General features: G+C 40.9%; 33 protein-coding genes and 7 pseudogenes. 23 read left to right on the forward strand and 17 right to left on the reverse strand.

The features are described from left to right. Positions 1-19 precede the first annotated feature (19 nt). The 12 genes from BKE30_RS04830 (at position 20) to BKE30_RS04890 (ending at position 15,170) form a co-directional block, all read left to right on the forward strand. Positions 20-889, forward strand: a complete 870-nt coding sequence (locus BKE30_RS04830; RefSeq protein ID WP_076877530.1) for a copper resistance D family protein — start codon at positions 20-22, stop codon at positions 887-889. A 469-nt stretch (positions 890-1,358) separates the two neighbouring features. After that, the gene (locus tag BKE30_RS04835) at positions 1,359-1,553 is read left to right on the forward strand and encodes a heavy-metal-associated domain-containing protein (protein ID WP_004281879.1); all 195 of its coding nucleotides are present in this window, start codon (positions 1,359-1,361) and stop codon (positions 1,551-1,553) included. A 178-nt stretch (positions 1,554-1,731) separates the two neighbouring features. Beyond that, positions 1,732-4,209, forward strand: a complete 2,478-nt coding sequence (locus BKE30_RS04840) for a heavy metal translocating P-type ATPase (protein ID WP_076877505.1) — start codon at positions 1,732-1,734, stop codon at positions 4,207-4,209. A gap of 272 nt (positions 4,210-4,481) precedes the next feature. Continuing rightward, the gene (locus BKE30_RS04845) at positions 4,482-4,928 is read left to right on the forward strand and encodes a hypothetical protein (RefSeq protein WP_004664005.1); all 447 of its coding nucleotides are present in this window, start codon (positions 4,482-4,484) and stop codon (positions 4,926-4,928) included. A gap of 47 nt (positions 4,929-4,975) precedes the next feature. Beyond that, positions 4,976-6,175: a TolC family protein gene (locus tag BKE30_RS04850; RefSeq protein WP_004664008.1), complete on the forward strand. Its 1,200-nt coding sequence runs from the start codon at positions 4,976-4,978 to the stop codon at positions 6,173-6,175. 11 nt (positions 6,176-6,186) lie between these two features. Next, positions 6,187-7,662 (forward strand): efflux RND transporter periplasmic adaptor subunit, encoded by a 1,476-nt coding sequence (locus BKE30_RS04855; RefSeq protein WP_076877506.1) that lies wholly within the window; start codon positions 6,187-6,189, stop codon positions 7,660-7,662. Positions 7,663-7,674: 12 nt separating this feature from the next. Continuing rightward, positions 7,675-10,803, forward strand: a complete 3,129-nt coding sequence (locus BKE30_RS04860) for an efflux RND transporter permease subunit (protein ID WP_076877507.1) — start codon at positions 7,675-7,677, stop codon at positions 10,801-10,803. 11 nt (positions 10,804-10,814) lie between these two features. Beyond that, positions 10,815-11,153, forward strand: a complete 339-nt coding sequence (locus BKE30_RS04865) for a hypothetical protein (RefSeq protein ID WP_005403915.1) — start codon at positions 10,815-10,817, stop codon at positions 11,151-11,153. Between the two features lie 40 nt (positions 11,154-11,193). Further along, entirely contained in the window at positions 11,194-11,907 is a 714-nt protein-coding gene (locus BKE30_RS04870; RefSeq protein ID WP_005403916.1) for a HupE/UreJ family protein, read from the forward strand. A gap of 11 nt (positions 11,908-11,918) precedes the next feature. Beyond that, positions 11,919-12,557, forward strand: coding sequence for a hypothetical protein (locus BKE30_RS04875; protein ID WP_004761007.1), 639 nt, complete (start codon positions 11,919-11,921; stop codon positions 12,555-12,557). An 81-nt stretch (positions 12,558-12,638) separates the two neighbouring features. Next, positions 12,639-13,946 carry an MFS transporter gene (locus tag BKE30_RS04880; RefSeq protein WP_076877508.1) on the forward strand — a complete coding sequence of 436 codons (1,308 nt, stop codon included), beginning with the start codon at positions 12,639-12,641 and terminating at the stop codon, positions 13,944-13,946. 94 nt (positions 13,947-14,040) lie between these two features. Next, positions 14,041-15,170 (forward strand): IS3-like element ISAcsp5 family transposase gene (locus BKE30_RS04890; RefSeq protein WP_143253654.1). Its coding sequence is split into 2 segments (ribosomal slippage): positions 14,041-14,293 and positions 14,293-15,170, totalling 1,131 coding nucleotides; the frame shifts between segments, so codons are not numbered across the junction. Positions 15,171-15,520: 350 nt separating this feature from the next. Here the strand turns inward: BKE30_RS04890 and BKE30_RS04895 are convergent. Both BKE30_RS04895 and BKE30_RS16515 read right to left on the reverse strand, forming a co-directional pair. Further along, positions 15,521-16,135 carry a thiol:disulfide interchange protein DsbA/DsbL gene (locus tag BKE30_RS04895; RefSeq protein WP_004281881.1) on the reverse strand — a complete coding sequence of 205 codons (615 nt, stop codon included), beginning with the start codon at positions 16,133-16,135 and terminating at the stop codon, positions 15,521-15,523. A 177-nt stretch (positions 16,136-16,312) separates the two neighbouring features. After that, positions 16,313-16,452: pseudogene (locus BKE30_RS16515) on the reverse strand (cation diffusion facilitator family transporter); the annotation flags it as partial. Positions 16,453-16,844: 392 nt separating this feature from the next. On the opposite strand from BKE30_RS16515, the pseudogene BKE30_RS15820 reads away from it, so the two are divergent. Next, a pseudogene (locus BKE30_RS15820) lies at positions 16,845-18,014 on the forward strand (IS3 family transposase). A gap of 16 nt (positions 18,015-18,030) precedes the next feature. Beyond that, positions 18,031-18,249: pseudogene (locus BKE30_RS04915) on the forward strand (integrase core domain-containing protein); the annotation flags it as partial. A gap of 472 nt (positions 18,250-18,721) precedes the next feature. Here the strand turns inward: BKE30_RS04915 and BKE30_RS04920 are convergent. The 4 genes from BKE30_RS04920 to BKE30_RS04940 form a co-directional block, all read right to left on the reverse strand. Next, positions 18,722-20,017, reverse strand: coding sequence for an McrC family protein (locus BKE30_RS04920; protein WP_076877510.1), 1,296 nt, complete (start codon positions 20,015-20,017; stop codon positions 18,722-18,724). Positions 20,018-20,029: 12 nt separating this feature from the next. Next, positions 20,030-22,942: an McrB family protein gene (locus tag BKE30_RS04925; protein WP_076877511.1), complete on the reverse strand. Its 2,913-nt coding sequence runs from the start codon at positions 22,940-22,942 to the stop codon at positions 20,030-20,032. Between the two features lie 258 nt (positions 22,943-23,200). After that, a complete protein-coding gene (locus tag BKE30_RS04935) occupies positions 23,201-23,518 on the reverse strand; it encodes a hypothetical protein (protein ID WP_076877513.1) in 318 nt (105 codons plus the stop codon). A 65-nt stretch (positions 23,519-23,583) separates the two neighbouring features. After that, positions 23,584-23,790, reverse strand: a complete 207-nt coding sequence (locus BKE30_RS04940) for a hypothetical protein (protein WP_076877514.1) — start codon at positions 23,788-23,790, stop codon at positions 23,584-23,586. 166 nt (positions 23,791-23,956) lie between these two features. Between BKE30_RS04940 and BKE30_RS04945 the strand changes: the two genes are divergently transcribed. Further along, positions 23,957-25,243 carry a type II toxin-antitoxin system HipA family toxin gene (locus BKE30_RS04945; RefSeq protein ID WP_076877515.1) on the forward strand — a complete coding sequence of 429 codons (1,287 nt, stop codon included), beginning with the start codon at positions 23,957-23,959 and terminating at the stop codon, positions 25,241-25,243. A 13-nt stretch (positions 25,244-25,256) separates the two neighbouring features. Next, positions 25,257-25,547: a helix-turn-helix domain-containing protein gene (locus BKE30_RS04950; protein WP_076877516.1), complete on the forward strand. Its 291-nt coding sequence runs from the start codon at positions 25,257-25,259 to the stop codon at positions 25,545-25,547. An 87-nt stretch (positions 25,548-25,634) separates the two neighbouring features. Here BKE30_RS04950 and BKE30_RS04955 read toward each other — a convergent pair whose 3' ends face one another. Beyond that, positions 25,635-26,378, reverse strand: a complete 744-nt coding sequence (locus tag BKE30_RS04955) for a hypothetical protein (RefSeq protein ID WP_076877517.1) — start codon at positions 26,376-26,378, stop codon at positions 25,635-25,637. A 390-nt stretch (positions 26,379-26,768) separates the two neighbouring features. On the opposite strand from BKE30_RS04955, the gene BKE30_RS04960 reads away from it, so the two are divergent. The 4 genes from BKE30_RS04960 to BKE30_RS04975 all read left to right on the forward strand — a co-directional run bounded on the left by BKE30_RS04960 (position 26,769) and on the right by BKE30_RS04975 (position 31,551). Then, positions 26,769-27,173: a YcfL family protein gene (locus BKE30_RS04960; RefSeq protein WP_083698440.1), complete on the forward strand. Its 405-nt coding sequence runs from the start codon at positions 26,769-26,771 to the stop codon at positions 27,171-27,173. A 120-nt stretch (positions 27,174-27,293) separates the two neighbouring features. After that, positions 27,294-28,802: a hypothetical protein gene (locus tag BKE30_RS04965; protein WP_076877519.1), complete on the forward strand. Its 1,509-nt coding sequence runs from the start codon at positions 27,294-27,296 to the stop codon at positions 28,800-28,802. Next, positions 28,799-30,850 carry a hypothetical protein gene (locus tag BKE30_RS04970; protein ID WP_083698441.1) on the forward strand — a complete coding sequence of 684 codons (2,052 nt, stop codon included), beginning with the start codon at positions 28,799-28,801 and terminating at the stop codon, positions 30,848-30,850. Before BKE30_RS04965 ends, BKE30_RS04970 begins: the two co-directional genes overlap by 4 nt. An 11-nt stretch (positions 30,851-30,861) precedes the next feature. Further along, entirely contained in the window at positions 30,862-31,551 is a 690-nt protein-coding gene (locus tag BKE30_RS04975) for a hypothetical protein (protein ID WP_076877521.1), read from the forward strand. A gap of 314 nt (positions 31,552-31,865) precedes the next feature. On the opposite strand, the pseudogene BKE30_RS04980 reads toward BKE30_RS04975, so the two are convergent. Beyond that, a pseudogene (locus BKE30_RS04980) lies at positions 31,866-32,483 on the reverse strand (IS3 family transposase); the annotation flags it as partial. Positions 32,484-32,505: 22 nt separating this feature from the next. Here BKE30_RS04980 and BKE30_RS04985 point away from each other — a divergent pair. After that, a complete protein-coding gene (locus BKE30_RS04985; protein WP_158073157.1) occupies positions 32,506-33,063 on the forward strand; it encodes an IS3 family transposase in 558 nt (185 codons plus the stop codon). A 76-nt stretch (positions 33,064-33,139) separates the two neighbouring features. Here the strand turns inward: BKE30_RS04985 and BKE30_RS04990 are convergent, their stop codons facing one another. From BKE30_RS04990 to BKE30_RS05030, 8 genes and pseudogenes are all read right to left on the reverse strand, one after another. Beyond that, positions 33,140-33,454: a putative quinol monooxygenase gene (locus BKE30_RS04990; protein ID WP_017386625.1), complete on the reverse strand. Its 315-nt coding sequence runs from the start codon at positions 33,452-33,454 to the stop codon at positions 33,140-33,142. A 333-nt stretch (positions 33,455-33,787) separates the two neighbouring features. Beyond that, positions 33,788-34,618 carry an S-formylglutathione hydrolase gene (gene fghA / locus BKE30_RS04995; protein WP_076877523.1) on the reverse strand — a complete coding sequence of 277 codons (831 nt, stop codon included), beginning with the start codon at positions 34,616-34,618 and terminating at the stop codon, positions 33,788-33,790. A gap of 228 nt (positions 34,619-34,846) precedes the next feature. Beyond that, a complete protein-coding gene (locus tag BKE30_RS05000; protein ID WP_076877524.1) occupies positions 34,847-35,959 on the reverse strand; it encodes an S-(hydroxymethyl)glutathione dehydrogenase/class III alcohol dehydrogenase in 1,113 nt (370 codons plus the stop codon). 21 nt (positions 35,960-35,980) lie between these two features. Beyond that, on the reverse strand, positions 35,981-36,256 hold the full coding sequence (locus BKE30_RS05005) for a metal/formaldehyde-sensitive transcriptional repressor (protein ID WP_001133624.1): 276 nt from the start codon (positions 36,254-36,256) through the stop codon (positions 35,981-35,983). 431 nt (positions 36,257-36,687) lie between these two features. Further along, positions 36,688-36,909: pseudogene (locus BKE30_RS05015) on the reverse strand (IS1 family transposase); the annotation flags it as partial. Between the two features lie 55 nt (positions 36,910-36,964). Continuing rightward, a pseudogene (locus tag BKE30_RS05020) lies at positions 36,965-37,833 on the reverse strand (IS5 family transposase); the annotation flags it as partial. A gap of 167 nt (positions 37,834-38,000) precedes the next feature. After that, positions 38,001-40,667, reverse strand: coding sequence for an excinuclease ABC subunit UvrA (locus BKE30_RS05025; protein WP_076877525.1), 2,667 nt, complete (start codon positions 40,665-40,667; stop codon positions 38,001-38,003). A 42-nt stretch (positions 40,668-40,709) separates the two neighbouring features. Continuing rightward, positions 40,710-41,093: pseudogene (locus BKE30_RS05030) on the reverse strand (transposase); the annotation flags it as partial. Positions 41,094-41,473: 380 nt separating this feature from the next. Between BKE30_RS05030 and BKE30_RS05040 the strand changes: the two are divergent. Continuing rightward, positions 41,474-42,564 (forward strand): IS3 family transposase gene (locus BKE30_RS05040; RefSeq protein WP_143253655.1). Its coding sequence is split into 2 segments (ribosomal slippage): positions 41,474-41,735 and positions 41,735-42,564, totalling 1,092 coding nucleotides; the frame shifts between segments, so codons are not numbered across the junction. A gap of 347 nt (positions 42,565-42,911) precedes the next feature. Here BKE30_RS05040 and BKE30_RS05045 read toward each other — a convergent pair. Continuing rightward, the gene (locus BKE30_RS05045) at positions 42,912-43,511 is read right to left on the reverse strand and encodes a BLUF domain-containing protein (protein ID WP_076877528.1); all 600 of its coding nucleotides are present in this window, start codon (positions 43,509-43,511) and stop codon (positions 42,912-42,914) included. Positions 43,512-44,090: 579 nt separating this feature from the next. On the opposite strand from BKE30_RS05045, the gene BKE30_RS05050 reads away from it, so the two are divergent. Then, complete coding sequence (locus tag BKE30_RS05050; RefSeq protein ID WP_076877529.1) at positions 44,091-45,254, forward strand: zinc-dependent alcohol dehydrogenase; 1,164 nt, start codon at positions 44,091-44,093, stop codon at positions 45,252-45,254. Positions 45,255-45,312 lie beyond the last annotated feature (58 nt).

Raw genomic sequence — 45,312 nt, forward strand, 5'->3', positions numbered from 1 at the left:
CCACTCTTTTTTCAAGTCAATTCCTTATCCGCGATTCAGGTTAACTAAGGTTATTTTATATTTAAGTGTAGCTTTTGTCGTTGGTGGAGCCTTTTGCTATTTTTTACTTAGACAATATCTTGAACTAAAAGAATCGATTCTTAAATATATTACAATTGGCGCTGGATTAGGCCTAATTTCCAGTACCTTGGGATTTTTTATTCTGATTGGTAGTTTTGCCAATACTGGTATTACAGGGATGGTGGACCCCACGTATATTAATATATTGGTTAATACTCCGACGGGGTATATATACGTTCTTCGTTCTATTAGTTTTGCTCTTTTACTTCTTCTCATGGTGGTTAAACTTAACAGGAACAAAGGTCATTTTTCTATAATTGAAAGTTCAATATTTTGTGTTTTACTTCTCCCGATTATTTCTAGTTTTTCCCAGCTCGGACATGTCGCTAATTTAACCTTACTTGCTCAAATTTTATTATCAATCCATATTCTAGTTATGTCGTTATGGATGGGGTCTTTATATCCGTTATGGAAAACCAGCCGGGAAATAAGTGGTTTACCTTTAAAAGATCGCATGCATGTATTTGGACGTATTGCTGCTTTCATTGTTGGGATATTAATCGCCTGTGGCGCTAGTGTAGCTCTTCTTTTAATTAAAGATTTTAATACCTTAATCAATACTGCATATGGCTATGGTTTCATGGTTAAAATGTTTTTTGTTATAGGTATTCTACTTTTAGCTGCCTTCAACAAATGGTATTTCACCCCGCGTCTTCAACATCCTAAGTTCGCTAAACACCTTAGTCATGCCATTTTATTTGAGATGTTATTAGGTCTATCAATTCTATTAACAACAGGCTATATAACCACTGTCGTGGGTATTGAATAAGAGAATTTCAAAATAAGGGAATTGAGGAAATTTAACATTACTGCATTTATCTTTTGTAGCTGAGCAATAAAGTTTCTACTGGACTGCCAACTTACGACAATCAGAACAGTAAAATCGCATCATGAGGCATTATACATAAAGGTAGTCACCGGTTTTTAGCTTATCTTCAACCCATAACGGTCTCATCTATTCAGTTCACTACCATTGATTGAAATAACTAATCTTATAAATTTCAGAGTGATCGTAGATGACAAAAATGTCATTTTAAAGTCACATTAATGTTGGTTAAGTACTTTTACTGTAGTCATTAGAACACTCTTCTTTGGAATACTCTGAAGAAAACTGTAAGGTTGTAAACAGACCAAGTTACAGCGAGTAACTGATTCAGAAAAAGGCTGGTTGTATGGTGAAAGTTTAGAGTTACTGTTCTAATGTTTTCAACAAATGTTTTGTTAAAAAGGAGCAACATATGAAATTTCACATCGCTAATATGACTTGTGGTGGTTGTGCACGCGGCATTACTACCGCAATTAAAGAGCTCGACTCGAATGCCTCACTCGATATTGATTTACAAAACCGTATTGTTGAAATCAACACAACGGTGAGTCAGGATCAAGTCATTGCCACTCTCAGTGAGCGTGGATTTACAGCTGATCCTGCTTAATCTCTGTTAGAGTAACAGTGGGAATTCCTTACCACTTTTACTCTCTCTTATTTTCCTCATCGTACAGATAAAACCTGTACTTGCTTGAAATAAAAGTAATCCCTGAATTCCCCCTAATCTTGGTTCGAGCTGATCTTCGCATATAGAACTCAGCATATCTAAATGATAGAGATCGTATATGAGTACCGAAATGACTGATACGCCACACTACAGTGAAACATTAGAAATTGAGGGGATGACATGTGCTTCTTGTGTAGGCCGTGTGGAAAAAGCTTTAAAATCTGTTGAGGGTGTTGAATCGGCTCATGTAAATCTGGCTACCGAAAAAGCAGTCATTTATGCGCATCAACCACTTGACCGCGCTACTTTAATTAAAGCCGTAGAAAAAGCAGGCTACGAAGTGGAAGCGCTGCTACCAATAGAGCTTACGATTGAGGGTATGTCATGTGCTTCTTGTGTAGGTCGAGTAGAAAAGGCCTTAAAATCTGTTGAGGGTGTGGAATCAGCTCATGTAAATCTGGCTACTGAAAAAGCGACTATTCAGGCAAGCTCATCTGTCACTCGTGACTCGTTAATTCAGGCTGTCACCAAAGCAGGGTTTGAAGCAAAGTCAGTTCATCAAACTACGGAAAGCTTTCAAGATAAAAAAAATATTGAATTAGAAAAACTTAAAAAAGATTTAATTTTGTCAGTCTTATTGACTCTACCCGTTTTTATTTTAGAAATGGGATCACACCTGATTCCCGCCTTTCATACGTTTATGATGGATAACATTGGCCAACAAAATAGCTGGTTAATGCAATTTTTCTTGACCACAGTAGCATTAATTTTTCCAGGCCGACGCTTCTTCAAAAAGGGCATCCCAAGTTTATTCCGCTTAGCACCAGACATGAATTCCTTGGTGGCTGTAGGAACATTGGCTGCTTATCTTTATTCAGTGGTTGCTACTTTCTTTCCAAGTGTCCTGCCACAAGGCACGGTCAATGTTTATTATGAAGCTGCAGCGGTTATTATCACTTTAATTCTATTAGGTAGATTTTTTGAAGCCAAGGCAAAAGGCCGAACGTCTTTAGCAATTCAACATCTAGTTGGAATGCAGCCTAAAGTTGCCAGAATACAGCTCAATAATCAGGTGATAGAAGTTCAGATTGCCGAAGTTCAAACAGGAACGATTGTAGAGATTAGACCAGGCGAGCGTATCCCTGTCGATGGTGAAGTTATTCACGGCCAAAGTTTTATTGATGAATCCATGATTACTGGCGAGCCTATGCCCGTTGAAAAAACGATAGGCTCTACTGTGGTAGGAGGAACAATTAACCAAAGTGGCAGCTTAAATATCAAAGCCACCTCTGTTGGTAGTTCATCAGTGCTTTCTCAAATCATCCGAATGGTAGAGCAGGCCCAAGGCTCCAAGCTGCCGATTCAGGCATTGGTTGATAAAATTACCATGTGGTTTGTACCTGTAGTAATGGGTCTCTCTCTTTTAACTTTTATTACTTGGTTTATCTTCGGCCCTGAGCCAGCCCTAACGTTTAGCTTAGTTAATGCAGTTGCGGTACTCATTATTGCATGTCCTTGTGCAATGGGACTTGCAACACCTACATCAATCATGGTGGGAACTGGGCGTGGTGCTGAAATGGGTGTTTTATTCCGTAAAGGGGAAGCTTTGCAGCTGCTCAAAGAAACTAAAGTGGTTGCTGTTGATAAAACAGGGACCCTGACTGAAGGGAAACCAATTTTAACCGATCTGCATGTCTTAGAAGGGTTTGAATACAATGCCGTACTTTCACTTATGGCAGCCGTTGAATCAAAGTCTGAGCATCCTATTGCTCGAGCAATTGTACAAGCCGCTATAGATAAGGAATTAATCCTGTCTCCTGTTGCTGATTTTAAATCAGTGACTGGCTACGGAATAGAAGCGAAGGTTTCTGAGCATTTGGTTCATATTGGTGCAGATCGATATATGGAAAAACTAAGTTTGAATCCTAATGTTTTTTCTCAATTTTCGGATCGTTTGGGAGAAGAAGGAAAAACCCCTCTCTATGTTGCGATTGACCAGAAACTTGCTGCCATTATTGCTGTAGCAGATCCAATTAAAGAATCAACATTTGCTGCAATTGAAGCGTTACATCAGTTAGGTTTAAAGGTTGCCATGATTACAGGTGATAACCGTCATACAGCTCAAGCGATTGCAAAAAAACTAGGTATTGATGAGGTTATTGCAGAAGTCTTACCAGAAGGTAAAATAGAGGCCGTTAAAAAATTAAAAAATCAATATGGTAAACTCGCATATGTTGGAGATGGCATTAATGATGCCCCTGCACTTGCAGAAGCAGATATTGGTTTAGCAATAGGTACAGGTACAGACGTAGCTATTGAAGCTGCTGATGTGGTTTTGATGTCTGGCAACCTGAAAGGAGTGCCAAATGCTATCGCTTTAAGCAAAGCGACTATAACCAATATTCGTGAAAATTTATTTTGGGCATTTGTTTACAATGCAGCTCTGATTCCTATTGCAGCAGGTGTACTTTATCCGCAATTTGGACTGCTACTTTCTCCTGTATTTGCTGCTGGTGCAATGGCTCTCTCGTCAATATTTGTACTAGGAAATGCTTTACGATTAAAACGTTTTAAAGCCCCCCTTGCAATTATTTAACCCTTTTTTATATACATTTAAAGTTTTGTTGGCTTCACTTTATATATTTGGAAATGAGATCCTTATTACAGGCATAACAACAGTAGTGGGTATTGAATAAGATAATTCTAAAATAAGGTTGTTGAGGAATTCAAACATTAGAGTACTTATCTTTGGTAGCTTACTCATACTTTTTTCTAAAAATAATACAAATAGTTTTTATCTTAGGTAACAATTTACTTTTGAAGTTCTATTCAGTATGCTTTCTGCGAATCTCGAGATGATTTTTTCGTATGCCACATAATAAGTTCTCAAAACTTATTCTTGCGTTTGTCCTGTTTTTGTTTGCGATAACAACAACGGGAGCTTACAAATGGGCGCCAGTTATAGCTAAAAATCTTGATCATCATCATGATGTGACTATCTCAGTTGAAACAGACAGTTCCAGCCAATGGTCTCTTATTCATCATGCTGAAGAGCAAGTCTTAATAGAAGATACTAAAAATCACAACTGGACCAGTTATGATGAAGCACCTTTTCATCATTCTACTCCACCGGTTCAAGCTAAAGACCAAATGAGCATTGATCCAGTTTTTCTCTTGAGTTTTTCCCTCCCTCTCATTCTGCTTTTCCTGAGTCTTTTTGAACGACCCGTTCGATCCTATGCACTTAGGAAAAGGATAGAATATCTTTGTAATTCCTATATATTTACAAAAGGTTTAATTGTTCTAAGAAATTGATTTTTCTGTACAAAAAATAATTTCCATTTTTTTGTATAGGTAAAGTCATGTCTAAAAAATATCAGATATTTCTTGCCTGTGGTTTAGTAGCAGCAACGACTCGATTATTTGCAGCATCTGATTACGTTCAGCTACAACAACAGGTAATTTCAAACGATTCAATTTTGAAGAGTTTGCAACAGTCTCAAAACGCATATGCCATAAATCAGAAATATGCCGGTAGACTTAATAATCCTACGTTTAATCTTGAATTAGACAATTTAGGTAATTCAGACCTTAAAGATCTTGATGGGCCAACGACGATGATTGGTTTGTCTCAGGATATTCCTCTCAATAATAAACGCGCTTTGCGTAGGCAGTTGGCAGGGTTTCAAGGGAATAACAACCAATTTGAGGCATTGAAGCGTCAGGCAGAATTAAAAGCCGATTTTCGTGTTTGTATGGCAAATTGGTATGCGGCTTCAAAACGGGTAGAAATTTATTCTACCGAAAGCAAGATGAACGCGAGACAAGCCCATGTTCTGAATGAAAAATTGAAGTTTGGTAGAGTTATTCCATCTGATGTTCAATTGAGTTCAGCTTTATCGTCTGAATCAAAACTACGTTATCAGAACGAAGTGAAGAAAGTTCAATTTCAAAAAAATCTGTGTTCCAAATTCATATCTGTATTACCTGATCAAGCAATTGAAGTTCCTTTAAGCATTAACTTTGCGGATAAAGTGAGCTTATCTGAACAAGACGCCTTGCTTAAAACTCAACTGGCTAAAACCCAGTATGAATTAGCTAAAAAAGAAGCCGTGCCAGATATTACGCTGGGTTTAGGAGTAAGGAACTATCAGGAAACCAACGACAAAGTATTCCTGGTTTCTACATCAATTCCATTAACTGTTTTTAATCGAAATAAGGGGAAAATTGCACTTGCGCAAGCTGAGCAAGTGCATGCAGAAACTCGTTCTATTCTCGTAAACCGTAACTCCAAAATTGAATTAGAAAATAAGTCTATTGAAGTATCCAACCTGATTGATTCGATCAAAAACTATGATCAGTCGATACTTCCTGCTACCAAAGAAAGTTTGAGAATTGCTGAAATGGGCTATCAGGCAGGAAAAATCTCTTTACTTGAATTCAATAGTATTAAGCAAATTTGGTTGGATAAACATCTCGCTCGATTCGATTTGTGGTTGGCTTTGCAAAATCAAATTGCAGAGGTTGAACGAAATTATGTGACCAATTTAGATCAAGAATAAGGCCTGAAAATATGAATAAACTAACCAATACTTTAATTACTACAGGTGTTATCGCTTTATTAGTCATTTTATGTGCAATCGCTTGGTACAAAACGGGTAATAAAGCCGAAACTTCAAGTCATAGTGAAGGGGCTGAAGAAAAAGTTGCTGTAGTAGGAGATGAAAAAGGCCCGCATGGGGGCCGTTTATATCGCGATGGTGATTTTGCTGCTGAAGTCAAAATCTTCGAGGAAGGGGTAGAGCCTCATTTACGGGTGTATGGCTACTTTAAAGATAAGCCATTAAAACCAGAAGAGATTAATGCCAATATTTTTATCAAGCGTCTTGATGCAGAACAAACCATCTCATTTAAGCCTGAAAGTGATTACTTGATTGGGAATGAAATTGTCTATGAGCCACATTCATTCTTGATGGTGATCAATGTTGATTATCAAGGTAAAAAACATACTTGGAAATGGGATACCAAAGAGGGACGAGTCACTATGCTTGATAGCAGTATCAAGAGCAGTGGTTTGGAACTTTTAAAAGTTGAACGCATGATGTTTGAAAATGCACTCGAACTCAAAGGTGAACTGAAATTTCCTGATAATTTTGAAAGTTTTATTACCCCTAAAGCGAGCGGAACATTAATAAAAACGTACCGTTCAATTGGCGATCAAGTGAATCAGGGGGATCTTTTGGCGACTGTACAAAGTCCAGATTTAATTCGTCTTAATGCGGAACGTACTCTTGCATTGGATATCTTACAATTTGCCCGTAAAAAGATGGAGCAGGAACGAGCTTTATTCCAAAAGCGTGTTTCACCTGAAATTGATTACATCAATGCCAAACGTGAATTTGAAAATGCTCAGACTAGGGCTAATGAACTCAATAGTTTAATCAGCTCTTATGGAGGTGCGGGTAATGGAACAATTGAAGTCAGAGCCGCAATGTCAGGTACGATTTTACAAGTGCTTGGAGCAGTTGGTTCTAATGTAACGCCATCATCTCCATTGTTCAAAATTGCCAATACATCTCAACTTCTTGCTGTGGTCAATGTGCCAGCAGATAAATTGGATGCCATTAATCCAAACAATAAAGTAACTGTTAAGCCTCAAACTCAAACAGGCACAGAAGAAGCGTTGGGACGTCTCAAATATATCAGTGATGTGATTGATCCAAAAACACGAACTGCGCAAGTCTTTATTGAAATTCCAAACCAGTTTAAATGGCGTTCAGGGCAGTTAATCACTGCACAAATCTTTGAAAACCAGAGCATGAAACCGATGGTTGTCCGTGAAGATGCTTTGCAAAACTTCCGTGATTGGGATGTGGTGTTTATTCGTGTCGGGAATGACTTTGAAGCACGTCCTCTAGAGTTAGGCGATAAATTTAATGGTTTTGTTGAAGTTAAATCTGGTCTAAAAGCAGGGCAGATTTATGCAGCAGGTAATTCTTATTTATTAAAAGCAGAGCTGGGTAAATCTGGCGCTACTCATGATCATTAAGGAGTAGCGTTTATGTTTGACCAAATTGTAAAGCTCTCGATAAAGAATCGTTGGCTGGTACTGATCATTTTCCTATTCATAGGGGCATTTGGCGTTTACAACTATTTTAAACTGCCAATTGATGCTGTACCCGATATTACCAACGTACAAGTTCAAATTAACAGTGAGGCCCAGGGCTTATCTCCAACCGAGATGGAGTCCCAGGTCACCTACCCAATTGAAACGGCTTTGGCTGGTATTCCTAATCTGGACTATACCCGATCAGTATCCAGATACGGCTTATCTCAAGTGACTGCGATTTTTAAGGAAGGCACGGACATTTACTTTGCCCGTCAGCTAGTGAATGAAAAGTTGCAAGGGGTTACACCAAGTCTCCCCGGGGGTATATCGACTTCTATGGGTCCTGTTTCTACAGGACTTGGCGAAATCTTCATGTACACGGTGGAAAATGCAAAAAACAACCCGACTCCACTTTCACCGACTGAATTGCGAACACTTCAGGATTGGGTGATCAAGCTTCAGCTTCGAAATGTCGAAGGTGTGAATGAAATCAATACGATTGGTGGCTATTTAAAACAATTTGTTGTACAGCCCGACTATGCGTATTTACGAAGTATTGGTCTAGATCAAAAGACTATTTTGGATGCTATTTCTAAAAATAGCATGAATAAAGGTTCAGGCTATATTGAGAAGAATGGTGAGCAGTACTTGATACGTTCTGATTCTCAAATCAGTTCGATTGAGCAAATTCAGAATATTCCGATCACCACAAGCAATGGTTATATCTTGCGTTTAAAAGATGTAGCTAAGATTTCTATTGGACACGAACTCCGTACAGGCGCTGCAACAAAAGATGGCCAGGAAATTGTGCTGGGTACAGCTTTTATGCTGATTGGAGAAAACTCGCGAAATGTTGCTCATGCGGTAGATCAAAAGTTACAAAAAGTCCAAGAGTCATTGCCAGAAGGTGTTGAGGCAAAAGCAGTTTATAACCGTACAACCTTGGTTGATGCGACGATAGACACGGTGAAGAAAAACCTTCTAGAAGGTGCAATCCTCGTTATTGTCGTTCTTTTCTTATTTCTTGGACATTTCCGTGCAGCGCTCATCACTGCGATGGTGATTCCTTTATCAATGCTCATGACCATTACAGGCATGGTGAATCAACGAATCAGTGCAAACTTAATGAGTTTAGGTGCGCTAGATTTCGGGATCATTGTCGATGGTGCTGTCGTCATTGTTGAAGCTTCACTTGCAAAATTAGCGATGAAGCAGAAAGAATTAGGACGAATACTCACCCGTCAAGAACGATTCACGACGGTTTTTGAAGCGACTAAGGAATCACGAAAAGCCATTCTCTATGGTCAGTTGATCATCATCTTGGTGTATCTGCCTGTCATGACGCTTACTGGTGTTGAAGGCAAGATGTTTACACCGATGGCAGCTACAGTTGTTATGGCTCTCGTGGCTGCAATGGTTCTTTCGATTACTTTTGTTCCTGCAATGGTGGCTTTGGTCACGACAGGCGAAATTAAGGAAGAGGAATCGAAGATTGTTCATTTCATTAAGAAAGTTTATAGCCCAATTTTAGATTGGTCTTTGAGTCATCGTTATAAGCTGATCGCGTTCGTAGCAATTTTCTTTGTATTCAGTGCGAGTCTTTCAACTCGTTTAGGTTCCGAATTTATTCCCTCATTAGATGAAGGTGATGTGGCATTACATGCACTTCGAATTCCTGGAACTTCTTTAACTCAAGCTGTTGAAATGCAGTATGCGCTTGAAAAAGAAATCGTCAAAATTCCTGAAGTGAAAACCATGTTTGCCAAAGTGGGGACAGCTGAAATTGCGACTGACCCAGTTCCACCAAACGTCGCTGATAATTTTGTGATATTGAAACCACGTAGCGAATGGCCGAATCCTGACAAGGAAAAATCAGCTGTCGTTGCCGATATTGAACGTGTGGCAAAAGGCGTTTATGGCAACAACTATGAGTTCACTCAGCCGATTCAAATGCGTTTTAACGAACTGATTTCAGGTGTCCGTACAGATGTTGCAGTGAAGATTTATGGTGATGATTTAGATCAGTTGCTTGAATCTGCAAATGCTGCAGCGAAAATTTTAGAAGGTGTGAATGGAACAGCCGACTTAAAAGTTGAACAGATGAGTGGGCTTCCAATGGTCTCTGTTGAACTTAAAAAAGACATGATCGCCAACTACGGTCTTGATGCTGAAGATGTACAAAAGCAAGTATCCAGTCTGATTACGGGGCAAACAGCAGGTAAGGTTTTTGAGGGAGATCGTAAGTTCGATATTGTTGTGCGGATGGATCAAAACTCAGTAACTGACCTGGAAAAACTGTATCAAATTCCTGTCAGTTTGCCTGATGGTTCAAGTGTATTGTTGTCCGAATTGATTGAATTGAAGAATATTCAAGGACCAAACCAAATTTCTCGTGAAAATGGTAAACGTCGTATTGTGATCACGGCAAACGTGCGTGGTACTGATATCGGTAGTTACATTGCTGATGCACAATCAAAATTAAACTCTGATTTCCAAATGCCAGAAGGTTACTGGCTCACTTGGGGCGGTACTTTTGAACAAATGGAGTCAGCCTCTAATCGACTTATGATTGTTGTACCCATCGCTTTGATTTTGATATTTGCAATGATTTATATGGCCTTAGGCAATATCAGAAATAGTGTGCTGGTCTTTACTGGTGTGCCTTTTGCATTAACGGGTGGCGTCATTGCTTTAGCCCTCCGTGATATTCCTTTCTCTATCTCGGCTGCTGTTGGTTTTATTGCTTTATCGGGTGTTGCAGTACTCAATGGTTTGGTACTCGTATCGGCCATTCAGAGATTGCGTGATCAGGGTGAAGGGCTGATTGATGCAGTAAAACATGGTGCATTAGAACGTTTGCGGCCAGTGCTGATTACTGCACTGGTTGCCTCTTTGGGCTTTATCCCTATGGCTTTAAACGTGGGGATTGGTTCAGAAGTACAGCGTCCAATTGCAACCGTTGTTATAGGGGGAATTATTTCCTCAACGCTACTTACCTTGATTATTCTGCCCACCCTGTATGTTTGGTTTAACCAAGCTCTTCAGAAAAAATCTGACGATTTCGCTGAGCAGAAAGGGTAGAGAAGTTCAATATGATGGCAATAGTGCAAGATTCAAAAATGAGATATGTGATGATGTGGCTGGTTTGCATCATCAGTCTTGCACTATGTCTGCATTTTAACGAGCATGCGACTGAAAACCGCTTTCAAGAGCATGCCTATGTAGATGTGATTCATACTCATCATCATGAGGTAAATCAGCAACATTCACATCATCATCAAGATACCTATTACGAACATTTTTCTAATGTTGCATCTCTCAAAGAAATAGCACTCATCTTGCTTCTGTTAGGTGCGCAAATATTTGACCGTACGAAGAAATACGCTCTATTGCTTGCAAGTCGTATTTTTAAACCTCCAAAAAAATCATGAGTTTTTTGAACCATTTTTTAATTTTTGGAGTTTGATTTAGATGCAAATTATTGATTCACATTATGTGAAACTCAAAACCTATTTAAAGCTGTTGATTGCTTTATGTATGGTCTTGATAAGTCCTGCACTTTTTGCTCATGGAGTTGCAGAGGGTGACAAAGGCTATATACAGGAAATCTACGGTGTTCATGTGATCCCCTTTATTTATCTGGGCGCCAAACACATGGTTACAGGTTATGACCATTTATTATTTCTGGTCGGTATTATTTTCTTCTTATACCGTATGAAAGATATTGGTTTGTATGTCAGCCTGTTCGCCATCGGTCACTCAGTTACCATGCTGATAGGGGTGTATTACAACATTTCGATGAATGCATACATTATTGATGCAATCATTGGTTTTTCTATTGTTTATAAAGCTTTAGATAATTTAGGTGCTTATCAGCGCTGGTTTGGATTCCAGCCCAATACAAAAATTGCCACGCTGATTTTTGGTTTGATTCACGGCTTTGGTTTAGCTGTAAAAATTCAGGAATATGAAGTGCCAGATGATGGCCTGCTTGCGAATCTGATCTCATTCAACATCGGGGTCGAATTAGGGCAACTCATGGCATTAGCCATCATTTTACTGCTTATGACGATGTGGAGAAAAACCCCTTATTTCTTCAGAACAGCATATCAAAGCAATGTCTTCTTGATGTTCCTTGGTTTTCTACTTGTTGGCTACCAACTCACTGGCTTCATTACTCAATAAGGATCTAAATTATGTTTAACGCTGAAATTCCAAAAGATGTTGAATTACCCTCTTCAAAGAAACTGATTAAATCCACTGTGGTTGCTGCGGTGAGTGCCGTTGTTGTTCTTGTGACTTGTGTAATGCCAGCCGAATACGCTATTGACCCTACTGGTGTAGGTAAAGTTTTGGGTTTAACCAAAATGGGGGAAATCAAGCAATCTTTAGCGGCTGAATCAGAGAATGGAATGGGAGAGACCCCTCAGATCCCTTCAGTAAATACTGCTAATAGTTCGGTTGCTCAGGCTGCTGTAACAAATGATAGCTCAAATACAATGCCCGCTATTAAGAAAGAATCGATCTCTATCGAATTAAAACCTAACCAGGCAACTGAAGTTAAGTTGGCTATGCCTAAAGATGCAAGTGTAAGCTTTGATTGGAAATCTTCAGGTGGTGGTCTGAACTATGACACGCATGGCGATCCTGTAAATGCGCCAAAAGACTTTTATCATGGTTACGGTAAAGGTAAAAATGAAACTGAGCAATCTGGAACATTAACCGCAGCCTTTGATGGTAAGCATGGTTGGTTCTGGCGTAATCGTACTGAAAGTACAGTAACGGTCACTTTAAACGTAGAAGGTCAATTCAGTGAAATGAAGAAGGTCTTCTAAGTTTTAATCAATCTCCTTGGACTAAACTCCAAGGAGATTCTAATTAGCATAAATATTAGGTTCTAAATAGGAGTCCCTAAAATGCTAGAAGTTTTAAAAAATACAACATATCGGCATTTGTTCTTAGCCCAAGTCATTGCTTTGATTGGTACGGGACTCATTACTATTGCTCTAGCTTTACAGGCTTATGACATCGCAAAAGGGCAGGCAGCGCAGGTCCTGGGTATTGCCTTGGCAATTAAAATGATTGCTTATATTGGGGTCGCACCCATTGCTTCCGCATTTGCTGAAAGATTACCGAGAAAAAAAGTTTTGGTGGGCTTAGATGTCATTCGAGCTTTAACCGCATTGTGTCTGCCTTTCGTGACTCAAATCTGGCAAATCTATATTTTGATTTTTATTCTACAGTCTGCTTCAGCCGCTTTTACCCCAACATTCCAGGCCATGATCCCGGAAGTTTTACCCATAGAAGAAGAGTATACAAAGGCTTTATCTCTGTCTCGTTTAGCCTACGATCTGGAAAACATTATAAGCCCGATGCTTGCAGGTTTATTACTCACAGTGATGAGTTATCACAACTTGTTTTTGGGAACTGTGGTTGGATTTATCGGTTCAGCATTATTTGTAGTCAGTGCAAAATTACCAAATGCGAAAATGCCGGAGTTTATCGGGGTATATAACCGGATCAAACAAGGCGCAAAAATATATTTCAGAACACCTCGTTTAAAAGCATTGTTAGCTTTAAATCTCGCTATTGCTTCAGCCAGTGCAGTCGTTATCGTAAATACAGTCGTTCTTGTTCAAACGACCTTTGGCTTGACGGAAAAAGCGACGACATGGGCATTTGGTTTATTTGGATTAGGCTCAATGCTTGCTGCATTTGCATTGCCAAAAATATTAGATAAATTGAATGATAGAGCTGTCATGCTTTCAGGGACTGTGGTTCTCGTCGTTGGATTACTGAGTGGCTACTTTATTTCTACCTATGCTTGGTTATTAGCACTTTGGTTTATATTAGGCATTGGTTATTCGGTTTCTCAAACACCCACTGGACGTCTTATTAGAAAGTCTGCCTCAAGTGAAAACCGGGCAGCACTATTTGCAGCTCAATTTGCATTTTCCCATGCTTGTTGGTTAATCACTTATCCATTAGTGGGCTGGTTAAGTACAAACTTTGGAACATTGATTACTTTTGTGCCTATGGCATTCATTGCCCTCGTATCCATGGTCGTCGCATTTGTTACCTGGCCAAGAAAAGATGATTTAATTCTAGAGCATACTCATCCTGATTTACCGCAGGACCACGAGCATTTATTGCAGCACAATCATAAAGGTAAGCATGAGCATGAATTTATGATTGATAGATATCACCAGCATTGGCCTAAATAGTGGCTTTGATGTGGGTATAGGATTTTAGACCACGCATATAAGTGATAATCTACTCCCCAATAAGCATGGCAAATGCTTGTTTTTGGAGTCAACCATGACACGAAGAAAACGTCGTAATCATTCAGCAGAGTTTAAAGTTAAAGTTGCTCTCGCAGCAATTAAAGGCGACCACACACTCGCTGAACTTTCTACTCAATTCGATTTACATCAAAACCAAATCATCGATTGGAAAAATCAACTGCTTGAGCAATCAGTCAATATTTTTTCACGACCAACAGCACAACAAGAACCAGAGATTGACCTCAAAGCTCTACATGCCAAGATAGGACATCAGGCATTGCAAATTGATTTTTTAGAAGGTGCGCTCAGAAAAATAGGGCAGCTGAGCGGCAAAAAATGATCGATAAGACCCATCAACTTTCGGTACGACAACAATCGCAATTGATTCAAATCAATCGCAGTACGTTGTATTACAAGCCCAAAGAGATTTCATCAACTGATTTGAGTTTGATGCGTCTGATCGATGAAATTCATCTCGACTACCCATTTATGGGCAGTCGAATGATACGAGATATGCTACAGCGTCAAGGGCATCAAATAGGTCGGCGTAAAGTCCGACGTTTAATGCGCTTGATGGGAATACATGCCTTGTATCCAAAACCCAATACCAGTAAGCCTAATCTTGCACACCGTATTTTCCCATATCTGTTGAAAAACATGGTCATCGATCACTCTAATCAAGTCTGGTGTACAGATATCACATACATTCCTATGGCTAAAGGCTTTGTCTATCTGTGTGCAATTATAGATTGGCATAGTCGTAAAGTACTGGCTCATCGAGTATCGATCAGTATGGAAACAGACTTTTGCATAGATGCGTTGCAAGAAGCAATTGTGAAATATGGTTGTCCTGAGGTGTTTAATACAGACCAAGGCAGTCAATTCACAAGTGAGGCATTTTTGAATGAGTTAAAATTTCGAAATATCCGTATCAGTATGGATGGGAAAGGACGGTGGAGAGATAATGTGATGATTGAGCGGTTATGGCGCAGCGTGAAGCATGAGGAAGTCTATTTGAAGGCTTACGATACGGTTAAACAAGCGAAACAATCAATTGCTGAATATTTGGATTTTTATAACATGATACGTCCTCATTCAAGTTTGAATAAGGCAACACCGGATGAATTTTATGATCAACATTTACTAAAAGTAATGGCAGCATAATTTAAATATTTAGAGCGGATTTATCACTTATAAAACTGAATTGAGTGGTCTAATTAACGGAACCACATTAATTCTGCGTGTTGAAATAGAAAGGAAAATTCATTTTCTGAATGAAGATATCGGGTATGAACTGGTAAAGATACAATCCACGATTCATATTCAATCCCATGACTTTAAAGCGCAAAGCGTGTTGCAGATGCAGCTCTTATTCCGAGGAATTTTACACTGGTATCGCCCGCCGATAGAAACACCAGATCCGGCAGTCAGGACGTAAATAACCATTCCTCCAGTTTAAATAAAAAAACCTGCAGATTCGATGCAGGTTTTTTTTAGAGATAATCAATCGCGTCTTATTTGGCTTTACGCTCTTTTTCAATCAGGTAATTCACTACCTGAATTACTTTGGCATCATTGCCCTGCACAATATATTTACCATTCACGGTCACCGCTGGTACACCGCTTAACTGATATTGAGCAGTCAAATTTTTTGCCTGAGCAATTTTTGACGAAATCGGGAATGATTTATAAGTCGTGTTAAATTTCTCTTCAGAAATACCATAACGGGTATAGAACTTGGCCAATTGTGCCTGTTCTAAAATTGGACGCTGCTTGTCATGAATATCATGGAATAACTGTAAATGTGCTTTTTGACGCACACCCAGGGCTTCTGAAACATAATAAGCACGTGCAGCCTGTTCCCAAAGCGGGTTCATTGCAGCAGGTGTACGTACAAAACGGATATCTTTGGGTAATTTTTTCAACCAGTCCTGCATATGCGGTTCCAACGTGAAACAGTGACCACAGCCATACCAGAAGAATTCACGTACCTCAATTTTGCCCGGTTTTTCGACTTTGACTGGTTTTGCGACCACCTGATAGTCCTGACCTGCCACAAAATTGGCCATAGCATTGCCTGAAAAGGCCAAAACAGATGCGGCAACAGCTCCTAAAAGGAATTTTTTCATTGGGATTATCGTCCTCTAAATCATTATGCTTAGTGTATGGGTTCACTATAAATCAATTATGCCGGTTCCGTTTTCATGCTGCAAACTTTTGTGCTATCAGAACCGCTACATTAAAGTATGCGACTGATTTTAAGTCAGTTAATATGGCCATTCGACCGCTATGTGTTTTTAGATAATCACAAAAGTTAAACTTTGAGTAATAAAAACGGTTATAATTTCTACGATTAAAACGTAGTGGTCAAACCTACAGTAAATATTAGCTTCTTACTATTCTCTTCAGTAACAGCCGCGTGGCTCTGAGAATGATCTTCTGACATACAATAGTTTCCTTATTCTATTTACGATTAGCTGAGAGACTTGAGTAAGCCTCAATATTTCTGCTAAAAATTGCTTACTATAATTGGTCAAGAAGCTTTCTTTTCATTTATCCACCGGGACAATATTGGTAATAAAACCAACATAAGAAGGGTTGATGAGATAATTCCTCCAATAACCACATTTGCTAGTGGGCACTTTACTTCTTTCTCCAATTCCAATGCCTCCCTAACTAATTAGAGAGTTTTAAGCATTATTACATGAATCTTTCCAGTACTATTGTTGCAAATATACTAAGTTGCATATTTATTCCTGCCTATGTATAGGAGCTGAATAGCCACCGATTTTGTAGACACCTTTTAGTTAGATAAAATGGCTAATTAACGAGGTGCTTATGAGCAGTAAACGATACCCTGAAGAATTCAAAATTGAAGCAGTAAAGCAAGTTACCGAGAAAGGCCATAGTGTGGCCGAGGTTGCTACACGTTTAGGAACTACCACTCATAGTCTGTATGCTTGGATTAAACGTTATGATCCACAGCAACCTAAGACAACAGAATCTAATGATCCAAGTGCAGAATTAGCAAAATTAAAAAAAGAGCTGCAAAGGGTCATCGAAGAAAGGGACATCTTAAAGTGAAAGCACTGCTTTCACGCCGCTTCGCAAGCCAGTCCAAATGAGGTACGCCTTTATTCAGGACAACCAGCATATATGGCCTGTTCGTCGTTTATGTTCAACTCTAGATGTTCATCATAGTGGTTATTATGCATGGCTAAAGCAGCCTATCAGCAAGTCAGCCCAGAAAAGGCAACAGCTTTCAGGACTGATTAAACAGTTTTGGCTAGAATCTGGCGGAGTCTACGGCTATCGCAAGATTCACTTTGATCTGAAGGATTTTGGTGAAAGCTGTGGGATTAATCGAGTACATCGGCTGATGAAAGCAGATGGACTGAAATCACAGCGTGGCTATCGTAAACCTAGAGCTCATGTAGGTACTCCATCTGTTATTGCCGCAAATACTTTAGATCGACAGTTTAACCCAACTCATCCCAACCAACTGTGGGTCACTGATATTACTTATATTCGTACTCATGAGGGATGGCTGTATCTTGCAGTTGTAATTGACCTATTTTCTCGTCTTGTTGTTGGATGGTCGATGAAATCAAGAATCACGACAGACCTGGTTTTAGATGCATTACTAATGGCTTTGTGGCGAAGGAATCCAAAGAATAAGGTGCTGATCCATTCTGACCAAGGTAGCCAATACACCAGCCATGAATGGCAGACATTTCTCAAGCATCATAATCTTGAAAGCAGTATGAGTCGACGACTTGCGCAGTATACTGCTCATGCCATGATAATGCTGTTGCCGAGAGTTTCTTTCAGTTGTTAAAACGAGAGAGAATCAAGAGGAAAATATATTCATCAAGAACTGAAGCAAGATCCGATATCTTTGAATATATTGAGATGTTCTACAATTCAAAACGCAGACATGGTTCCAATGGTCAGCGTTCTCCATTAGATTATGAAAAGGCCCATCAAAAGATGGTTATATGTGTCTAGAATTTTGGTGGCTATTCAGAGAACCATTAAGCATGTATTTAGTCAACCAGGCAATCCACAGCAAAATACTTATGTTGAACGTTTTAATCGAACAGTACGATATGAGTGCTTGACTCAGCAGTTATTTCTAGATATTGAGGATGTTCAGAACTGTACAACCGCATGGCAGTACTTTTATAATCATGAACGACCTCATATGTCAATTGATGGTAGACCACCTAATTTTAAACAATAATAAGGGCTTAGAGATTTCTACTTATTGACTCGATTAATAATGGGGGTATTACCGATAAGCTTTGAAAACGTATCACTCTCAAGCTAAACAATAATGGGAATAAGCATGGGAATGTAGATTTAGTATCAAACAATAATTTGATTTCGTTCTCATTCGATATCTTTTGTTCTAACTGAATACTTTTGACTTCAAACATGCTGAACTTCATGAACTAAAATTTAGGTCAACATATCATATTTTTGCTTAGGAGTTTTATTTATATAAGTTATTGATATTAGGTAAGAGAAGTACAACTATGAAGTTAATGGATAGTGTATTATATTTAACATAAGATATATTATACGACATTAAATATTGTACCAAAAATTTGAGCAGTGTCTTAAAGCTCAAATTTAATTTACGCTTAAAGTTTTTGCATGCTAACGTGATTGAGTACTTTTTTGGCAATTGCAAAAATGGCTTAATATTCAGATCAGCTGACATCACAATAACATTGAGCATGGAATTTGTGTGGCTCGTCTAAATTAAAAGGTACAACCCGAAGTCTTGCCTCCGTCGTATTTCTAAATAAAAAATCCTCCAATGGGTAGTCAAATTTGTCTGCTCTATATGGATAAACCAACATCACCTCACTTTCATGCTTAAGATAAAAGTGGCTATAAGCAAACATTTGCTGAATGTCACTATCCTTTAAACCATAGCGTCCATATCGATCACTTTGATTAATAAGTTTCCATTTTGTGTCCATTACAATCGGCTTTGCATTTGGACGCTCAATAAAAATATCAGGTTTCAACTTAAAAATTTTACTTTGACGGTGCTCACAAATATGTTCAGTCGCATGTTGCGTTTTAATGTTATATTCTGGCAAACCACGACGCAGATGATAAGCCACATAATATTCAAACAGCTTTTCCATCGGAAACAGTAAGCTCATTCCACGCCATTCACCCTGTGTAGACACAGGCATATATTCGCCCAGAATCAGCTCTGTCCAAGGCTTAATCTCCTCATAGAGCGCAAGTAAGCGTCCAGATTGCCATTGTCTCAAATCCTGCCTGATATTCTGACTTCGTGGTATTTCAATGGTCATTAAACGCAGTTCTTGAGCAAGCTTCCAATTGTTTGCATCTTTGGTCTTTTTACAAACCACTTCTAACGCGGTGCGAATCAAACGATTTTCAGGACGATTTACTTCATATACATCATGTTCAATTGGAAAAACATGCTTCTTTGCAGGCGGCTGACGCATGTACTTAATATGTTGTAATTGCCCACGTAAAAACTTTTGTTCCTCTTGCACACGGTTATAGTCAAAACGTAGACCACATTGCACCAAATGCTCAAATGAAGCCAGGAACTGAGTAATAATCCATTCATGTAAAGGTTGTTTAAACCGGTTTAAATTAGCACTCCCTGCTTCTCTATAGGGTAAATGCAAGGATACACTCAGCATTTTTTGCAGAAGTTTACGCTCTGCTAAAATAATCTCCTGGCCACTCGTACCATTTAGGTCCAGATGCTTAGGTAATATTTCTATACGGGTACCACACGGTGTTTCAATTACCCCCACATATTGGTCTAGCTTTAGCTTTCTACGTCCGGCAAGTTCAAATACTTTCGCTCCGTGTTTAGAAAATGATGCTGCAATTTCACACAGATGCTCAAATGCTTTTTCGGGAATATAAGCATGTTCCAAACTGGAATCGGGACAATCTTTATAAGCTACGCTGATGAAGGCATATTCTCGGACAGTAAAATCAGGCATATAGATCTTTGATTAATGACGAATAATTTTGGTATAGGTTTCAATTGCATTAAACGCTGTCTCTACCAGTGACCATGTTTTTCGCTCTTCATGGAAACCTTCCGATTCTGCCTCAACATTTGGGAATATTGCCGAACGCACAACGGGTTGAGACATAATCATTCCATTATCATTTAAAACCATATTGATCTTTGACCAATCATCAAAGAAGTACTCCTGTAGCTGCGGAATGATTTTTTGTTTAAAGATCGAAGCTAAATGCTCAAGTGTTGACTGTTCTTTCAAACTCATAAAGTTAGCATGACCCAGACAATGATCACGATCTAACAACACCTGTATACGCTGATTGATGACCTTTAATAATTCACTAATGTTCAATCCATCAACTGAGATATGATCTAGTAACTCTGGCTTCGGTGGCATTTCAATAAAAGTAAAGCGACGGCGCAAAGCAATGTCTAAACCTGTTAAGGAACGGTCTGATGAGTTCATTGTGCCAATAATGTAGACATTACTTGGTACAGAAAACTCTTCTTTTGAGTATGGCAGCATTACAGATAACTCTTCTTCAGAATCTTGGCGTTTTGAATCTTCAATCAGAGTAATTAGTTCACCAAAGATACGGGAAATATTGCCTCGGTTAATTTCATCAATGATAAGAACATACGGTTTTACTTGTTCAATAGAGCTTGCAAATTCAACTTCTGAACGTAGAGACTTTGCAATTGCCCATTCATAACTTTTTTGATCCACAATAATATCACTTTGTATCTTCAAGTAGTTACGCATATGCCTAATAGACAATGGGATATTACTACCTGTAGATGTAAGTGCGAATAAAGTGCCTACTGAATTACTTGATACTTTAATTTCTGCACCGCGTTTAGTATGAAAAATCATTTCCGCTGTTTTAGCCTGAGTAATGAGTTTATCAATCGCACTATTAATACTCGCCTCAATTGGTGCTAGTGCATTATTGTGCTTCGCGTCTATTTCTGTTTGGGCATCTTCACAGATTTCCTTAAATACACCTGATTGAACATGATAGGTTAATGTCCCCTTCGCATCAGTTTGGGCACGAATCCCTTCCACAAAATCCTCATAACTAAAGCTTTGATGGAAAGTCACAAATTTAATGTGCCCTTCTTTTTTAAATTGATCAAATCGATCTTTTAAGTTCTTTCTTCCACCTGGTTGTTTTTCCTGCTTTTCAATTTCAGTTAATTTTTTGTTTTCTAAAATTGCTAAAGCATGGTTGATGGTATTGTAAGTTTTACCTGTACCTGCAGCACCAAATAAAATACGGTTTAAAGGTTGTTGAGTCATGACATTATCCATTAATGCTTCAGTTTGCTGTTTCTTGTGTTTATTATCTAAGTAGCCTTTTCTGACCATGGCAAAAAGTTTTTCTACATATGGGAAAAATGCTTGTTCGCCATGATCTTTCAATAAAATAGGCAAAAACTCTGGTAATGGCGTTTTTACATAGGCGTTATAGCCAATCCTTTTTATGTTTGTTTCGCCTACTAGAGGAATCACACAAGGATTACTAAAGTCCTGATATAAGAACGCAATCATCCATTTCAGACCTTCAGTGAACTGAATTTGGTCAATTGCATTTAAATCACGGCGCTGAATAGCATCTACTATATCAAGTATTTCCTGCTTAATATTTTGGAAAGCCTCTTCAGGGGTATCCCCCAATCGTTTATGCCAAGAATACGGTTTCTCGTTATGATATTTATTACTGTTACCTAGCGCCACAGATTCCCAAATATCAAAATAACAAGACATTGTGGCACCTTGTGCCGGATCAAAACTGTCAATCTGTGCAATAAAACAATTTGTATTTTTCGCTTGATGATAATTTTGTATGGATAAATTGTTTAAGCGTTCAATTGGCCAAATTTTTAAAAATTGCTGTACCTTTTTTTCGAGTGCCGTGGTCTGATCATCACTTTGTTCATACCATTCACAAAGCTTTTCTAAATCATTGAGAGTACTTAGAATAATCGAATATGCTTTATTACCCAACATCAATGATTTTGCATCTGTGGACAAATGATGATGCCGCGGATCATCTTCTGAATAGACTTTTTTAATTGATAATTTAAGTTTTACTGGTGGCTCTGCATCACAGAAAATGACAGGCGTTTTTGCTTTTGGATCTAATGCTAACTCTCGACCTTGAGGCGTCTTGAACGCTGCTATATGTGTCGTACTGGTGTACGTATCTGGATATCGATCATTCAGATAATCAACAGCATTTTTTGCATTAAAATCTGTTGCTACTTTCTCGGCATATATGTCCCACAAAAACATATTCAACCAGAACTGATCCGTTTGAGCTGATTCTAGTTCATCTTTAAATATCTGTCTTATTTCATGAACCAGATATACATTCTGGACGTACCAATTCTTTTCTCTGACTTCTTGAGAAAAATCTATTATGTTTTGAGTGGTTAAATACTCAACAAATTGATGAAATTTATTTTGATCAACAATTGTTGAAACCTCTAAAGTACATGAAGCACAGGCTCGATTGAATAATAAAGGTCGCTTAGTACTGCCTAATTGAGTGAGTAATTGCCCACCATAACTATGCAGTGCTTTATATGTCTCTTCATTAGGTTGTTGAATGAGTTTTTCTATAACATTCAGAAACTCAACATCCCGAATAATCTTATCAAATACTTCATTTGCGAGATTTGATTGTCCTTTAGACGCAACCCCATTTGCATCATTCTTTAGAAACTCACTCAAAAACTCAAGATCACTCTGGGTACTAAATTTATAACCATTATCTAGCCTTTGTTTTATTTCCTGTACCTTATTGAAAGTACTTTCATAATCTTTTCGCCAACTTTTTCCATCACCAGATTCAATATACTCATTGAACCATTGTTTAATGATTGCTGTGTTCACTCGACCCTCTCTATAGTGGGATAGGTTACGGCAAGTGAGGCACCGCTTCGCGCATCTTCAGTGCCTGCCCTAGTTACAATCAGCCTACCCATCATATCAGTCAAGGAAAAGCTCGCCCATTGCTCTGCTTTCTCATAATCTTTTGCGGAATCCTCAAGAACTAACGCATAAGAAGAATTTGCAAATAGAATTAGTAAGCCTACTAGTAAACTTTTCAACATCATTGCTCTCCTTGCTATAACCAATATTTATCTGCGATTAAGATGTCCATAATTTATAATCTTTCATTTTTACTGATTCAATTAAATGTAATATTCCTAAATAGCCAAAATAGATAAAAATCCCCCACATTACTAAAAACATTATAGTCCCAACTATGCCCATAATAGGATTTTCTAAGTATGGGCCGCTCCACAACATGTAAAGACCAATGCATGGCACTGCGAAAGCAAAAATAGAAAAGCTGGTGACAACCAATAATCTAACCATTGGGCTATGTGTAATCAGAAACCCCAGCATCACAAGTATAGCGCCGCCCACTACTAGCTCACCCACACTATAAATAAAGTCATTCATTAATTCTTACTCTCTATAGCTTTCTTAAAATCAGGCGCACGTTCTGGCGTCATGCCATCACCCCACTATGATGTGCGGTCAAATTTACGTTCTGCCTTGCGTTTTTGTTCTTCGCGATAACCTGGTGCAATCATATCCTGAAGATGATCAAAGAATATCGCATTGGTTGCCACTTTGGTGTACCACAAATTCTGCGCAGGTGTTTTACCTTTAATAGTCTTATATATTTCATTTCCTGTAGTGGTTTCTGTGCCGTTGGCAAGCTGGGTCATATTACCAATCGTTGCACCAGTTAAGGTCTGTGCATTAATATCTAATTACCTTCCAAAGCGAATGATATATTGTCGAGTAAATTGACTTGTTTCACCCATTTTAAATATCTATTAAAATACTATAATATGCTCAAGTAAGCCATCAATTCACTATTATAATAGCACTATGAATACTTTCTGTACGATACAGTTGTTTAAAGACCAGCATTGGCAGGATGCAGCTATCGTTGAGCTATTGGGCAATATTCATCAGGGTTGGCAGGCCGCAACACGGGTGGATTATCTGCTGGATTATGCCTTACAGGAATTGGACCGTCAGGATGCTGCAGCCTTAAGCTGGGCAGTGCGTGTCAGTATCGACAGTCATTATTATCCAACATGGCCGCCATTCCTAATGGACTTGTTGCCCCAGGGTTATGGCCGCATTGAATTACTCAAGCATTTAGGCCTGCCAGAAACTGCGGAGCAGTCAGCTGACTGGTCATTACTGATAGCAGGTGCGGCCAATCCAATTGGCCATTTACGCATTAAGGAAGCCTGGGAATTAGTCCAGCATCAGACTCCGGTACATCAGGGCTTTAGCAAAGCAGAGATCATTGCCCGGGGTGAGCAGTTTATTGAGAGTCTGGCAAGTCATGGCCTGTTCGTATCGGGATCGTCAGGGGTGCAAGGTGAGTGGCCAAAGCTGCTCCTTACCGAAGCCAAAGATGGTTTGTTTTATCTGGACCATAGCCTGCCCGACAGTGAAGCCAAACAGCACTGGCTGGTTAAGTTTGGCCGAGGTAGTGATGCACAGTTGGCCAAGATTTTAAAGCATGAAGCCATTTATATGAGTCTGGCCCAGTTTCTAGGCCTGCGGGTTCATGGTTGTTTAGAATTACAGGACCGCACCCTATTTGTACCACGCTTTGACCGGACGGTAAGTCGCATTGGCGTGGAACGGCATGCGCAGGAAAGCCTTGCGGTACTGTGCAACCAGGTCGGGTTTGGCGTTCGCCTTAGCCATAACCAGATTTGTCAGGTTCTGGCCCGGACCTGCACTCAGCCTGAGCAGGAAATCATTGAGTACCTCAAACGGGATATGGCCAATGTGGCCTTGGGCAATAAGGACAATCATTTGCGCAATACCGCCATATTTCGCGACTGGAATGGGCAAGTCAGGCTGACACCGCTGTTTGACTTCGTGCCGATGTGGCTACATCCTGAAGGCATTGCCCGCACGATCCGCTGGGAGCGTGATGATCATGGTGCACCCAGCTGGGCCTCCGTGATCCGGCAGGTGCTGGAAGTGACCAACGTTAAAGAGGATATTCTTAAAGCAGCGCTGAAACAAACCCTGCCCTGCTATCAGCAACTAGAAGCCAAAATGCTGGAAGAACAGGTGGATCAGGAAATTATTGACAATAGCCACTACCGGATATATAGCATTTGCCAGCAACTGGCCGAGCTATAATTAGGAGAGCAGCATGGACAAACGCTTTACTCCGCTCGCACCGGTTGACCAGGTGCAAAAACGCCAGGCGGTCATTGCAACGATCCGGCAAAACCCGGACTGGACCATTCATCAAATCAGCCGTTATATCCGTACTGAGCTACGGCTAACCCTGCCGGAAATGGCAAAGATCTGTAAGGTATCGATTCAAACCTTACAAAAGATCGAGGCTGAACAGGGTAACCCGACCTTACAGACGGTTGAGAAAATCCTGAAGCCCTTTGGTTTTAAATTGCAGATTGTTTATGCGAAAGATAATCAGTAGGGCCTGTTCATTCTGATCAAGCAGAGCCCCAAATATTATCAGCTAATGCTTTAAACAGCCAATACTGATGAGTCGCAAAAACTGGCGTTAATCAACTTCTTCAGCAACATTGCCAGTTTCTTCCAGTGAATCACTCATGTCACTGGCCATCGCTGAAGCCTCGTTTGCTGCCGATGCGGCCGCTGAAGATGCAGCGGCGGCAGCGGCAGTGGCAGCATCGGCAGCAGCGTCACTGTAGCTGCTATAGTCCGGTTGAACAGATGCTGCTACGGGCTCTGCTTTTTTAGGCACATCTTTCATTAGTGTGGGTTCAGGCAGGGGGGATAATTGCTTCGTCAAATAGAGTGACTGGTTGATATTGGGCAGGCTGCTATTGATAAATGAAACCAACTGCTTTTTAACCAGCGCATACATTGCTGTTTCAGGCTGAAAATCAACTGTTTTTTCATCAATTTTTAAATCAAAGTTTGGCTGGGTGGTGGTTTGATAAATGACATGGGTTGAATAATGCAGGGTCGTTGGCTTAACAAATTGCATTTCGCTATACATCAAATCTTTATTTTTAGCCACGATTTGCTTGATCGCATGGTCAAACTTGTCACTGGCTTCATTTAAAGGCGTTTGTTCAAGTAAGGTCCAACTTTCACCATCTTCATTTTCAGCAGTAATTTCAACCACTACTTTTTCATGAATCACTGACCCTAAATTCACTGCTCCCGAGTCCAGCTGAACCACATTTTTAAAAACATCTTTTTTTACCAAGAAACAGGCTAAAACAGTGGCTGCAAGAATAAACAAGCCTAATATCAGGCTGGCACGGACCTCTTTCATCAATGACCCCTAATGTTTATAAAATAACGATTTAAACGCTTAATTTTTCAGCTATCCTAAAGCTTAAGTGGTCATTTCCGACATACTTGTTAACATAAGAAATAACATAAGCTAAAATCATAATGGAGTCTTCATCAATAACGCAATAACAATTCATGGGGTTAAATAGATTGTAAGCTTTTGATTGATCTATTTTTTTCATCCAAGATTACCGTGTTAAGCCTAGTGAACCAACTTTTTAACTATGTTGTTAAAATGTTAACCGAGTTAATTTTTGTAAGGTTTACTTATTGTTTTGTGATCAACTTAAAATTATGCTTATTCAATAAATACTTTTAAAACATAGCTTGAGTTAAGAAATAATTGAAAGTTTTTTTACAACATTTATGTATGACAGGGGGAGTTTTAGGGCTACTGGCTTGTCATCTTTCACCCTCCCCTGCGACCCGGATTGCTGCCTCCACTGATTTGCGGGCAACCTCAATGCATGCCCTGCTCATCACCTCACCTCAGCAAAAAATCTCGGGGCAAATCCCTTATCTTGCTATTCAAAAATTAATTACTGGCCAGCAAGCCAGACATTTACTGGTTCAGGCCCAGCTGTTTAATTCATCCGGGGCTAGGCAACTGATTGATTACCGGGTGCGCTGGCTGGATACCAACGGCATTCAGGTTGATACGTATATGCCATGGCAGGTATTTAGCGTAGAAGCCCGTCAAAGTGCCGTACTCAAAGTGGTGGCACCCAACATGCAAGCCCGCGATTTTGTTTTAGAACTCAAACGGCATGACTAATTCCGGAAATTTTGGCCGCATAACATTTAATGCGTCATCAAATATTAGATAAACGGCGACTAGATCACTTAAATTTCTAGCAAAAATAAACGGTTATTTTAACACTTAGGGAAGAAACAAATGAAACGGTTCACTACTTTTTTACTATGTACAGCCATGTCGCCACTGGGGATCGCTGCCATGGTTTCAGCTAATGGTGAAGGGGCTGCTTTGGTGAGTAAGGATATTGCCAATACCCGCCTGCAAGCCTTTAACGCGGCCAAAAAAGATGCCGTCATTGCCTTGATTAACCAAATTAATGGTCCTCGTGCCAGCGAAGACAGCACCGTGCAAGAACGCTTAAATGATATTATTAAGCAGGTGGATGACAGCTTTGTGCAAAATCGGGGTAGTGACAAATCGGGCAATAACGAATTGGTCACTAAAGTTACCCTTCAAATGGACGATATGGAATTTCGCCGGATTTTAAGTGATGCCGGCCTTGGTAAAAAATCCAACCGAACCAACCCCATCATGATTGTAATGGATGAATACTTTACCGTGCCCACAGACAATCAAAAACCCATTAAGGAATATACGGAATATTTCTCCGATGGCTCAGCCAGTTATAGTGAAGGTGAACAGGCCAACTATAATTTGAATGCCAAATCTGCTGAATCAAGCTCGAGCAAGGCGGCTGGCCGTTCATCTGCAGCCTATGCTGCTGGTTATGCTGACCATTGGAGCGCAGGCGGCGTTGCGGCAAGAGGTTCAAATGCCTACAGCAATAGCCAAAAAAGTGCGTCCTCGGCCAGTGTCAAAGAATCGGCATCTGCTTCGAGCTTTGTCAATGCCCAGCAAAATGATATCCAGCACTTTGTGAAATATGTGGAATATCAGCAGCGCGCCACAGCGGCTGACCGGAATAACCAAACATTAAACAGCATTGCCAAGGCAGCGGTGAATTACGATTTACGCGTGATGGATTCTGATGTATTCCGCAGTAAATATTTAAATGGCCGTGCCATGACCATCCAGCAACTGACCAATGATGCAGAGCTGGCCAAGTTTGTGGCTGCAGCACGCAATGAACGCGCGGATTACCTGATGATGGGTAGTAGCTATATTTATGACCGCGGTCGCTCTAAAGCCACTAACCAGTATGTCTGTGATGGCATTGTGAGCTTTAAAGTGTATTCGACGGCAGATAGTACCTTGATTGCCGCTGAACCACGGACCGAATCTGCTTCAGGCAATACTGCCGATGCCTGCCGTACCAACGTGGCCAATAAGCTCGGTGAGCTCTCCATGAGCCAGGCGGGTGCCAGTATCCTGACCCAGGCTAAAAACCGGACGACCTATGGCAATGAATTTACCATTTTGGTGAAAAGTCCGAGCGGTTATGTGAGTGACAATCTGGCAGATGAGCTGTATCTGGCACTTGAAGCCATTGATGGTGCCAATAACATTGATATCCGCCGCCAGTCCTCAAAAGGTCATGAACTGGTTTTAACCTATAAGAATTCACGCCCTATTGGCGTGAGCCTCACCCAAGCGCTGCGCAAGGATTCTCCTACTCTGGCCGCCGGTACCCGCAGTCAGGATGGTAATACCATTACCATTTGTGTGGGTGCAGGTCAGTGCAAATGAAACTGAATCAAACCCTGGCACTCACCAGTCTTGTACTGACCAGTTGGACCCATGCAGGCTTGAATATTTATGCCTCTAAAGGCCTGTTTGGGGTAGATGGCGACTGCCCGGCAGCAGCATCGCCAGCCAAAGCCGTGGATTGTGGCTTTATTGAAGCCATTGATGCGCCCAGTTTTCGTCATCAGCTTAATCAGCTTTTTAGCCAGCAGCTGCAGCAGGATTTCCCTCAGCAGGTGGTGAGCCAGATTGACAGCAGTAACAAACAGCGCACCTTTGTTGCTTCACTTGAAGTATTACGCGCCAAACGCTATGAGGTGCAAAAGCAGTCAACCACTGAGATTTTTCTGCCGGTTACTTTAAATCTCAAGCTAACCAATATCTTAACAGGTGAGGTCCTCTACAGTACCAGTAGTACCCTGAATCAGCCGCTTCAGGTCCTCACCACAGAACTGGATTCCCCTGCGGTTAATACCCGTCTTCAGACCCAGTACCAGCGCAGCCTACTTAGCCTTGCCCAGCAGGTCACCGGCAAACTCAAACAGGAGTTGCAACTCAGCGAAATTCAAACTGAGGTGATTGATCAGTGGAAAAATTACCTGATTTTAAACAAGGGTTATGTCCAGGGTATTGGTCGTGATGATGAACTGTCTGCCCCTGATGGTGGCCTGATTCGGGTGGTTCAGGCCGATAGCAACTATAGTGTGGCCATTCCGGTACTGTTGGGTGGTAAAGCCAAACAATTTAGCAAACTGTCCAGTTCTGCTGCCGGTGCCCTCAATAAGCCCAAAGTGCTGGTTGCCGACGTGCTCACCTATCAGGATGAGTCCCGGGAGCTGGTTGAGCAAATTTTTGCCGGTGCCGTTGGTGATCAGGCTGCTTTTAGTCTGACGCCCGTTAACCGGCAATATGCGTTATTGGCCCAGAATATCGGTGAGCAAACCAAGCTGGCTCAGGCTGAAGATATTAACCGCCGTGCTTTGCCGGAATTCTTTATCCGGCTGGCCGTGTTACCAACCCTTAGCGTTGAGCAGCCTACTGGTAGCATGACCACACAGCGCATCACCCATGCCCAAGTGATGGGCGAGCTGGTCGATGCCAGTGGCCAGGTAATTTTTGCAGCCTGGGCTGAAGATCATATTGAAGATGTCATTTCTGAAGGCATGTCGTTTTCTGCGGATGCCCGTCGTGAAATTGCCGTTAAAAATGCCTTGTTAAAACTGGCTGATCAATTTAAGCGTGAAGTTAAATTCACTAAGGCTGACCTGAAGGTGGCTGCGGTTAACGGGCAGCAACTTATCATTGATGATCCCGCCCAGCGCTTAACTGAAGGCCTGTCGCTTAAAATTTACCGGGCCCAGACAATTCAAGGCAAGTCGATCATGGTCCCAATCTGGGATGCCCGGGTTGATGCACGGCAGGGACCTCAAGTTTCGGCCAGTCTGATTTTACCGGTGAGTGGCGATGGTCAACAGGCAGTTGGCGTTAATAAAGGCGATAGCATCTTCCTTGATACTAGTAGTAATGTGGCGAATCTGGCCCAAGCCCACATGTTTTGTCCAAACCTGGCCACTGAGCAACTAGGCAATATTCGCTTCGATGCCTATACGCCGCTATCCTATGTAGCCTTTGCCCGCTATTCTAAATTTCCGTTTTATGCAACTGGTGCAGGCTTGTCCCAGCAGCAACCCTTGGCTCAAAGTGTACTTGGCTTAACCAAAGGGGCTGGATTCCGCACCGATATCAAACCGCATTTTGTTGTCCCTACCCAGCATTGCCTGCAACCCGTTTACCGAATTAATCCCAGCAGTACGTCAGCCTGCACTCGTGTTGATACGCGCTGTGAGGAAACGTTGGTCATGGCAGCCGGAATACGGACTTTTAATGCCCAGGGGACCAAGACAGGCGCTGCTGGTCTTGAGCAAGAGATCAAAATAAAAGGAATTAACCCGCAGTACCGTGACGCCCAGTACCAGCTTGAATTATTAAAATTCACCCCGGAACTGTTAAAGAAAATCGTCGAAAAAACCGATTCACCCACAACCAAGTAAGGATAGTTCTCATGAAAAAATTAGTATTAGCTAGCATCACCATGGCTGCCATTGGCTGCTCTGCCTCTGCACTGGCATTTGATTTTAGTAAAGTCACCTCGGCCGTTAGTGCGGTATCTGGTAGTTCTGCCAATAATACCGCTGATCTTTCAGGCTTTTTGGCCAATGCCGAACTGGTGAATAATTTGTTTAGTACCAGTCGTACCCAATTGGCGCTGATGCTGACAGATCAAAAAACCGCAGCTGAACTGCAAGCAAAACTCGATAGCTTAAAAAATACCAGTGATGCCAAAGAGCGTGCGGCCACTCAGGCACAAATTAATACCATGTCACAAGCGGTACTGGATGCGGCTAAAAAGGATCAGGACGCTGCAGTTGCCCAATTGCAGTCTGCCAGCACGGCCAAGAAAGAAAAAGCGGTGGCAGCTCTCACCAATTTTGGTCTGGCGGCATTAAAAGCTTCTGACCTGGCACCGCAAGGCAAAGCGGTTTCATCCAACCTGATGACCAATCCAACCCTGCTACTTAACTCAGGTTACAATGCCAGCCAGTTTAAAGACCTCTACAGTAACCTGACTGGGATTGCCAGCAACTCGGCCTTTGCGTTAAAGGATATGCCAAAGATTTTCTTAAATGCCAAGATCAAGGTTGAGATGCCAACCTCGTCTGCTTCAAAACCCGTTGAAATTAAAGACCTGTAATAACCTTTGTTGTCCTCAGAAAGGATAAGCGCAATAAGCGTTTATCCTTTTTTCATTTTTAATTTTTGTGGCCTGTAAGTTTTTCTAAGCTGTAAAGATGCAAAAACGATTATTTATGACCAACGATGTTTTCTAAGCTGCCTGTATGGCAGTAAAACTTCTAGTTTTGCAGGTCTACCTGAAATAATGAAGGTATATGAAAATCCTGAAGTAGCGCCTAAAGTAGCCAAGTGTAAAGGAAATATCGATTGCAATGCCTTTGTTTCTCTAGCAAATTAGTGGCAAGCTGTATTAGCCCCCATAAAAACGGACAATTAACTGGCTAATTTCATCGCCAGGAATTCACGCGGGGATTTCATCTTTAACCCGCTGTGCGGATGATTGCAATTATAATCATCCATCCACTGAGGTAAAGCATTCATCACCGTGATGGCATCAGGCAGATCGTTTAAATAAACATAATCCCGCTTGAACGTCTTGACAAAGGCTTCAGCCATGCCATTGCTTTGCGGACTTCTGATCGGTGTGGTACAAATCTCAAAGCCCAGTGTTTTGGCAAATTGCCGGGTTGCCTTGGCGATATAACAGCTGCCGTTATCGGTCAGCCACTCAATGGTATGAGGTAGATGATTAATGTGACCAAAGCGGTTTTCCATACTCTCCACCAATACATCGCAGACCATATCACTGCTAATCCCTGAGGTGGTGGCAAGATAACTGATGACCTCCCGGTCACAGCAGTCTAGGCTAAAGATAACCCGCACCTTCTCACCGCTCCAGCATTTGATCTCAAAGCCATCTGAACACCAGCGCTGGTTGGATTCCGGCACAATAACCTGTCCCTCATGGGTTTTGTCATTGCATCGTGGCATAGCTTTAGTGAGCAATAACTGATTCTGCTTCATGATCCGATAGATCCGTTTGGGGTTCACCCGTAAAACCCATGAGAACCTATTGAACCGTAATTTTAGTCCATCAGCGCCCAACCAAGTCTGGACGGGCGATGTCACTTACATCCGTATCAAGGATGGCTGGTGTTATCTAGCCGTTGTTTTAGATTTGTATGCCCGTCGTATTGTTGGCTTTGCTATATCAGATTCCCCTGATAGCGTGCTGACTGCTAAAGCGTTGCAGATGGCATATAACAGCAGACTCAAACCCAGTAGCGTGTTGTTTCATTCCGATCAAGGAACCCATTACACCAGTCAGAAGTTTGCTGAATCCGTTGCTAGTTGTGACGGCATGACGCAAAGCATGAGTCGAAAAGGTAACTGTTGGGAGTCGAAGCACTGCTTTGACGCACCAACTGAACGTTTCTTTAGAAGCTTTAAAACAGAATGGATGCCCAAGGGCGGCTACGAGAATAGCGCTGAGGCTAAAAGCGCCATTATTGATTATATCTGGGGCTATTATCAAACCGTGAGACCGCACAGTTTTAATGATTATTTAACACCGCTAGAAAAAGAGAAGCGTTACTTTAACAAAAACCTCTTATCAGGTGTCCTAAATTAGTTGACCACTACAGACAAATCTCACAGGGTTGAAGTGCTGCCTTTCATTCAAAATTTCAGGCAGCACCCTCATACATTTAAGCGTCGGTATGAGCTGGTAGTTTACTCGCCAAAACATCTACTTTTTCAATAGACGGTGGCTCTGAAAATAGCTCTTCGGCCTGAGCCATCAACGCAGCTGCAACCTTGCCAGATAAATGCGCTTGGCGACCCGCCTCATCAGGAAATGCATCAAAAATACCAAATGTTGTAGGTCCAAGACGTAAGCCAAACCACGCAACTGTCGCGGGTTCTTCCATTACAATAGGTAAACCGGCTTTAAGGAAAGCTTCCACTTCGTCTTCTTTACCCGGTTTAGCTTCAAGACGGACATATAAAGCTGTTTTAAGCATGACTAAAACTCCACAATTGATTAGAATTCAAACTGATTCTGTCATTGCTAATGTATGCATGTCAGAAAGTTTTGTTGTATAAAAGTTAAAAAACATCCCATAGCTGAGCCAAAATTTAGGTTTTTATTTCGACATAATGCTATGAATTTATTCAAGTTAATACCATTAACATTTGAATCAAAAAATCAAGATATGAGATGATTAAATTCAATCTTAGTTATATAAGGATCAATTGACTCTACCTTAGATTTATAAGCTGACCTCTTCATCTGGATGATTATATTGCTCAAGAAGCATTCAAGAACAACATGTACATCCTCATATCTATGAAAGTTATTTAGCTAGGAATTTGCTGTGAAACTCTAGATGTTTCTCTATAAAGCTCGCAATGAAGTAATAGCTATGGTCATACCCTTCTCTTAGGTTAAGTGTAAGAGGATATTCTTGTTCCAAACAAATATCACTAAGAAGCTTAGGCCTTAACTGTTCTTCAAGAAAATCATCAGCTGTTCCCTGATCGACTAAAATAGGTAAATGAACTTCAGCGTTTTTGATTAATTCAATCGCATCATAGCTTTTCCATACAGTTTCGGTTTCACCTAGGTAGTGTGTGAAAGCCTTTTTCCCCCAAGGTACTTGGCTAGGTGCAACAATTGGTGCAAAAGCAGAAATACTTTTATACAGCTCAGGGTTTTTTAAACCAATTACTAATGCACCATGACCACCCATGCTATGCCCCATAATGCTTTGGACTTGGTTGGTCGGAAAATTCAGATCAATCAGATTTCTGAGCTCTTCCACAATATAATCATACATTTTGAAATGCTGTGACCAGGGTGCTTGTGTTGCATTTACATAGAATCCTGCGCCTTGGCCTAAATCATAATCTGCATGATCTGGTACATCCTCTCCACGTGGGCTGGTATCTGGTGCAACAATTATGACTTTATGTTCAGCCGCATACTTTTGTGCTCCGGCTTTAGTAATAAAGTTCTGTTCGTTGCAAGTCAGTCCTGATAACCAATATAAAACTGGCAACCGCTCATCTTTATCATGAGGTGGCAGATATATTGAGAATTTCATTGAACAGTTTAATGCTATTGACTGATGGCGATACACTTCTTGCGATCCACCAAAAGAAGCATATTTCTCAATTATTTCCATAATCAATTACCTATGTTGAGCAAGACTTCATGAGAATTCGAGTAAACAAAGAGTCTGACATTCTCCACAGAGAATAGTGATAAAGATTTAAAATGTAGGCAGGTTTGTTGAACCTATACACGATGTCTACACAGATAGATCGGTTTTACAGATAATGTGCCGTTTTAGAGGATTCCATGCATGTCAATCATGATGCACATGCATGGAAAACTATAAGGTCTGAGGGAATTATTCGTAATGAATTACAGTACGAATTGACTTACCTTCATGCATTAGATCAAAGGCTTCATTGATCTGATCCAAGCCCATCGTATGGGTCACAAATGGTTCTAATTGAATTTTACCTTTCATGGCATCTTCAACCATTCCTGGAAGTTGCGTACGACCTTTTACGCCACCAAAGGCAGAACCTAGCCATTTACGACCAGTAACCAGTTGGAATGGACGGGTAGAGATTTCTTGACCAGCGCCAGCTACACCAATAATTACAGATTGTCCCCAGCCACGGTGTGCACTTTCAAGGGCTGCACGCATCACATTTACGTTACCAATACATTCAAATGAATGATCTACACCCCAGCCAGTCATTTCGACAATTACTTGCTGGATTGGTTTATCGTAGTCTTTAGGGTTTAAGAAATCCGTTGCACCAAACTCTTTTGCCAGCGCAAATTTATCTGGATTCATGTCAACCACAATGATACGTCCTGCTTTAGCTTGACGTGCGGCTTGTACGACTGCTAGACCAATACCACCTAAACCAAAGACCGCAACACTATCACCTTCTTGTACTTTAGCCGTGTTGTGTACTGCACCGATACCCGTTGTTACACCACAACCCAGTAAGCAGACATGTTCGTGATTGGCTTCAGGATTGATTTTAGCCAATGATACTTCTGCCACTACCGTGTATTCACTGAACGTTGAACAGCCCATATAGTGGTAAATTGGTTGACCATTGTAGGAAAAACGAGTGGTGCCATCTGGCATTACACCCCTACCTTGAGTTTCACGAACAGCAATACACAAGTTCGATTTTCCAGATTTACAGAATACGCACTCGCCACACTCAGCGGTGTAAAGCGGAATTACATGATCACCTGGTTTGACGCTAGTCACGCCTTCACCCACCTCAACTACAACGCCAGCACCTTCATGCCCGAGAATAGCTGGAAAAACACCTTCAGGATCATCGCCAGATAAAGTAAATGCGTCTGTATGACACACACCGGTATGGGAGATCTTAATTAATACTTCACCTTTCTTCGGTGGTGCAACATCAACTTCAACAATTTGAAGAGGTTGACCAGGACCAAACGCAACGGCAGCACGTGACTTCATGGAATAATTCCTTATACAGATCTACTTTAAATATGATTTTAGAATCTTGGCGATTTCAGCCAATTCTTCTTTTCGTTGTTGTTCTGTGGTTTCACCTGATACTAAAGTGTCCTTTAAATGAACCTCCAACATTTCATTCATCAAACCATTAATAGCACCACGCACAGAGCATATTTGTTGCAGAATTGCACCACATTCCACATTGTCTTCTAACGCTTTTTCAATCGCTTGCGTCTGACCTTTGATCTTTCTGACGCGTAGAAGAATCTTTTTTTTGTCTTCAACCTGATTAGGCATCAGACCTCCTTATTTGCTAGCCTTTATACTATAGTACCCCATAGTATAAAAAAGAACAATATTTTTTATAAACCTTAAAAATTTAGGTAGTGTTTCAAAAAGTATGCTGAGATTAAATGAAGTCACTATTGGCTCTGCAACTGGATGCTATAATTAACTTTCCGAATCTTTACAATAGCTTATAAAATTAAACTTCTGACCTACTCCCCCCACTTTCGACTAACTCTTTACGAAACATGTTTCTCAGGGATTCTAAAAGCAAAAGCTCTTAGGCGACTTCCTCACGGATTTCGCATGCTTTCTGCTTCACAGAGCGACCTTTACCGCATCTTCCCTCCACAGACAAAGTGGTATGTCCTACCGCTAAAATATTGCGAGAAGCATTAATATCCGTATTTCGCTAAAGCCACACTCAATACTGAACTAATACATCTAATCCGATGCCTTATTTTGCAATTATTTCCTTCAATACCTATAGTGAAAAACTTACCAATACTTTGCTGACAGTCTTTAAATGTAGTGATAAAACTATCCCATTGATTACTTGAAATTCGGGTATAGTGAATACCTAACTGTTTCAACTTTTCCTTCAGTCGTTGGACTATAGCTATATCTCTTTTACCCCAAACATAAGTAACAATTTCTCCTGTTTTTTCAGCACACATCACCTCTGTCGGAATGATGAATCACATTCTTTGGCATGCCTCGATCCTGCACTTGGCTATCAAAACTCCTTGCACTGAGTTTATCTCCTAATAATTTAATGCAGTGCATCTTAGTTTCAACCAAACTTCGCCGATGATAGCCTGACGATTTTTTCCATAGTGTCCTGCCTAAACGCTTAACTATTCGAAGTAATTCATTTCGCTCTAGCGAGCTACTCTTTGTATCTTTCCATGGTTTCGCATTTTTTCTAGGTGGAATCACCGCATGCGCTTGCCGATCTGCAATGACCTGACGGCATTGCTTGGTGTCATAAGCTCCATCGGTATAAACAGAGTCAATCCGCTCATCTTGTGGAATCTGATTAAGTAAATCACCAAGCACCTGTGAATTACTGACATTATTGGTTGTAAGCTGAACTGCTCGTATTTGTAGGGTTTTAGAATCTATGCCAATATGAAGTTTACGCCATTGGCGACGATATTCAGGTCCATGTTTCTTGCGTTTCCATTCGCCCTCACCTAGAAACTTCATGCCTGTAGAGTCCATGAGTAGATGCAGCCCATCGCTACTTTTTTGGTAGCTGATTACAATATCAATATGCTTTTGTCTTCTACAAAGCGTGGTGTACGAATATCACTGATATTCGGGGCTGCTCAGCCGCAAAGTTTAATCAGACTTTGCACAAAGCCAGTAACCATACGTAAAGACAGACGGAATAAGGATTTAATCATTAAGCAGCATTGGATGGCTGCGTCGGAGTATGTTTGATTTCGCCCTTGTTTGCCTTTTGATAGAGCATACCATTGCGTAGCAGGATCAAACCAAATGGCAATATTTCCGCGACTCATGAGTGCTCGGTTATATGCGGGCCAATTGGTTGTGCGGTAGATTTTCTGTGTAGGCTTCTTCATTTGAAAATTATATCGCTGAAAAAGCCGTTACAGATAGGTTTGTGCAACAAAGCCCTTAGTTGAAAAAAACTTTTAGATTTCATGCTCACACACCACCTAAAACAAAAAAATATCTGATTGATTTTACAGGTTTTTAATTTAAGGTTTTATTCTACCCACTCGCAATATCAATGTTTAGTATCACGACTCACTAACTCATTAACTAAATATGGAGCAGTACGGCTATCTTGATTTTCTGTTATTTGTTTTGGTGTTCCTGCCACAACAATATTCCCACCAGCATTTCCAGCACCTGGTCCCACATCAATCACCCAATCTGCTTGTGCAACGGCACGCATATCATGCTCAATCATAACCACGGTATTACCCGCATCGACTAATCGCTGCAATTGAACTAACAATCGATCTACATCTGATGGATGCAAACCTGTAGTTGGCTCATCAAGTATATACAGTGTATTTCCACGCTGATTGCGTTGCAGCTCGGTCGCCAATTTAATACGTTGCGCTTCTCCACCAGATAGTTCAGTCGCTGGTTGCCCTAAACGTAAATAACCAAGGCCAATTTCCTTTAATAATTGTAGTGAACGAGCAATCGAGACCTCTCCATCAAAAAAATCACGTGCTTCATTGACGGTCATTCCTAATACTTCAGCAATATTATGTCCATTCCAGCGAATTTTCAGAGTGTCATCATTATATCGAGCACCATGACATGTCGGACAAGGGGCATATACACTTGGCATAAACAATAATTCTACACTGACAAAGCCTTCACCTTCACAAGTTTCACATCGCCCTTTAGCCACATTAAACGAAAAACGTCCAGCATCATAATGAGCTTGGCGAGCTTCAGGAGTCCCAGCAAATAACTTTCTAACATGATCAAATAAACCCGTATAAGTTGCCAGATTAGAACGTGGAGTACGGCCAATTGGTTTTTGATCAACCTGTACCAGACGCTGTATAGCCTCCACATCACCAGCCAGAGAACCCTGTGTAACCTCGGTAACCAACATTCCTTCATTTAAAGGATTATTTTCATTATTGTTTTCAGTTTCAGATTCATTGCCTAAATATGAAAGTACTAACTCGGGTAAAACTTGAGAAACGAGACTAGATTTACCTGAACCTGAAATACCTGTAACTGCTGTAAGTACACCAAGAGGTATACGAGCATCAATATTATGCAGGTTATGTCGGTAAATATTGTTAAGTTCAAGCCAACCAGAGGGTGTACGTCCATAACTTTGAGTAACTGGGATTTTATTAAATAAATAACTTGCAGTACGTGAAGCTGAAATCTCACTTAAACCCTGAGGTACTCCACTATATAAAATATTACCACCTTGCTCTCCTGCATCTGGTCCAACATCCACTAACCATTGAGCACGACGCATGAGCTCTAAATCATGCTCTACAACAAATACGGAGTTTCCAGCGTCTCTTAATTTATCGAGAGAATCATATAATGACTGACTATCTGAAGGATGTAATCCAGCAGACGGTTCATCCAGTACATAAACTACACCAAATAGCATAGAACTTAATTGTGTTGCTAAACGCAAACGTTGTAACTCTCCCGCTGAAAGAGTCGGTGTGGCTCTATCTAATGTTAGATAACCAAGACCTAACTGGCGTAATTGATTTAAACGCCCCACCACACCATTTGCTAAACGCTGGGCAGCAATTTTCTTTTCATCTGAAAGTGCTGACGTACGTCTTACATCTGGAGATACAGAATGCACTGCTCTACCTGTTGTTGCTCGTTCGGATCTATCAAGTTGGGTTACTTTATTATTAGTCTTTTCTCCAGCATCATGAGCGTCGAAATTGCCAAGAACAATGGGCTCAAGCAGGCAAGTTAACTTATCCAAAGAAAGTTGCATAAACTCACCAATATCTACTCCAGCAAAGGTAATAGATAAGGCTTCTGGTTTAAGGCGTTTACCATGACAGGAAGGGCATATTTTTCCTTCCATAAAACGTGAAACACGTTTTTTCATCAACGTACTTTGGGTATTAGCAAAAGTATGAAGGACATAGCGACGAGCACCAGTGAAAGTGCCCATATAGCTGGGTTCTAGTTTACGTTTAAGTGCAGATTGAGTCTCAGCGGGGCTTAAACCAGCATAGACAGGAACTGTTGGGGTTTCTTCAGTAAATAAAATCCAGTCTCTATCCGATTGCGGTAAATCTTTCCATGGTCGATCAACATCATACCCTAGGGTTACTAGGATATCGCGTAAGTTTTGCCCGTGCCAAGCAGGTGGCCATGATGCGATAGCTCTCTCACGAATACTGAGTGTTGGGTCAGGAACCATTGTCGATTCTGTAACTTCATAAATGTGACCTAAACCATGACAGGTAGGACAAGCACCTTGAAGAGTGTTCGGTGAAAAGTCCTCGGCATATAACATTGGCTGATCGGCAGGATATGCACCAGCACGCGAATAAATCATTCGCACGAGACTTGATAAAGTTGTTACACTTCCAACAGAAGAACGGGTATTACTTGCACCACGTTGTTGTTGCAATGCTACTGCTGGTGGTAGACCATCAATAGCATCAACATCTGGTACTCCGGCCTGATCTATTAAGCGTCTTGCATAAGGTGCAACAGATTCGAAATATCTTCTTTGTGCTTCAGCAAAAATAGTTCCAAAAGCAAGTGATGATTTTCCTGAACCCGATACACCTGAGAAAACAACAAGTGCATTTCTTGGGATAGAAACATCTACATCCTTAAGGTTATGCTCACGTGCACCTCGAACTTCAATACAATTATTAGATAAAGTAATGTTATTGTGTTCACCAAAAGAATGTATTTTCATGTTTCTACGAGCCTGTAAATTATTTTGTGTAAGTCTCATTTTTTATAAATGATCTTTTAATCGATCATCGAACTGAATCGTAAACCAATTCATTGCTAAACGCCAATTTTGAATTGGCATGGTCCATTTTTTAGCAGCATTTGAAGTTGCTAAATAAATGACCTTTTTCACTGAATCATCAGAAGAGAAGATCTTTCTCTTTTTAGTTGAATGGCGGATCACGCTATTCAATGATTCAATTGCATTTGTTGTATAAATCGCATGACGTATTTCAGCAGGATAGCTAAAGATCGTTCGGATATTTTCCCAATTTGCCCGCCAGGATTCTCCAATTTTTGGATACTGGTGATTCCATTGATCGCAGAAGATATCTAGGGACTTTAAAGCATTTTCCTCTGTACTTGCCTGATAGATCGCCTCACGACCCTGCTCTTTTACACCTTTTAGTTTTTGCAAGGTAGCAGGGTGCCCTATCACATCAAAATTAAGGGCTTCATTGTAGACTGTGAGTTTACCGTTGTTCTCATCATTTAAAAGCATTTCATTGATTTCAAAGCGTTGACCTAAACTATTTTGGTAAGAGCGAAAAACCGAATTGTATTTGCCTTTATTGAATGCCCCCGAGTAGTCTGCCCCGATGAGTTGAAAGTTCTTGCCAAGTATGGCTGATACATCTGTTGGTACAAAGTTTAAATGCTTAACCACATTTTCAAAGCTCCCATGACGCTTTAAAGCGGCTCTGAATTGCTCGGTATTGGCAAACTCATGGGTGATTTTGCCTTTGCTATAAACGCAGGAGATTCTGCATGAAAACATCACGCTTTACCGACAGCCAGATTTTATCGATCCTGAAACAAGCTGAATCAGGCACACCAGTACCAACCCTTTGCCGTGAACACGGCATGAGCTCAGCCAGTTTTTATAAATGGCGTGCTAAATTCGGCGGTATGGATGCATCACTGATGGCTCGCCTTAAAGAGCTCGAAGCAGAAAATGCCAAGCTCAAAAAGATGTATGCTGAAGAGCGGCTCAAAGCAGAAATCATTCAGGAAGCCATGGCAAAGAAGTGGTAAAGCCATCTTGCCGACGTAAGATGGCGCAGCATACTGTTGCCAATCGTGCTATTAGCATTCGTCTTGCCTGTTCTGCATTTAACATCAGTGAAACCTGCTATCGGTATCAGGCAAAGCTAAAAGATGAAAATGAAATCATTGCCCATCATTTGATTGAACTGACGGAGCAACCCACTGATTGGGGCTTCGGCTTATGCTTTGATCATCTGCGCCATATTGAGCAAGAGCCTTGGAATCACAAGCGTGTATACCGTATTTACTGTGAGTTGGCACTGAATCTACGTATTCGACCAAGACGCAGATTGAAACGACATGCACCTGAGCCATTGAAAGAACCCATCAGACCAGATCAAGTGTGGTCTTTGGATTTTATGCATGATCAACTGAGTGATGGACGGAGTTACCGCTTGTTGAACGTGATTGATGATTATCGTCGTGAGGGTTTAGCGATTGAAGCTGGGTTGTCACTGCCAGCATTACGCGTCATCCGCACACTTAACCAGTTGCTGGAGTGGCGTAATAAACCTCTTGCCATTCGTTGTCTTACGCAGCAGTGCTGCTCAGGACCTGAATTTATCAGCCATGAATTTGTTAACTGGGCAAAGCTGCATGATATTCGTATTGATTATATTCAGCCTGGCAAGCCGCAACAGAATGCGTATATCGAGCGCTACAATCGCACGATGCGTTATAGTTGGGTGAGCAAGCATTTGTTTGATAACCTGGAACAAGTGCAAGACTATGCGACAGAATGGCTCTGGTTTTACAACCATAAACGACCACATAAAGCCAATGGAGGCAAACCACCTTTGATGGCTGCTTAACCTCTACTTTTAACTTCGGTTATTAATGGGAGGATTACCGTTCCTGACCACCCTGCCCGGTCACAGCAGTATCAGTTGCTGATAATTCTAAACTTTGCTGATCATCATGCGCTACATTTAATATTTCCTGAATATGAGATGGTACTTTATTAACCTTAAGTTCGGCTTCAATCTCAGTCGTTTGCTGCTGTTGTTGCTGTTGCAGTAGTTTTATATGGCGCTCTAGTAATTCAACTGAATGTCTACTGGTATATTCATTCTATATTCATCTGGTAGTTTGTTGATAAAAATATATCAACACACCAGCCCTGAACACTAGAATGCTTTTTAAGCAATTTTGTTATGACTTAGTGAGCATTAAAAAAATCAATCCCAAAACCATTATTCCAAGCAGTCATATTGAGAAAATAGAGGATGATTAATCCCAGCATTCCAAAAAAGATTAGCCAAACAACATATTTGAATTTTAGGCGGCCTTGCTGCTTACCCTGAGCGTTCAGTTCATTTTGCTCTATACTGTCAGGCTCTACAGGCTCATGCGGAATTAATAAGGCAACAAACTCATCAATCAAGCCATCGTTTAAGGCATAGGGATTAAATATCTCCCACTGGTGCCGACTAAAAAAATCCTGAACCTCTTGGTCATAATGCACGTATTTCATGTTCCAGTTGTTAAGGCTGGTTTCTTCAATTTCATGATAAGACAGTACAACCAGGTTAGTGTGCCTAAAATCTTTTTTTATTTTTTCATATAGTTTGTCGACCTCGGTTTTTTGGCCTTCAATACATTGGAAGAAATAACTGTTGCCATAGTACAGTACCCCATATAACTTATTATTAAAGTTATATGCGCGCGCTTCATCCAGAATATCAATTAAGTCCTGACGGATTGTAGCGGGACTTGATATGCTGGTGCTGGCATAAGTTAAACGTGCACAATACGGCATAGCGACAACCTAAAAATAAATGAACTGCAAACCACACAGTAAAGAAACCATGAAAATATATTTATCATTCAACTATATAAAAAAATACACTTAACGTATGTCAGTGATCTGTACGGTTAATACAAACTCTCAAATATAAAATATATGATTTAAAGGGGCACTATAATTATGACTAGTAAAATCGCCGGTAATGCAGGAGCCGCAAAACCAATAGTTACCTTGTTTATGTCTTGAGTGGTTTTACTTTCTAAACAGTCCTGATCTAGTAATCTCTGTACCAGCTTACCGCCATCATAAATCCAGCGTTAATACTGCTTACAACCAGTGTTAATGATGTACACCTTACTCAATACGCTCAATTTTGAACTTTGCTTTAAAAGCCATAAATTATAATGAACCGGGGACACAAGTTACACCCTTCCCATATAAATCACCTAATTGCACTACCTTAGACCTTGCATACACATCCTGAAAAACATCACCTACCAAAAGCTAACATGAATGCCTAGGGTGCTTGGCAATATCAAACCTGTATAAAGAAGATTGCTTTGAACCCCAATAACCTGTGAGGATACAACAATGCGCGCTTTAACTTATCATGGTGCCAATGATGTCCGAGTTGAAAGTGTTGCTGATCCAGTCATTCAGCAACCCGACGACGTGATTTTACGCGTTACCGCTACCGCCATTTGCGGCTCAGACTTGCATCTTTATCGCGGCAAAATTCCAGCCACCAAGGAGGGTGATATTTTTGGCCATGAATTTATGGGAATTGTTGAAGAAGTTGGCCCTGAGGTTACCAATGTTAAAAAAGGGGATCGTGTAATTATTCCTTTTGTCATCGCCTGCGGACATTGTTTTTTCTGTGAGCATGAACTTACCGCTGCCTGCGAAAATACCAACACTGGCCGTGGTGCTATTTTAAACAAAAAACAAATTCCACCGGGTGCTGCCCTGTTTGGTTTTAGCCATTTATATGGTGGCGTGCCGGGTGGGCAGGCCGAATATGTGCGCGTCCCTAAAGGCAATGTCGGGCCATTTAAGGTTCCCGGTTCCCTGCCGGATGAAAAAGTATTATTCCTCACCGATATTCTGCCCACAGGCTGGCAAGCAGTTCTGAATGCCCAGGTCACCAAAGGTTCCAGTCTGGCCATTTACGGGGCTGGTCCCGTAGGATTAATGGCAGCAGCCTGTGCCCGGTTACAGGGTGCCGAACAGATTTTTATGGCCGATCACAACGATTATCGCCTGCGTTATGCACAGGAAACTTATGGTGTAATTCCCGTTAATTTTGACAAAGTAGATGCGGCCGAATTTATTATTAGTCAAACTGCTGGTCAGCGTGGGGTTGATGCGGTCATTGATGCAGTAGGGTTTGAAGCCAAAGGCAGCATGATTGAAACGATATTGACCAACCTGAAAATTGAAGGCTCTAGCGGGGCTGCGCTGCGTCAATGTATTGCAGCAGTGCGCCGTGGTGGCATTGTCAGTGTTCCAGGCGTATATGCAGGGCCGATTCACGGCTTCCTGTTTGGTGATGCCTTTGACAAGGGCCTAACCTTCAAGATGGGTCAAACGCATGTACATCGCTATCTGCCAGCGCTACTGCAACATATTGAAAACGGCGACTTAAATCCTGAAATTATTATTACCCACCGGATGAAACTCGAAGATGCGGCCGAGGGCTACCGAATTTTTGATAAAAAGGAAGATGATTGTCGCAAAGTGATTTTAACGCCTTAACGAGAGAAATAAACTGTATTAGTTCCGACTTGATCTGACACTTAACTTGAAAAGTTGA

It is taken from the genome of Alkanindiges hydrocarboniclasticus (assembly GCF_001982605.1).
In the GTDB taxonomy this organism is placed as follows: Bacteria; Pseudomonadota; Gammaproteobacteria; order Pseudomonadales; family Moraxellaceae; genus Alkanindiges; species Alkanindiges hydrocarboniclasticus.

Bases quoted from the DNA above. Each gene is read 5' to 3' on its own strand.
- BKE30_RS04835 (WP_004281879.1), top strand. From the start codon at position 1,359: ATGAAATTTCACATCGCTAATATGACTTGTGGTGGTTGTGCACGCGGC.
- BKE30_RS04840 (WP_076877505.1), top strand. From the start codon at position 1,732: ATGAGTACCGAAATGACTGATACGCCACACTACAGTGAAACATTAGAA.
- BKE30_RS04845 (WP_004664005.1), top strand. From the start codon at position 4,482: ATGCCACATAATAAGTTCTCAAAACTTATTCTTGCGTTTGTCCTGTTT.
- BKE30_RS04850 (WP_004664008.1), top strand. From the start codon at position 4,976: ATGTCTAAAAAATATCAGATATTTCTTGCCTGTGGTTTAGTAGCAGCA.
- BKE30_RS04855 (WP_076877506.1), top strand. From the start codon at position 6,187: ATGAATAAACTAACCAATACTTTAATTACTACAGGTGTTATCGCTTTA.
- BKE30_RS04860 (WP_076877507.1), top strand. From the start codon at position 7,675: ATGTTTGACCAAATTGTAAAGCTCTCGATAAAGAATCGTTGGCTGGTA.
- BKE30_RS04865 (WP_005403915.1), top strand. From the start codon at position 10,815: ATGATGGCAATAGTGCAAGATTCAAAAATGAGATATGTGATGATGTGG.
- BKE30_RS04870 (WP_005403916.1), top strand. From the start codon at position 11,194: ATGCAAATTATTGATTCACATTATGTGAAACTCAAAACCTATTTAAAG.
- BKE30_RS04875 (WP_004761007.1), top strand. From the start codon at position 11,919: ATGTTTAACGCTGAAATTCCAAAAGATGTTGAATTACCCTCTTCAAAG.
- BKE30_RS04880 (WP_076877508.1), top strand. From the start codon at position 12,639: ATGCTAGAAGTTTTAAAAAATACAACATATCGGCATTTGTTCTTAGCC.
- BKE30_RS04895 (WP_004281881.1), bottom strand. From the start codon at position 16,135: ATGAAAAAATTCCTTTTAGGAGCTGTTGCCGCATCTGTTTTGGCCTTT.
- BKE30_RS04920 (WP_076877510.1), bottom strand. From the start codon at position 20,017: ATGCCTGATTTTACTGTCCGAGAATATGCCTTCATCAGCGTAGCTTAT.
- BKE30_RS04935 (WP_076877513.1), bottom strand. From the start codon at position 23,518: ATGAATGACTTTATTTATAGTGTGGGTGAGCTAGTAGTGGGCGGCGCT.
- BKE30_RS04940 (WP_076877514.1), bottom strand. From the start codon at position 23,790: ATGACCCAGCTTGCCAACGGCACAGAAACCACTACAGGAAATGAAATA.
- BKE30_RS04945 (WP_076877515.1), top strand. From the start codon at position 23,957: ATGAATACTTTCTGTACGATACAGTTGTTTAAAGACCAGCATTGGCAG.
- BKE30_RS04950 (WP_076877516.1), top strand. From the start codon at position 25,257: ATGGACAAACGCTTTACTCCGCTCGCACCGGTTGACCAGGTGCAAAAA.
- BKE30_RS04955 (WP_076877517.1), bottom strand. From the start codon at position 26,378: ATGAAAGAGGTCCGTGCCAGCCTGATATTAGGCTTGTTTATTCTTGCA.
- BKE30_RS04960 (WP_083698440.1), top strand. From the start codon at position 26,769: ATGACAGGGGGAGTTTTAGGGCTACTGGCTTGTCATCTTTCACCCTCC.
- BKE30_RS04965 (WP_076877519.1), top strand. From the start codon at position 27,294: ATGAAACGGTTCACTACTTTTTTACTATGTACAGCCATGTCGCCACTG.
- BKE30_RS04970 (WP_083698441.1), top strand. From the start codon at position 28,799: ATGAAACTGAATCAAACCCTGGCACTCACCAGTCTTGTACTGACCAGT.
- BKE30_RS04975 (WP_076877521.1), top strand. From the start codon at position 30,862: ATGAAAAAATTAGTATTAGCTAGCATCACCATGGCTGCCATTGGCTGC.
- BKE30_RS04990 (WP_017386625.1), bottom strand. From the start codon at position 33,454: ATGCTTAAAACAGCTTTATATGTCCGTCTTGAAGCTAAACCGGGTAAA.
- fghA (WP_076877523.1), bottom strand. From the start codon at position 34,618: ATGGAAATAATTGAGAAATATGCTTCTTTTGGTGGATCGCAAGAAGTG.
- BKE30_RS05000 (WP_076877524.1), bottom strand. From the start codon at position 35,959: ATGAAGTCACGTGCTGCCGTTGCGTTTGGTCCTGGTCAACCTCTTCAA.
- BKE30_RS05005 (WP_001133624.1), bottom strand. From the start codon at position 36,256: ATGCCTAATCAGGTTGAAGACAAAAAAAAGATTCTTCTACGCGTCAGA.
- BKE30_RS05025 (WP_076877525.1), bottom strand. From the start codon at position 40,667: ATGAAAATACATTCTTTTGGTGAACACAATAACATTACTTTATCTAAT.
- BKE30_RS05045 (WP_076877528.1), bottom strand. From the start codon at position 43,511: ATGCCGTATTGTGCACGTTTAACTTATGCCAGCACCAGCATATCAAGT.
- BKE30_RS05050 (WP_076877529.1), top strand. From the start codon at position 44,091: ATGCGCGCTTTAACTTATCATGGTGCCAATGATGTCCGAGTTGAAAGT.